Genomic DNA, 57,671 nt, shown 5'->3' on the forward strand with positions numbered 1-57,671 from the left:
TTCTTGCCTAAAACAAACAAAAACCCCTCATTCCCACTTCGATGTGGAATGAGGGGTTTCTTGTATGATCAGAGCAAATCAGCCGCTAACTGTGCCAGATGCGAACGTTCTCCCCGCTCCAGCGTAATATGCCCGCTAATGCCTTCCTGTTTAAATCGTTCCACCACATACGTTAATCCGTTGCTTGAAGCATCGAGATACGGATGGTCAATTTGGTCAGGATCCCCTAACAGGACAATTTTACTGCCCTCGCCTACGCGGGAAACGATCGTTTTGATCTCGTGCTTGGATAAGTTTTGTGCTTCATCGATGATGATGAATTGTCCGGGAATGGAACGTCCGCGAATATACGTGAGCGCTTCGACTTGAATGCTGCCCAGGCCGGCAAGCACCTTCTCGATGTCACCCGGTTTTTTCGTATCGAATAAATACTCCAAATTATCATAGATCGGCTGCATCCATGGACGCAGCTTTTCCTCTTTTTCACCAGGCAAATAACCGATATCCTTGCCCATGGGTACAACAGGACGAGCAATAAGCAATTTCTTGTATTTCCTGTCATCTTCAATCTTCATAAGGCCAGCGGCCAGCGTAAGCAGCGTCTTGCCTGTACCCGCTTTCCCAGTGAGGGTGACGAGCGGGATATCGTCATTGAGCAGAAGCTCAAGAGCCATGCGCTGCTGCGCATTACGCGCGGCAATTCCCCAGATGGGATCGTTACTCATAAAGAGCGGCTCAAGTTTTTTGGCATCCGTCGTGACTTTCAGAAGAGCGGATTTGGAAGAACCTAGTTCATCGCGCAATATTACAAACTCATGAGGATGAAGCATGTACCCCAAATTCAAGGAAGTCACGGTTAAGAAACGATATGAGTAAAATTCGTCAATCACAGACGGGTGAACATAGAGTGTGATGCACCCCGTGTACATATCCGTCTGAGCTACGATACGGTCAGTTAAATAATCCTGCGCAGGAATGCCAAGCACATCCGCTTTGATCCGCACCAGCGTATCTTTACTTACGATCACGACGGGTCTCGGATAATCATTAGCTTGCTCTTCCAAATGGTAATTGAGCGCAACCGCAAGGATTCGGTTATCATTCGTCAACTCGGAAAATGTATCCTGCAGTTTAGCAAAACTGCGATGGTTAAGTTCTACTTTAATGCTTCCGCCTTGTTCAAGCGTAATGCCATCGGACAAGGTGCCCTTGGTCCTTAATCCATCGAGCAACCGGGAAACATGTCTCGCATTTCGGCCTATTTCATCCGCATTTCGTTTCTTAGAATCGATTTCCTCCAACACCACGGCGGGTATGACTACTTCATTATCTTCGAACGCGAACAAAGCATTTGGGTCCTGAAGCAGTACATTGGTATCTAACACGTAAATTTTTTTCATTGGTGTGTCCCCTCCCAGATTTGGCGTCAGATCATTGGTTATATTTCATACATACAACCTAGCTGTACAGGACAAACTAAACGCGAGATTCAAGGAAAGGATCGATTCTAGTGAGACTATTGTGCGTATTTTCGTTGGTACTAACCCTCGCGGTTGGCTGTAGTCAAGCGCCGAAAAGCGGTGCCCCCTCTCAAGATACAAATCAAAGACAAGTGAAGGTCCAACAAATTGCCCCTCAAAAACTAGAAATAAAAGATTCTAAAGCAGTTGCAGATCGTTTGGAAAGCTTAGCCACCAGTATTCCTAATGTTGAAAGCGCGCATTGTGTCGTATTCGGCAATACCGCCGTGGTTGGCATTAACCTTAGAAAGGATTTGGACCGCGCGAAAGTCGGTACCGTCAAATATTCGGTAGCCGAAGCGCTCAAGAAAGATCCCTACGGTGTGAATGCCATTGTGACAGCAGATCTGGATCTGGATCAGCGGCTACGCAACATCCGGGATAACATAAGTGCAGGAAGGCCGATTACCGGTTTCGCCGAGCAAATGGCGGATATCATGGGCCGGGCCATGCCGCAGCTGCCGCGTGATATTCGCAATCCCCAAGACAATACGGGACCGGGTCCTAATGATGCGAATCAGGCAGGGAATCCACATCCATAATTCGCGGAAAGATGACAAAAAGCCTGACTGCACACAGCAGATCTAGGCTTTTTTTATCGCATCAAAAACTTGGCCGATTCGCTTATCCGTTACTCGGCACGCAAAAGTTTTCGCATATTCATCTGTTGTCATCATTAGGGCGCTGTTCATCTTATGCTCCGGTAAAGCTGCTGTGATGTGTTCAGCCATATCGCTTGCGCCTCCTACAAAGGTGGTTGAAAACGATCCTTACACTAACAGTATAGCATAGCCGGTGGCAAGCGTTCCACCATTATGTATCTATTTTCAGGTCATGCGAACACTCCTTTATCATCCAGATATACCTTATTGTACGTCGGATAAAGAAAGTTATGTCCCCAAATGTCTCGCCTACTGATTATTGTAAATAGGATTGGCATTAATATCATCCAGCAGCTTTTCCGCGGCTTCCCGATCAAAACTCTGTATGCTCTTCATCCCCTCGCGCTCATAGGAAATGTGAATTTTCATGGGATCGGATTCATCCACAAGTTCAACATGGCTGACTCCATGATCTTCCTGCAAAATCATAGCGAAGAAATCGAGCGTTTCTTGGGCCGCCTCATCACTAGGTCTTGCTTCGCTGACAATGTGCATTTGAAGCCAATTGAAAAACGTATCCTGGAGATTCATCTTAATGCCCATCCTCCCTAAGTAAAATAACGTCGCAGCCAGACTCCAGCCAACGCAGCCATTGATTTTTCCAGTTGATAGACTCAGCATCCAAATCGCGTTCATTCAACGCAGAGACCAGTTGCATAGCCTCCTTGCGCGTGAGCAGACGGTCCAGAAAAGCTTCTGCACAATGCGAAAGGTGAAAAGGGTTTCCGTCAAAACAAATCGCGTCAGCATGCCCTAAATCCAATTCTACAAACTCAGAACCGCATAACTCCTCGTCATCGCTTACTAACAGACTGGATTTAAACATAGCGAGCAGTCTCGGATGCTTTCCATTTGCTTGTTCTCGAAGCATTTCTAATGAACCCGGCGGCGTACAGTCGATCCGGTCAGCTCCAAGCACCAATGGCGAATAGCTGACAATCGGAGTTAACCAATACCGCGTCATTCCGGGTTACCGCTCCCGGTTCTTTTCTCGATGAAATAGCGAATTCGAACCAGAAACATTAAAGAAATAGCTACAGTTAAGCACAGGACAATCGGCAATCCCACAAGTTGAAAACCAAGCAGCATGATCGAACCGATGGCCATAAGCAAATAGACGATGGCAGTCTTAAGGACCGGCAATTTGCGTGTCCGGAAAACTTTGTTATACACGTAGGACATGAATATAAAGATTAACAAATAAGTGATGTAAATGTGATTACCAAACCACTCGTTCAAAGCCGTCAACACGATACACTCCATTTCGCTAAAAAAGTAATGTCAGCTCTCATTATCGCTCAATTCCGCAAATAAATAAAGGGAAATGCAGCCGGTTGGCTGACATTTCCCCTATTAAGAACACTTTGTGAACTAAACGTTCGCTTCAGCCATTTTACGTTGTTTCTCAGCACGTTCACGTTCGCTTTTATTCAAAAGCTTCTTACGAATACGAACGGATTTTGGCGTAATTTCGCAATATTCATCATCGTTCAAATACTCAAGTGCTTGCTCCAAAGAGAATAAGCGCGGAGTTTTCATTTTCACAGTTTCTTCTTTGTTCGCGGAACGGATGTTGTTTACCGCTTTTTCTTTACAGATGTTCACGATGATGTCGTTGTCGCGTGTATGTTCACCAACAACCATTCCTTCATAAACTTCTGTTTGCGGATGTACGAACAAGATACCGCGATCTTCTACGGAAAGGATTCCGTACAGCGTGGATACGCCGGATTCGCTGGAAACGAGTACGCCTTCATGACGTCCGCCAACGCCTGCTCCTTGGTATGGACCATAGCTGTCGAAAGCATGGTTCATAATTCCGTAACCGCGAGTTAACGTCAAGAAGTTCGTTCTGTAACCGATCAGACCACGCGCAGGAATCAAGAACTCAAGACGAACGTTTCCGCTGCCGTTGTTGATCATGTTGACCATTTCGGCTTTACGGGAACCTAAGCTCTCCATAACGGAACCCATGCTGTCTTCTGGAACGTCGATGATCAAACGCTCGATCGGCTCCATTTTTTGACCGTCGACTTGACGGATGATAACTTCCGGCTTGGAAACTTGCAATTCAAAGCCTTCACGGCGCATGTTCTCAATCAAAATACCTAAGTGAAGCTCACCGCGGCCAGATACGATAAAGGCATCCGGACTGTCTGTATCCTCAACGCGTAAGCTTACATCTGTTTCAAGCTCTTTGTAAAGACGCTCGCGGATTTTACGGGAAGTAACCCATTTTCCTTCGCGACCGGCGAATGGCGAGTTATTAACGATAAATGTCATTTGAAGCGTCGGCTCGTCGATTTTCAATACTGGCAAAGCTTCCGGATTCGCTGGATCAGCTACCGTTTCACCAATGTTGATATCTTTAATACCGGCAATTGCAATAATGTCCCCTGCAGCTGCTTCTTCAATCTCAATACGTTTCAAACCTGTGAAACCGAAAAGCTTCTCGATTCTAGCTTGCTTTTGACCGCCTTCGCGTGTCATTACTGCTACAGTTTGGCCTTGACGAATTTTACCACGGTTTACACGGCCTACGCCAATACGGCCCAGGTACTCGTTGTAATCCATCAGGGTAACGAGGAATTGAAGAGGTTGGTCGACATCTTCAGTTGGTGAAGGGATGTGAGTAACGATCGTCTCATAGATAGCTTCCATGTTCTGATCTTGTTTTTCCGGGTCAAGGCTTGATGTGCCTTGCAATGCAGAAGCATAAACTACGTGGAAATCAAGCTGTTCATCGGATGCGCCCAGCTCAATGAATAGATCCAATACTTCATCCACAACTTCAGCGGGACGAGCATTCGGACGGTCGATTTTGTTAACAACGACAACTGGTTTAAGGTTGCTTTCCAGCGCTTTACGAAGTACGAACTTCGTTTGCGGCATTGTACCTTCGAAAGCATCAACGACAAGCAAAACGCCGTCAACCATTTTCATGATACGCTCTACTTCACCGCCAAAGTCGGCGTGTCCAGGAGTATCTACGATGTTAATCAGGTAATCTTTATAGTTAATAGCTGTATTTTTGGCAAGAATGGTAATACCGCGTTCTCTCTCGAGATCGTTGGAGTCCATCGCTCTTTCTTGGATAGCTTCATTGTCGCGGAATGTACCGGATTGTTGAAGCAATTTATCTACGAGTGTTGTTTTGCCATGGTCAACGTGTGCGATAATTGCAATATTGCGAATCTTTTCTCTTGCTTGCATGAATGTCAAACCCTCTCTACCCTATAATTTTCGTCTCTGTTCATAAAACAAGCGTCGGACAAAAGCGCCGACGCTTGACATTTATGTTTATTATACGCAGTTTCTCGACATTATGCAAGGAAAATGACGATCAACACAAAACTTTTACAAGCGGCACACTGGAATTACCACACTTTCTTCCTGCGGAAAATCATAAGAAGCCCTGCTGCAACAAGGATCAAAGCGATTACATATATCCCTAATTTAACAAGCAGCGTGATCCCGAATAAAACAACAGAAATGATTCCCAGCACCATAGCGCCTATCCAAACCCCTCGGTCACTCCCGCGGTCAAACAGATGAAGCTCATATAATCCGATGGCGACGCCGAGGATGAATCCAGGCCAAAGATAGCTCATCGACCCCCAGCCGAAAATATTGCAGAAGAAAAACATTAAGCCATACGTCGTCAATATGCCGCCAGGAACAAGCACGCCAGCCGGCCATGTGCGATTAAAGTACAACATGTGGAAAAGAAGCCCCGGAGCAAGCAAAACAAGCGGCCAAAAAAAGGAAAAAATAAAGTGAAAAACGCCTAATTTCCCGAGTAGCAATAAAACGGCCAGGCCAATTAACAGGATACCGATGGAGTAGCTATTTCTAGCCATGCGAATTCCCTCCTATTTCACTTGTCAATGCGGTGTCCGTTTCGACACCATTCAACATGTAGTGTATCGCAACTGGCTCAAAATTGCTAGCCTGCGGGCTATTTGCGGCCCCGCCGTTTCGCTTCCAGCAAACGGCTCATGCTGTCCGGCGGCGCAGCGCCTGCCGCAGGAGGCGCCGGCGCAGCAGGCTCCGAAGCCGCTGGCTGCGCCGCAGCCGGTGGAGCGCCGCCTGCGGACCGGCGCTCGCGCTGCAGCTTGTGCTCCGCAAGCTGCTTCCGCTCCCGGAGACGCGCCAGCGGCGTCTCCCCGGAGGGCGGGCCTTCCGGAGCGGCCCGCCGGGATAACGCCCGGCCCCGCAGGCCGGACGGAAGGGCGATGCGCCGCGCTGCGATGTCCATCAGCAGCAGCGCGAGCGCGGCCATCAGCAGGTACTCGCTGATGGGGGTGTACCGCTTCTGCGCGGCAGAAGCGAAAGCGAAGGCGGCCTCCGGATGCTCCAGCGAGAGCATCCGGCCGCCAGTCAGTTCGGCCAGCTGCTGCAGCCTGCTGAGCCCGGAGCCGTCCGTGATCCGGTATTCCGGGGAATACGGGATCACGAAGCCGGTCGTCTGGCTGCCGATGACGCGCCGCTCCGTCCCTTCCTGCTCGCTGCCGGGAGCGAGCAGTTCGGTTTTCGCCACATAGACGCCAGACTTATCCACAGATAACTGCGCTGAATATTCACCGGGAGCTGTGGACGTAAATGTGACTTCGTGTGTTCCCATAGCTTCATCCGTCACCGTAGCCCGAAGCTCTGCCTGAACACTCACATTGTCCGGTTCGGCATCTCCGGCCTTGGCTTGGAGCGTCAACTCGTCACCGGACAAATGCCCGTTCAATTCCAGCGGTGAAGATTGAAATTGCGGGAATGTCCACTTGACCATACCGGCCAGCATCTGTGCGAAGGAAGGCCAAGTTACCCAGTTCGCGGACCAGGCGCCTGTCATATCGCTCGTCCAGGCGACAGAGCGGCCCGAACCATACTGCCATCTCGCTAATACCGGGTCAGGCTCAGGACTGGACAGCACCACTTCCGCTGCCTCCTTGGGCGTTGCGGCAATATAACCTTGCAGCTGCGGCAGCCCTCCGCCCAAGAATCCGGCCCAATCCGAACCCCCTGTCAGGGCTGGCACGAACGGCTGATTCACGACATAAGTACGGGAAATGAGCACCGCTTCCCGGCTAAAAATCGCCGGAATCGTCGTCTGATCCACCGCAGCATAGTACCTGCCCTTCGCCAATTCGGCCAACCTGCTTAGCAAGGCTTGATCCGCATCTGTACCAATGGCTACCGTCGACATGGTCATGTTCATCTTTTGCATGTCAGCGGTCAACGTTTCATAGCTTTGCGTCGTTGCAGACTGACCATCCGTGAGCAAAATGATATGCTTCCGCTGGGCGTCAACCTTCGAGAGCTTCGCAAACGCCTCTTCTACAGCGGTATAAATTTCGGTTCCGCCGTCCGCCGGAATGGCATTGATCTTTTGAATGACGTCCGGCTTCTGAGTGAGCTTTTGCGGCTCCACATACCAAGTAGGCGAAGAATCGAAACCAAGCACTCCCAGCGTATCTTTGTCTCTGAGAAGATCCACGGTTCGCGATGCCGCTTCTTGCGCCAGCTTCATTTTTTCCCCGGACATGCTGCCGGATTTATCGATAACGAGTACAATGCCCAATGACGGAATTTCCCGCTTGCCGCGCAAATCCATATAAACGGGCAGCGCGCGCTCGATCGGCGTTTTGAAGTACCCGCCAAGCCCGTAACTGTTATCTCCTCCAAGCATAACGAGTCCAACGCCATAATCGCGGACGCCTCTTTCGATCATTTCCATTTTGGTCTGAGAGATTTGCGTGGCCGCCACATTGTTGAGAATAATGCTCTCAAAGCTTGTGTAAGACATGAAATCATTAGACAGAAGCTCCGGCTGAATCGTTTCATAAGGGATCAAAGCAGCTTGCAGCGCGCCCTCCACATTTTGGGAAGTGCCTGCCTTCCCTTCAACAATAAGCACCTTCGGGGGACCTTGGACCTTGCTGAAAGCATAGTGCGTATTGTTCGCTGAAAGCTCATCGCCTTCCATATACACTTCAGCCCGATAACGATGAAAGCCCGGTTCTTTGGCTAACGACTGCACTGCAAAACGATTCTCTCCCTTCGTAAGCTCCAGGGATTGCGCCGTCATTTCCCGATTGTCCTCAAATATCCGCAATTGCGCCGGTCCGGAATGGGTGGAACGAATAACGACTTCGATCGTATAGGCTTCCGCTTGAAAAAGCTTATCGGGAACGCGCACGGCTTCGACCGCGGCATCCTTGCGTTCTTTGCCGGCTAGCGGAACGATATCCACCTGAATCCCGCGATCGCGCAGCAGCTTTCCTTGGCGCAGCATATCGCCAACATTTTCTTCGCCGTCTGACATGAGGATAATACGCCCGGCATTTCCTTGCCCAAGCAGACCGTAAGCCAGCTGCAGACCTGAGGCCACGTTCGAAAACTGCGGGTTTGATTTGGCGGCAAATTGAAAACCATCCATGTCTCTGGCATCGAGCGGCTTTTCAATCGAAGCCTGAAGCGCCATCGAAACGACACCGGCTTCGTCCTGTCCGGAAGTGCGCGCCTTTACTGCATCCCTTATCCACTGCGCCTCTTTGGCCTCTTCCTTCACACTGTCGGAGCGATCGACGACAAACACAACGCTTTTGAGATTCGGACTTCTAAACAGCTGAGCGCCTGCCAGCGCCAAAACCAAAAGGAGCAGCACTGTGGCGCGGAGTGAAACGACGACCCTTTTTCTCGTCCCTTGAAGCCGGTGCAGCGTTCTCCAAAGCCACCAGAGGTAGGCTGGCAAAAGCAGAAGCAAGAGCAGCACAAGCGAATGCTCAAACTGAATGCCCACGCCGGTACACCTCCCATTCCGTCACAAGCAGCATAATTAAAACCAACACGATCCAAGGAACTAGCGAAGCAAAACCTGCACCGGAGTCATTTCCCTTATCGGTCAAAGCCTGCACTTCAGGATTTGGCTTGTAGCTCAGCTTGCTTTCGCTAAATGCATTCACATTGGATTCCCTTGCATCCATCACCGCTTCAAGCAAACGCGCCCCAACCACATGTCCTCCTTCGTCAAACTCCTTAAACGTGTACAGTCCCGGCAGCTTGGGAACCGTTTGTCTGGACGCCAGCGCATTGCCGTTTCGTTCTGCCGGTTCCCCGGAGTCCCCCTCTGGATCCATTGTCCAAACCGCTTTCACCGCCTGCGGATGAAGGGACACGTCAATCCGTTCGCCTGCTGTAACGCGGCCAAGATTACCTCCCTGATGCTGGGTTAGCCAAGCCACGGCATTTTGCACAAGAATGGGAAATTCCGACCGAAGAGCCAGATCCGTTTGATCCAGCGGAAAAGTGAAGGACAGTCTTGGAGCGCCATCCTCCATACCTGCCAACATCAAAGGAATGCCAGATGAAGAGACGATCACTTTCTCCCATGGCAGAGCAGTTCTGCTCTGTGCTTGTGCAATATTGACATCCTGCAAACGAATATAGCGCATGATCGGATGATCCTCGATCGTATAGGGAAATTTGAGCGTCACCGCTTCGGCCGATTCTGAAGAAGCAAAACGCCATATCGGTTTGGAGGCGAGGATCTCCCGCCATTCTTTCGACGCCAAGTCCGATTCATTCACACCATCCAAAATGATCAGATGGGGTGACCGCCCTATTGGCGGCGGATAAGTGCCGTCCCCGCTCTTTTGGATATGAAGGACTTCCGCCTTGGCCAGCATGAGTGCTTTTTGAAGAAAAAGACTGCCTTCCCCCACATACGCAATTTGGGTTCGCCCTGTCTCTTCCGAAAAAGCATAGGCCGTATTATCCGCCTCCAAAGCATCCTTCGTAACAAGCTGAAGCTTGTACACATTGGCACTTGCCAACTTTTCAAAATAGATCGATTTTTGTTCACCGGCCTTTAGCTGCAGCGTATCTGTACGAACGGCCTGCGAATCCGCAAAAAGCTTGGTTTCCACAGCGATGCTTACCGCCCCCCAATTTTTCAGCACAGCTACAGCTCTGCTCTCCGTCTCACTGTTTTTGACGCCGAATTGGGATATGGATACATTAACAGCCCCATCCTCTATGGATGTTGGAAGGTTTGCTCCACTACCCTGTACACTTACGATCTGAACGGGAACTGAAAAAACAATTTCCTCAGCTTTCTCGGACCACTGGATGTCCGTATAGATGCGCACTTCGCTATCGGACTCTTCGCGAATTAATGCGGAAGCCAAGGACAGGGATTCCTGCACATTCGTCCTTCCATAGAAGGGGATTACCTTATCCAATGCGGCCCGAAGCGCGGGAAGAGCAGACTCCTTTTGCAAAAGCAGTTCAGGCTGATCTTTTATGACCATAAGCGAATAAGTGCGGTTCGGGGCTTCCTCGCGCACATAGGACAGAATGTCCGCTTTGGCTTGCTCCAATCTGGTAGAGCCTTGATTCGTTAACGTTTGCATGCTTGCCGACGCATCAAGGACGAAGAAAACATGTGATTTCGCCGTTTGGTGCCCCCGGATAAAAGGTTGCATCAAGGCCAGCACTAACAAGGACGCCGCCAGCAGCTGAAGCAAAAGCAATAATTGGCGTTTGAGGCGCTGCCACGGCTGATTGGCCTCCTGCTCGCGGAGTACGCGCCGCCACAGCATGTGGCTGGATATTTCGGTATCGATATAACGGCGTTTCAACATATACAGCAGCAAAATGAAAGGTATGGAAAGCGAAAACCATAGCCCGCTTAATGTTGCGAAGTGCATGAAAGACCCTCCTTTCCGAAGCGATAACCGCCTGCATGATGCCCGCGTTCAAATGCTGATCTTTGGGCATACTTAAAGGCGTGCAGCCCGATTTTCCCCTGGCTAACAGGTTTGCCTATGTCCAACTTAGGAGGTCACATGAAATCTTTATCGGGAAGTGAAAAGAAATATCGGAAACCGCTTTGGACCAAAGCTTTTCTCATCACGTCATTGTCCAATTTGCTGCTTTTTTTTAGTTTTCAAATGTTGATCCCGACCATCCCTACGCATATCTCGCAGTTAGGGGGAAATGACGTCCAAGTCGGACTCGTTATCGGTATTTTTACCATATCGTCGCTGCTCACCCGACCTTTTGCCGGACGAGCACTCGATCTGTTGGGGCGAAAGCATGTGCTCCTTGTGGGATTGGCTATTTGTACGCTCACGATAGCCGGTTATTCGTATATGGCTGTCATTACACTGATTCTTGCTGCCCGGTTCGTCCACGGCATCGGTTGGGGCATATCCACAACGTCATTAGGAACGGTCATCGCAGATATCATTCCACCCGAACGCCGCGGGGAAGGTATGGGCTACTACGGATTGTCCAACACATTTGCCATGGCTCTCGCTCCACTTACCGGACTATGGATCTTGCAGCAGTACGGATTCCACCGCGTATTATTGATATCAACGATTTTGGCCTTGCTATCCTTATTTAGCTCTCTCTTTATTCCATATCCCAATCCTGTACGTGTCGAAAAACCGGCTCAACGTCCGAAACTCATAGACCGCTTGTGGGAACGAACGGCCTTGCTCCCTTCCGCATTATTGCTGTTCACCGCTATTTGTTACGGAGGGATTGTAACTTTTATAACCCTGTTCGGCCATGAAGCTGGTATTTCGAATGTCGGTTGGTTTTTCCTTTGCAATGCTTCCATGGTTCTCGTCGTGAGACCGATAACAGGTGTGCTATTTGATCGGAAAGGGCCTGAATGGGTGCTGCTCCCCGGCGCGTTATTCACAATAACCGGACTGCTCTTGCTTTCCTATGCACACTCAGAGCTTAGTTTGGCTATTGCCGCACTCTGTTATGGCATCGGCTTTGGCTCCATACAGCCTGCTCTGCAGGCATGGACGATTGCTCGTGCAGCCCCAAACCGGCGCGGGGCGGCGAACGGAACTTTCTTTTCAGCCAATGACTTAGGCATAGGACTTGGCGCTATGGTTCTAGGGGCGCTGGCCAACGTTAGCGACAGCTACGCCCTCATGTACCGTTTCTCAACCGTGCTTATTTTTATATTTCTGCTTATTTACGGGTGGAGCTTTTGGCACGTTCGGCGCCGTGTGCCTTTGGCACAGAAATAACGGTTTTAGCGGACCAAGCCGCTGCGCCGAAGCTCTCCAAGCAGGAAGTCACCCGGTGAAACATCGGTTACAGCCAGCAAATACGTAATTCCGCGCCCATGACAGAAAGCTCTCAGCATTTGCGTATGTTGCATCGCTGCCTCTCTGTAGGCATGAAGTACTTTACTGCTCATCGCCACTTCCCTCGCCGCTTTGGACTCACTGTCAATGAGCCGCAACTCTCCTGAGAGCTTAGGATCCAGTTCCTCGGGAGCAAGCACCTGGACGGCAACGACTTCCTGTTTGGCCGCTTGTATATATTTTAAAGCTTCCTCAATCCCGTCCTCATACAAAAAATCTGAAAACACCCACGTCATTCCTGCTTGACGAGGCAAAACAGCTGGATTCCGAAACACCGCACCCATATCGCCCGCTCCGGACGGATGACATTTCTCCAGAAATTCAAATAGCCGATGAGAGCTTCCTTTGCCGCGGAGCAGCCTCATCTGCTTGGTTATTTGTGTCGTAAAAGCAGCGGCGCTTACGCGATCATAGCGGTTCAAAGACAAATATCCAATTCCGGCAGCGAGCTGCCTGGCGTACTCCCATTTGGAACAACGAGTAGAGTCCATTCCCTCTATCCGGCCAAAATCCATCGAAGCGGACGCATCTAACCACAGATTGACCTGAAGCTCCTGTTCATCCATAAAAAGCTTGATGAACGGCTTGCCGGTTCTGCCATAAGCATGCCAATCCAATTGGCGCGTATCATCTCCGGGGGAATACAGCCGATAATCCGCAAACTCAAGCGAAGTGCCCAAGTCCTTGGAGCGCCTTCTTCCCTGCATCGTTCCCCTGATCCTGTTTTTTGCGGCAATGCTCAATTGATCTAAACGACGCATCAGCGCAGGATCGAGCAGATGCCCTCCGCTGCTCATCGGCTCCGCTCCATCGAGCTAATAATAGAAGTGATGATGCTGTCGGGCGATATCCCCATCGCCTGTCCTTCGAAGTTCAGAAACAAACGATGCCTTAATGCCGGTAAGGCTACTGCATGAAGGTCTTGTTTGGAGACGTGAAAACGCCCGGCCAGAAATGCCCGTACTTTCGCTGCCGCGATCATCGCCTGAACCCCGCGCGGTCCTGAACCGAAGCGCACATATTGTTTGACCGCCTCTGGCGCAGTCAGCTCTTCGGGATGCGTGTTCATCAGCATCTGCACCGCATAATCCAACATGTCCTCAGCGACTAAAATTTCTTTCAATCCTTGCTGGATATCTTGAATCAAGGCGCCATCCGCCACTTTCTCCGCTTGGAGGCTGTGTGCCGAGGTGGTGCGCAGCACAATTTGTTTCAGTTCATCTTTCGTCGGATAGGTGACATGAACTTTAAGCAAAAACCGGTCCAATTGCGCTTCCGGCAGCGGGTACGTCCCCTCCTGCTCCAACGGATTTTGCGTAGCCAACACAAAGAAAGGAGAGGGTAAACGATATGTTTCCGAGCCCACGGTAATTGTCTTCTCCTGCATGGCTTCGAGCAGAGCGCTCTGTGTCTTGGGTGTCGCACGGTTGATCTCATCGGCGAGCACGACATGACCAAATAGCGGTCCTTTTTGAAACTTATATGTGGTCTCTCCCTGTGTTCCAAATTGAATCACATTCGTTCCTGTTATATCCGCAGGCATCAAATCAGGCGTGAATTGAACCCGCGTAAAACTGAGGTCAACCGTGTCTGCGATCGTCTTCACGAGCATTGTTTTGCCGAGACCCGGGATGCCCTCCAGCAGAGCATGACCCCCGGCGAATATGCACCAAAGCAGCTGCTCAACGACCTCCTCCTGGCCAACGATGACACGGCCTATTTGCTCTTTCATCCGGGAAACTGCCGCTCCCCATGCTTCTAATTGCCCTTTCGATTCGACCATCCGCTTCCGTTCTCCCTCCAGAATCCGTATCTTCATATCTTCATTATCGCTGCGGCTGAATTTCAAGAAAATAATCACGAACCAAATTCTGCATATGCTGCGGCAGCTCGGAACGATTCAACGCACTCGAAGCCTCCGCTGCATAATCGGCATACACATCCTCGTACGGTCGCGAAGCCCCGTCCATGGCAGGTGCTGCGCCGCCTTGGCTCACTTCGCCGCCACTGCCGGCCGTGGGACCGCTGTCGACGAACGTCCCCCCGGTGCCCGACCGCTCGCGCGGCGTCGTCACAAGCCCACGCGAGCCCGCGCCGGTGCCGCCCTGCGTACCGCCTGCTCCGCCCACAGCGCCGGAACCTCCTCCGGCTCCGCTGCCTGCAGCGCCGCTTCCCTGCGTGCCGCCCCCGCGGCCCGGCACTTCGCCTGCGGCTCCCGAGCCTGCGGCTGCCCCGCTCTGGCCCTGGCCTGCGGCGCCTGCGTTCGGCGCTGCGCTAGCGCTCGCCGCCGCGCCGCTTCCAGCCGCGGCCAGCTGCTCCGCGCGGCCACCCGGCGCCCACGCCTGCCCGGGCTGCGCCCCGCTCGCGGCAAGCTCGCGCGCTTGCGGCAGCGCACCGGCGGCAAGGCTCGCGGCCGCCTTCGCGGCCTGCGCCTGCTGCTGCTCCAGAGCTTGCTGCGCAGCGCTGGCAGCCGTCAGGCCAGCCTGCAGCCGGCTCAGCTGCGGAGCAGCATCCTCGCCGCTGCGCAGCGCGCTTGCGGTCTGCTGGAGCTGCTCGCGGAGGAGCTGCTCCGCTTCCGGCGTCGCGGCTGCCGCGGATGCCGCGAGCCGCTCTAGCTCGCTGGCGAGGAGCTGCTTCTGCTCCGGCGTCAGCTTCTGCACTTGCTCGCTCAGCTTCACAGCCTCGCGCTGGATGCTCTCCGGGCTCCGCTGCTGAAGAGCTTTGCCCAGCTCACGAAGTGCTTGTGTCCGCTGCATCGACTCCGCCCACTGCTCCGAGCGCTGCTTCTGCTTCTCCAACTCGCTTATGCCCGCTTCCATTTTTTTCAGCGCTTTTTCCAATTCGTCCAAAGCTTTTGCCGACGTTGGGGTTTGCCCCAGTCTGCGCTCCAATTCCTTTAAATCTTCCGTCATTTGCTTCATAGCCGGAAGCGGAGAAGGCTTGGCTTGCCATTGCTTCAGGAGCTCATCTGCCTGCTCCTTTTGATTTTGCACCCAAGCCTTATCTTTTCCGGCCTGCTTCAAAATCGCATCATGCGAATTGGGGACAAGCAGAAAGAGCACTAACACTGCAAATAAACTTCCGCCGACTAGCAACTGCTTTCTTCCTAAACGCGGCTGAACGATATGCTGTAATTGCGTTTCTACGAAATAGGCTCCTTTTTCCAGTGCATCCTGCTTTTGCAGTTCAGCCATCCGTGAAGCTTGCCCTTTATAGAGAAGCGCCGTAGTTATTCGATCTTCCAAGCCGTTTTCATCGAGCAGCTTAGCCGCGTCAAGAACATTCGGGCGTCGGACGAATAACCAAATCCCTCCGCCAGCAAACGCTGCCGACAAACTAATCATCGCGCCAAGCCGGTATCCGTTCATTAGAAATAAGCGTCCCAGCCCCATCCACAAACAAGCAAGCCCAAGCCCGACGATCAAACTACGCAGCATAAATTCCATTCCTTTTACTTGCAACAAACGCCATTTGACCGGGATCAGCAGCTCATCTAGCGATGAGAATTTCATTTCGGGACAGCTCCTTTCTTAACCTTGTTATGACTTTCTTTTCATAATGGGGCGTAAATATCTCACGCTCAGCCAAATCAGAACAATGGAGATCACCGTGTAGGAGACAATGAATATATGCCACATTTGCAGGTAAGTGTGTCCTTTAAACACTTGTTTGGAAAAATCAGGAACCATCAGTGAGACAAGAACAGCCATAGGATTAAAGCTCAAAAAATAACCAAGTATTTCTTCATTCGTTCCTGCTCTTCCGATGTTGCTGAAAAACAATCCTGCCAGCGCAGTAAATCCAAAAACAAACAATACAAACCCGTACGCTGCAATGACGGAGATCACCGTTTTCTTCAACATCGTGGAAAAGAAGATCCCGACAGCTCCAAAGAGCACCATCACGAAAACATAGAACACAAATACCGCAAGAACTTGTTTAGGCGAAACTCCCCCATATAGGAAAACAATACTGTAGAGCGGCATTGTAGCCACGACCGTTAACAGCATAAAGCTAAGCGAAGCGAACAGTTTGCTGAGAATAATCGTTCCCGAACTTTGCTGCGTCGTCAACAGCATGTTTAACGTTTGCTTTTCACGCTCGCCGCTCACAACCCCAGCCGTCAGGCCCGGCGTCATAAATGCGATCAACACAAGCTGCGTGCCGCTGAGAAAATAAAATAATTCACTGCTTCTTTCCGTACTCAGTACGCCAGCCTGGAGATGGCTCATGTTGATATAAGCGAATCCAAGCGCAATCAGGCCGATAGCCAGGAGGTAGGCCAGTATCGACAGCGGTGAGCGAACGGTCCGCATGCGCAGCCTGAACTCTTTTTCGAGAACGGGATTAATCCAGTTTAACTTGCTGTTCATCGTGTGCGCCGCCTCCTTTCGTAATTTCCAGGAACACATCTTCCAAATTCGTCAAGGCTTCGCTGAACGAAAGGAGCGGAAACCCTTCTCTTACCAGACGCGCTAGCAGCTCAGACTGATCTTCATCCGCCCCGCCAAAGTGAACATGCAGCCCTTTCTCATCTTGCATCACCATCGTGACATGCTGCTGCTGCCGCAAGTAAATCAAAGCCTCTTCCATTCTGCTTGCCATACGGATTTGCAGCACGCGATTAGCTTTCATACGACTCTGTATTTGGGCTACTTTCCCTTTGGCAATCAGTTTTCCATATTCGATGACCCCGATCTCATCCACCATCTCGGCCAGCTCCGGTAAAATGTGCGAGGAAATAATGATCGTTTTCCCCATTGCCTTGAGCTCTTTCAAAATTTCTCTCATTTCGATCCGTGCCCGCGGATCTAGTCCCGATGCCGGTTCGTCCAGAATCAGCACTTCCGGTTCATGAACCAAGCATCTGGCCAAACAAAGCCGCTGCTTCATGCCTCTCGACAACGAATCCACATAGAAGTCAGCTTTTTCCGATAAATTGACAAGGTCCAGCAGCTGAGGAATCAGCTTCAGCCTATCCGCTCTTGGAATGCCATAGCTCGCTCCGTAAAAATCCAAGTACTCCGTTGTTTTGAAATTGTCATAAACTCCAAAAAAATCAGGCATGTACCCAATCAGCTTACGTACCTCTTTCGGTTTCTCCGAAACGTCATAGCCGCCGACCTTGGCTGTGCCCGAAGTTGGGTTTAACAGCGTGGCAAGGATGGACATCGTAGTCGTTTTGCCCGCTCCGTTCGGACCCACAAAACCAAAGACCGTCCCTTTGTCAATGTCCATCGTCAGCGAATCGAGAGCGGTAAAGTTCCCGTACTTTTTCGTCAATTCCGTAATGGCGATCATCGTTTTACAACCCCTTCCAAAGAAACGGCGGGGATTCGGAACATGGTGTTATTTTGAACCGTCGTTACTTTCATTCGAATCGATTTTCCTTCTAAGAGATAAGGCTGCAGTTTGTCTCCCTCCCAAGTTTGGTATGATTTGAGTGTGATCGCTTCCCATACTTTCGTCTCCGAATTCCATAGCTCCGTTGTCACATCCGGGTTGGGATCGCCGGTCATTTCCATGGTGAGATAACTCGCTCCCGCAAGGGCCGGGAGTTGATAGTCCAGTGTCACATCGCCGCTTCCCATTTGCATGAAAGGACCATTCTGGAATTGAACCGCGCTCATTTTCAAATGATTATCGATTAAAGCCGGTACAAGTGCCGTACTTGGAATGACGATTTTCCCGTCCGTCGTCACATAGTTGATCTTCATTTCTTGTGAAACCAGTGTCAACTGCTCCGTCGGTATGCTGCCGCCTGATGTAAGTGAGATGGACGTTTGATCTTTCATCCACCCAATTATCATTGGCGTAATCCCTCCTGAGAAGTTCGCCTTTTGGTTCAAATGACCAATTAGCATCGATCGCTGATGCAAATTAACATCCACGTTATTGTTCGTCGGATATGGAAAAGCAAGCTGCGGAATATCAAACCCGTTCGACACGCCAATTCCGCCTGCCGTATCGAAATTCGCTGAAGCGCCGGCTGGAATGTTGCCGATTTTGATATACGATTGATTGATCAGCACGGCTGCGTCCTTCAACTCTTTGGTCGTGTTGTTTGTAATCTGACCTTTAGCTCCCTTCGCGGATAGCTCTGAAATACTGTAATCAAGCTTGCCAATAGAAACTAACTGCTCTTCCTCTACGGCCAGTTTGCTGATAGAAGAGTATGGAATATCTTGCAGCCGAACGATCGCTGCATCGATTTCCTTCCTGATGACAAGCTCACTTTGCTCATGCAGCTGCATGGATGGGTATACATCGGACCGCAAAAGCGGAGAAACAACCGACTTCCCTGCAAATTTAAGCTCCAGATCTCCTCCCTTAGGAAGAAATACGGACACGGCCGATTGTTTAATGCCTGATCCTGTACCGTTCAGCGTTACGGTAGACAACGATTCCGCCATCATGCTTCCGCGATTGCTCGCACCGAACTGAAACACACCGATGCTGGTCACAATAGCCACTATCGGGATTACAAACCAAGCCCATTCTCTGCGGTCCAGCCGCTTCAAAACCAAATACAACACCGGTCCGACAAGAATGGCGTACAACAGCAGGACAAGTGCTAGCATGGGCAGCTTAGGCGGTTGTAAAGATGGGAAATATTCGAGAGCGCGGTCCATTTCCCAAAAAGGATCATTCCCGAATCTGATCTGATTCAAATTGTTAGCATGCGCTGACTCAATCGTCCCCGCCAGGATCTGCTCCCATAGCCGCTGATTTCCGTTCCACGACGCGAGCGGGTTCAAGGATAAATCGTAGGCTGCATAGGTGACGAACCCGCTCCCATAGGCGCTGCGCGCAAATACGGGAAGCATTCCCTCGGATACAATCGTCTCCGCTCCGCCCGCCAGTTTGCCTTGCGAAAGCGTGAACGGCTGCGGGAATACAAGCTCCTTCTCTCCTATCTTTTCAACTTGCGGGAGCTCCTTGAGAGCCGATGTCCCCTCATAAATAACCGGCGCTATTTTAGTAAAAGGAGCAGCTGATTTCGGATAGCCCGCACCGCCTGCCAAGAGGAGATTGCCTCCCCTTTGTGTCCACAATTGGATGGCTTGTACTTGCTCTGCCGTCAGTGTATCCGAGGCAAAATCGTTGATAGCAAGCACATCAAGACTATCTAAGCCCAGCGATTCTTTCGGAATTTCTTCTTGCTTCAGATGAAGAACATTAACGTTCTTGCCGGACTGGTTCAGGAGTGTCAAGAAGTTCAACGTATCCACGTCTCGGGCTAACACACCGACCTGCACGGTTTCCTTCGGCAAGCTGAACGCCTCCAAGTAGGCATTGCCTGCGAGCGCTATTTTTTTTCCGTTTTTTTGCGATTTCTCATAAAAAGTTATTCTATTATTGCTTTTCGTATATGCATTGCCGGGTAAGAGCATGGTCACGACTTTGACGCTGCCTTTTGGTAGTTCGACATGCTGCACATAGCTAAAATCCTTGGTTCGGTTGGGATTCGCCACCTGAATGACAAGATCGCCGGACACATCTCCGCCTTGGTTGCGGAGCGTCATTGTAACTGGGGTCCATTTCCCCTGCTTTACGTTGGAAGCCCCAAAGCCAATTTGGGATTCAATCTCAATTTGCGCTGCCTCTTCTGCTCCAGCAGTACCAAGGAAGGGCCCGCCACATTGCATCCATACGAACAGTAGGATTGTGCCAATCAAATAAGTAAGTCGAGACGCAATTGTATGACATAAACTGGGTTTCACTCGTGCAACTCCCTCCTATTCTATCTCATATCTAGACGACAAAATTGGAAAAAAGTTTCAATTGACTGTCCAATAAAAAATAAAACCGCCAAGCTGAATACTTCCAGCTTGGCGGTTTTCCCTATCCTCTATTCGTTTCTTGTTGTTTTTAATTGCAATAATCGTAGCCACTTGACTGACAAACCGACCGCAATGACGAGCGCGCATGCCACAATCGGGATCCAAACATGCAAAAACTCATAATCGTGAAGGAACCAGTCAATCATTTTCTCGTCTTTTACAAACATTTCTCCGGCCGTATAGCCAAGTATGCCTGCTCCCAACAAGACAAGTACGGGATACTTGTGAAGCAAATTCATGACAAGCGTGCTTCCCCAAATAATGATCGGGATGCTGAGGCCGATCCCTAGAATAATAACCGTATTATTGCCGTTGCCTTTGGCTGCAATCGCCAGCACATTGTCCAAGCTCATGACGAAATCAGCCACGATGATCGTCCAGATGGCTTTGCCAAGCGTCGAAGCTTCCTTCACATTCGCACGGCTGTCATCATCCGTCAGCAGTTTGATGGCAATCCAGAATAATAAAATGGATCCACCCGCTTGAATATAGGGAATATCGAGCAGAGTAACCGCCACTAACGTCAGCACAAGCCGTAAGCCAATGGCTCCGAATGCCCCCCACCATACGGCAAGCTTTCGTTGTTCCAGGGGGAGATTTTTGCTGGCGAGCGCAATAACAACCGCATTATCGCCGCTAAGCACAATGTTGATCAACATAATTTGCAAAAACAAAATGAGCGCATCCATCATGCTTTACAACCTCCCGGTTAGAAGAAATGCTGATCGGGCACCTTCTTCATTTGTCCATGAACGATTTCAATCGTTTCCGTCTGTTCTACGGCTTTCCGGATTAATTCGGGTAAAAAGTCCATGCCGTTCTCGAGTCTCTCTACCATATTCAGGTTCGGATTCGTGCTTGGGGATGGAGGAAGAAATAAAGAACAGCAATCCTCATACGGCAAAATAGAAATCGGGAACGTGCCGATCGTTTCGGCAATGCGTATAATTTCTTGCTTGTCCATCATCATAAGCGGCTGCAAAATCGGCAAGGAAACTACGCGCCCAATCACATTCAGGCTTGGCAGCGTTTGACTCGCCACTTGACCTAGGCTTTCGCCGGTCACTAAGGCGCTTAAACCTTCACGGTCGGCGATCCGCTCCGCTATGCGATACATCGCCCTGCGAATCAGCGTGACTAATAAATTATCCTTATATTCGCGGTGAATCGAGGTTTGTACATCCGTAAACGGTACGAGATGCAGCTTGATGGAGTCCGTATACCCTGAAAGCTGGTGAGCCAGATCCATAACTTTATCCTTCGCGCGTTCGCTTGTATATGGATAACTGTGAAAGTGAATCGCTTCGAGGGTAAGTCCTTTGCGCATGCCTAACCAGCCTGCAACCGGACTGTCAATTCCTCCTGAAAGCATCAACAGCGCCTTGCCGCTCGTGCCTGCCGGGAATCCCCCCGCTCCCTCAATGACTTCCGCATACAACAGGACCTGGTCTTCACGAATTTCGACGCGAAGCTCCACTTCTGGATTCCGAACATCCACTTGCAGACCAGGGCATGCTTCTAGGATGTAGCCTCCGACCAGATAATTCATTTGCTGGGAATCGAGCGGAAATGATTTATTGACTCTGCGGACGTTCACTTTAAACGTTTTTGGCTGCTTGGGGAGGTTTTGCACGATGCGCAGCGCGGTTTCTTTAATGGCTTCTGCCTCCATAGAAGCATGGTAAGCCGGACTAAACGATGCCAGTCCAAAAACGCGCTGTAAAGCTGCCGAAGCCTCCTCGTACGCTGCTCCCCCTAGCTCCACATATACGCGTCCATATTCCGGAATATACCTCAAATCGGGAAATGCCCCTAAAACTTTACGAATTTGCGTGATCACGCTGCGCTCAAAACGTTTGCGGTTCTTCCCTTTGAGCGTCAATTCGCCAAAACGCAATATTAAACAATCCGGTTTCATCTTTGCTTCCCCCTCTTAATTGACGATTTGCTTGCCATGGGAGAGAGTTCTCTCACGACCTCCCTAAGCGCGAGCAAAAATCGTTCCATATCTTCTATTTCTAGCTCATCCGAAAAGCTGACTCTGAGTCCGCTCACCGCCTGCTCACGCGAGCACCCCAAAGCAAGCATGACTTCGCTTGGGTCCGACGCGTCAGAAGCACAGGCAGATTTCGTTGAAATGTACATCTGTCTTTGCTCCAGGGCGTGAACGACGACCTCCGCTTTCATCCCGGTAAAAGCAAAATGGACGATGTGAGGCGCCATTTCTTCATGGCATTCGGATCCCATGAGTGTAAGCTCCGGAATCGCTGCAATGCCTTCTACAAGATATCGTCTAAGCCGATATTTATGCTCCAGCTTCGCTGTCAAATTGTGCATGGAAATCCGCAACGCTTTTGCCATTCCTACGATAAGCGGAACGTTTTCAGTACCGGAGCGCAGGCCGTCTTCTTGCCCGCCGCCAACGAGCATAGGCTTCAACTGTACGCCGTCTCTGCGGTACAAGAAGCCGACGCCCTTAGGACCGCGAAACTTATGTGCCGAGACGCTGCAAAGATCTACTCCCCATTCCTTGGGGGAAAATGGAAGCTTCGCTACGCCTTGCACGGCGTCTACATGAAACAACACTTTTGGATATTCGGCAAGAAGTCGGCCAATCGCTTGAATAGGCTGTATCGTGCCTACTTCGTTGTTTACATACATCACACTGACAAGGATCGTATCTTCACACAAAGCCTCTTGCAGTGTTTCCAATTCCAGACAACCCTTTCGATTCACAGGCAAATACGTTACACGAAAACCTTCGCGCTCCAGCCCAAGAAATACCTCTTTCACCGAGGGATGTTCAATTTGTGTAGTAATGAGGTGCTTGCCCCGATTCTGATAGGCATAGGCAGTGCCGCGGATGGCCAGATTGTTGCTTTCCGTTCCGCCGGACGTACATATAATATTGGCAGGCTGAACGCCTAATGCTCCAGCTATCACTTCTTTAGCGCTATGCAGCAGCCTGTCTGCTTGGACACCCAATCCATGGATCGATGATGGGTTCCCATAGTGCGTTCTCATTACTTCAGCTATTGTGTCAATGACTTCATCATAAGGCGGTGTGGTTGCCGCGCAGTCCAAATATAGCATGTTCTTGCTGATTCCCCTTTTTCCACGCCCTGCTGTCGCGAAATCGTAATCTTTTCCTTTCATCATTAAAGCCTAAAACAGGGCATAACTCAAGCTTGCACCGAAACGCAAAAAGCCGATCCCCGCATGATTCATGCGAAAATCAGCTCCTTGAAATCGCCACCTACAGTGAAAATTTCACCTTATGACCTAAAACCTGGGAGACATACGCTTGTGTTTCCTTAGGCAATAAATGTAGTTTATTAGATAAATCTTGATCGTTCTTGATGCCTAAGCGGTCAACACGTCCAGGACCTGCATTGTACGCCGCGAGAGCAACCCCTTCGTTCCCGTTGTACTTCTGAAGCAAATTGCTCAAGAAGTGCGTGCCCGCATCCACATTTTGCCGCGGATCAAACGGATTCGTTACGCCATAGCCTTGCCCGGTTCCGTCCATTAACTGCATCAAGCCTTTAGCACCCGCAGGGGACACAGCCTGATGGTTAAAGCTGGATTCTTGTTGAATGACCGCTTTCACCAGCGACTGATCTACCCCGTACTTGGCGCTAGCCTCTTGAATCAAGCTGTCAAACTGAGATACGGAAGAAGATTGACTCCACGTTTGGAGAGGCGTGTAGCCTTTATTCAAAGCGGCCAAGGAGCTTGGAACGCTATTCGTCGTTAGATTGGTCAAAGACTGACCGTCAAGACCGGTTCCGGAAGCCTGTCCCATCAACGTGTTCAGTATGGAGCTGAAGTCGCTGGAATCGTCCGTACTTGCCGAATCGGTATCCCCGGATAACAAGCTTATTTTGCTCATCAGCTGAAGCTGCAGCAGCTCCTTCAGAACTCTAGGATCAATGCTGTTCGTACTATTCATCCGCCAGACCTCGTTTCCTATCATCATCGTTGCTTATATTGTACACGTTTTGTGCCCTGGCGACTATCCTAAATTTATAGAATCACGAAAAGCCTAGCTTGATAATATCAAATCTGAAGACCGCGAAGGAGGCTCTCTCTGGAAAATCTCCCTCTAAATTGTCCGAAAGATGGCCTCGCAGGGAATTTAAAAGGAAAAACCCCCGTTAATTTGAGCGGATTTTGTGAATTCTCACGAAATCGGTACAAATAGAGGGAGTTTTTCCGGCTAAATCGATCTGACGAGCTTCAACAGTCAAATTAGTGGGAATTTCCCCCTTATTTTGACCAAAGAAGCTTATCTATCATTCACTTTCAAGAGATATTCTGCTGCAGAATCTCGTCTTGTTCCGTCATTTTTCTAACAATCAGGCGCGAAATTCGCAAATGGTCCGTTTCTTCTACGATGAACAAAAACTCGTCATTGTAGCTGACCTGCTGATTCTTGCTTGGCGGAATCTCCGTTTGGGAGTAAATCCAGCCGCCAATCGTATCATAGTCGTCGGACTCGATATCCAGCCCGAAATAGTCATTCACTTCATCAATCAAAAGCAAACCGTCAATGGAATACGTATATTCATCCTTGATCTCGATCGTTGGTCGTTCTTCATCAAATTCATCCTGAATCTCGCCCACGATTTCTTCCATGATATCTTCCAAAGTCACAAGTCCCGAGGTGCCGCCATACTCATCGATAAGGAGGGCCATCTGGCTCTTCCTTTTCTGCATCATTTTAAGCAAATCGCTAATATGAATGGAATCCGGCACCGTCGTGATCGGGCGAATAATTTTCTTGATCCCTTTCAGGTTCGCATCCGGCTTAAGCAAATCCTTGATATGGACGAAGCCAATAATATTGTCTTTGTCCGGATCGCAGACCGGATAGCGCGTACGCATTTCTTTTATCGCAATCGCCAGATTTTCCGAATAGGAAAGTCCTGCATACAAACATTCCATCTCGGTTCTTGGAATCATAATTTCCCGAGCTGTCGTCTCGGCAAATCCAAATATATTATCAACAAGCGTTAGCTCTGTGTTATCTATAAGTCCATTTTTGTGGCTTTCTTTCATGAGGACTCGAATTTCATCCTCGGTGTGCGCCGATTCATGCTCAGTCGTCGGTTCGATGCCGGCGCGGCGGAGCATCCAGTTCGATATTCCGTTTAACAACCATATAAAAGGATACATGATTTTGTAAAATAAGACCATCGGGCCTGCAGAAAGCAATGTAATCTGCTCAGCTTTACGAATGGCATACGTTTTGGGGAACTGCTCACCCAATGTAATATGCAAAGTAGTCATCAAAGAAAAGGCAATAATAAAGGTAATCGTGTGGAACACCGAATCTGGTAAATGCAGCGGAGCGAATAGTGGTTCCAAAATTTTAGCGAACGTCGGCTCCCCGACATAACCAAGTCCCAACGAAGTAAGTGTAATCCCGAGCTGACAAGCACCTAAGTACGCATCGAGATTGTTCATGATTCCTTGTGCAAATTTCGCATTACGGCGGCCTTCCCCCACAAGCGAATCAATTCGACTACCTCTTACTTTAACCATCGCGAATTCAGCTGCGACAAAAAAACCATTTAACAACACCAGTCCAAACATTAACAGAAAACTGATTAACGTTTCGGGCAAAGGATCTTCCAATACCTTACCTATCCCCTGTCAAGCGCGGTTTCCGCACCAAGGAGAGTAGGTACACCTCCCTTAAGTTTAAATTTAAATTTGAAATATCACTTTTCATTATATAATAATACTGTAATCATTCAAAGGTGCGAATATGTCTCTTGAAGCCAAATAGTACGAGCAAACGGGAGTATAGGGTCCAAAATGATGCCATAATCAGACGAAACACGCTAATTATCCTTCATTAACACAAATATCCCCGTTTTTTTCTGAAAAAAAAGAAATAAGGCTGTCCCTTGGGACAACCTTCGGTACAGCTATGCTCTTGTGGTCAAATGAACTAGAACTACTTTAAGCAGAGAAAGGAACGAGTAAAAAATAGGCGGCGACGGCAATAAAGCCAAGTACGACTGACCAGGTCCCAATTCCTTTGTTACCCATGAAGAATGCAATGACCCCGAGCACAATACCCGATATGCCAAGCAGCACAGGCCATACAAAGAGCGAAGCCAATGCGACGAACAAGGCCATATACCCTACTGCCTTATTGCGTGTAACAGCTTCAACTAATTCATCGATCTCCTCATCCCCAACATCCGATTGGGAGACTGATCTCTGTATCTCTGCACTTCTCACTTGATAAGGCTCGGCATAATTGATTCTCCGCGAGGGCGCTGTGATCTCAGCCGCATATTCTTCCTTGTGGTTCAGTCCGCTTTCCTTCCGGAGCTGATCCAGCTGGAACCGCTCCTTGGTGGCTTTATCCAAATTGCCTCCATGCTGGCGCATGTTTACTGATTCTTCTTTGCTTTAAAGGTGTGGCAGCAAGTGTTCGCGGCTTTGCTCGCTGCATCTTGGTGATCCGTATCGAATGATTCCCCGGCAAACTCTTCCTTGTAATTGGCATTGGCATGCTGATCTACTTCAATCATAATGGTTCCTGCGTTGCAGTTGTTACCTTGCGTCCAATATTCGCAGTTGGCAACTGAACATTTTACATCTGGCATAGTCATCACCCCACTAACAATTTGCCCGCTAGCAGGGGAAGCTATGCTCAGTCTAAGCTGTCAGATAGCACCAAGAACATGGCGTGGGACCAAAGCAGCGGCAGCGCAGGTTCCCCGCATTTGGCCAACCATTCCGTGTAAGCGGAAGGTTCTCTGAGCTGATCGGGAACTTGTTCGGGAAGCCGTCCGAGCTCATCCGCCTTGCTCATGATCCATTCCAGGCAGCGCTGTGCTTCCTGATGGTTCCCCAACTCTTTCTGATACCATCCGTACCATGCCGTTAACAACAGCCATTCTCCGCCGCCATAGTAGCGGTCATCCACATATCGCTGGATCCCCTCATGCTTCAGTTCACTTTCGATATGTTCTACCGTTTTCAGCATGACAGGATCGTTAACCTCGCACACGCCAAACGGCAGTGCCAGCCAAAGCAAACTTGCATCTACGCCTGTTAAGGCAGGCTTCCAAATCTCATTAATACAATGGACTGACTTCACGAATCGGCCTTCATAAACACAATGACGGAGAATGAAGTCCTTAACCATAGAAGCCTTTTCAAGCAGTTCAGAACGCTGTTCTAGTTCGCCAAGCGCTTTCAAACCGCCATATACACAAGCAAGCGTTGCCGGATGAACATAATCGGGAAACTCTTCCCAGCAATCAAAGTTCGGATAATGCCAGAACGTCATCAAATAATCGACCGTGATCTCAATGCTTTCCCGCAGCTCTTTCAATAGTGCTCTGTTGCCGGTGATTTTTATATGCTCTGTCAGTCCCCAAAGCCAAGCCCCATAACCATCCAATTGAAAATGGCCCCATTCCGATACATCGTCCCGGCCATCCAAATGATAGCGCGTGCCCAGAAATTCTGAACGGTCGATCCACTCTTTGTTGGCATGTTTTTGCAGGAGAATATCCACACGGGAACGTTTGTTCGCCAGTACTCCGGCAACCCATTTGTAAAAAAGGGCTGCGCTTTCGGTTTGGCCTACACGATCCATCGCATTAGCGATAAACGTGCCATCGCGCAGCCAACTATAGGCATACGGCGGGAAAAGTGGAGATGCTATGTAACCTCCGCGGGGATGCTGATTGCTTCTAATGATCGAAATGGAGTGGTTGATTAATTGTTCACGTTGCATGCACCATGTCCCCTTTGAAAAGAAAAGAGATGCGCTGAAAGACGCATCCCTTCTATCTTTTGTCATTTGGCACTACAATTATACTTTTTCACCTTGCATACGGCGCTGCGTGATGTAATCTGTCTCATAGTAAGCCAGATCTTCGCGAAGCTCTTCAAAAACTTTGGACAGCTCAATCGTTAGGTCACGTACTTCGCGGGAAGGTTTCTTGCGGAAACGGATGGCATCTTGTCCCGTATAAGCATAACGGCCATCCTCGGAATAGCACTCGTTCTTAGGATAGAAAAATGTATTCACGCAAGTATGATATACTTCATACAAAACTTTTTCTGAAAAATCAACATTAAAAGTAGGACGTCTCAAGCTAACGCCCAATTTCTCATAAGCCACTTCACAAAAAACTAAAAGATGACGGGTATCTTGGAGATAACCACGATAAAATTCATCCATAGCGGGATCATTCTCTGCATTGAGTTGTGAAAGCGAATGTTGATTCAGAAACAGTTCCATTTTGGCGATTGTTTCTTTTAACTTTGTGCGTGTTGAATCACAAATATTTTTTACATTAAAAACAGCCATTTATGATGACCTCCTCTAATTGCGCTATTCCTATCCTACCATAAATTAGCCTGAAAAGGTATATGTAAAACTCCCGATTCCATGCATAAAAGATTCCCCCAAACCTCACTCTAATCTAAGATACTCCGTTTGCCATTAAAAGAGGGATTCGAGTAAGAAGGAGGGCTATGGATGTGGCGTTATTTATCTTCTATTAGTCTAGTTGTAGGTTTAGGTATCATTCTTTTTCCACACCACTCAACGAATGAGAATAAACCGGGTCCGGAAGTGTACAGTGCGAAGTACGAAACGGATCAAAAACTTTCTTTGCTGCAGCAGGATGTTGCGCTAACGGATGATTTATGCCGTACGCAATGCTCGATCGATTATGTGAAAATGATCTCTCAAATCGAAAGCGGCGAATCCGCGGCCAAAGTTCTTGGGGATATGAAAACCCATCATGAAAAGATGGACATCCTAATTTGGTCAAAAAACAGCCAGCCTATCGATCAAGGAGTAAAAGCCGGAGAAATACCCGCAGCTTACAAAGATCAGGCGAGCACTTATTTACAAGAAGCTAAAGCTGCTGCAGAAGCCGGCAAGCATTATCAATCTCCTAAATTCGGCGCTGCTCAGCATGTTTATTTTGTTCAAGGTACGCCTTCAACAGATCGAAATTCTTCGCTCATTGGCGTTATCCACCAAGATATTCTGCATCAAGTGACCGATCACCAGATGAAAAATTTGCGTCTTGAACCGTATCCTAGCGAACATCGCTGGAAAGTCGAATCCGTAGATACGGATACTTTGAAGGACAAAGTCGTTGATCATCCTGAAGATAATCAGGGAACCAGCCATTACCACCAGAATGAGGTTGTCGTTAAGTTCAAGCAGGACCCGACGGAAGCTCAACTGGCACAAATCAAATCAGAAATCAAAGCCACTACGATGCAAAAACTCGGCTATACGTACGTATTTCGTACCGAAAGCATGGAAGCAAAAGCATTAATGGCTTATTTTAAAAAATGGGACGTTGCCTATGTGGAGCCTCACTTCCTATATTTAACCAATGATTACTACGATGATCAAGATACGGATTCTGACACAAGCGATTCAAGCGACTATATGGATTCTACATCAAGCTCCAATCAGGCGACGAGCATCGCACCAAATTTCAAACCAAATGATAATTTGTACGGCCGGTATCAATGGAATCTGCCGCTGATTGAAACCGAAAAAGGCTGGCAACTGAACAGAGGAAACAAGGATGTGATTGTGGGCGTCGTTGACACCGGCGTGGACTTGAAGCATCCGGATCTTCAAGGTCAACTGCTGCCCGGGTATAATGTGATTAGCGGGGACGATAAGCCCCAGGACGATGTCGGTCATGGAACTCACGTGGCAGGTGTTATTGCTGCCTTAGTGAACAATAATTTAGGCGTTGCCGGAATGACATGGTATAACAAAGTTCTGCCTGTTAAAGTATTGGATCAAACCGGAGCTGGCAGTACGTATTCCGTTGCACAAGGCATCATTTGGGCTACAGACCATGGCGCTAAAGTCATCAATTTGAGCTTAGGGAATTATGCGGATTCCGGTTTTCTGCACGATGCCATTAAATATGCTTACGACAAGGACGTGGCGCTGATCGCGGCGAGCGGCAACGACAACACGGATAGACCGGGCTATCCGGCCGCTTATCCGGAAGTATTCGCTGTTGCTGCCAGCGATTCGAAGAATAATAAAGCTCCCTTTTCCAATTATGGAGACTATATCGATGTAACGGCACCGGGCGTCAGCATTGCCAGTACGTATCCAAACAATCAATACGCGGCTTTATCCGGCACTTCCATGGCAAGCCCGCATGTGACGGCTTTGGCTGCACTAATCCGCTCCACGAATCCGACTTTGAAAAATAAGGACGTCTATCAAATTATGAGGGATACGGCGCAGGATATCGGTGAGAAAGGTCATGACAAATATTTCGGCTACGGTCTGATTGACGTCGTGAAAGCTGTTCAAAAAGCGGAAGAAAAAACGAGCGTGGGCTTTAACTGGCCTCATCGCTGGTTTCGTCAGATGAGCCTTGTTTCCAATAAATATGCCTCAGTTGCGTTAGGCAAATAACAAACAGGCTGCCCTTAGGTTTCCATACCTGGGGCAGCCTGTTTTGTTGCTTGAAAAACTAAATACCCGCAAGGCCGAAGCCTTGCGGGTAACCGACAGTAATGGAAAGTTTGCCGTAAGCCGGGTTCTGTACTTCCGGTGGTCGTAACGGGCGTCTGTCCCCTGCCACCATTGAAGCGACAATCATCTATCTAGGCCATACATTGCTGCACAGCTCAAGCGACCAACCCGAACGCGTCTCAGGCGAAGACTACCGTCTCGAAGACGGCTAGCGTTCCTCTAGGTCTTGCTCCAAGTGGGGTTTACCAGGATCTATGTCACCATAGAACCTCGTGGTCTCTTACACCACGGTTCCACCCTTGCCTGATCTCATCCGAAGATGAGCCATCGGCGGTCCATTTCTGTGGCCCTATCCTTCAACTCGCGTTGACTGGACGTTATCCAGCACCCTGCCTTATGGAGCCCGGACTTTCCTCTCGCTGTGGCTTACCCACAGCCAGCGATTGTCTGTCAAACTTTCCGACGCATAGGATAGTATACTAGGAATGCCTTCGAATTACAACTGTTGTTCGTTTCCTCAGCTGCCAATTGCCAAAAATGCTACAGGAACTGGAAAGGTTCCGTATTCACTTCGGATGCCAGCACCTCTGTATCCGATTTGCTCAATTGCGCGGCGAGATAATCGGCCACGCCGCGCTTCATAATCTTCTCGACGTTATGCCCGACGTCGATGAGGGCAATTCCTGCCGCAAGCGCATCGTGCGCGGTGTGGTAATCGATGTCGCCGGTGACCAGCACATCGGCGCCGGCAAACATGGCGTGCCGCATGTAGCGGCCGCCTGAGCCCCCCAGCACGGCCACCTTGCGGATGGGCCGTGCCAAATCGCCGACGACGCGCACCATAGGCACGTCGAACGCCGTTTTCGCGAGCTCGGTCAGCTCGCGGAGCGTCATCGGCGCGGGCAGCTTGCCTGCGCGCCCAAGACCGAACACTCTACCCTTGAGATCCATCGGGTAGAGGTCATAGGCCACCTCCTCATAGGGGTGGGCCTTCAGCATTGCCTGAACCGCCTTGCGCTGAACGCTGGCGGTTACGATCGTCTCTACGCGTACTTCCTGTACGCGTTCAAGCTTGCCCGCTTCCCCGATATACGGGTGCGTCCCTTCCTGCGGAAGGAACGTCCCCGTTCCGGGAATGTTGAAGGAGCAGTGGCTGTACTGCCCGATCCACCCCGATCCCGCGGTGAAGAGGGCATCCAGCACAGCCTGGTGGTGCGTCTCAGGGACGAAGACGACCAGCTTCTGCAGCTTCTCCGTATGCACATCCTCCAGATGAGTAAGCTCCGTTAGGCCAAGTACGCCCGCCATCATATCGTTGACTCCGCCTTCCGCCACATCCAAATTCGTGTGAGCGATATAAACGGCAATATCATGCTTGATTAACTTTTCATACAAGCGGCCCGCAGGCGTATCGGTTTGAAGATGAGCAAGCGGTCTGAAAATGATTGCATGATGAGCAATGATCAAATTAGCGCCTAAGCGAATCGCTTCTTCAACAACTTCATCGTTGACATCCAAGGCAACAAGCACCTTCTGAATCTCCTTCTGCAAGGAGCCGAGCTGCAAGCCAATTTTGTCATCAGGCATCGCATAATGCTTGGGTGCCAGCTGTTCGAACAGCTGAATTACGGTTTGACCTTTTGCAAACAAGCGATGACCTCCTTTATTTCTTTCATTTCTTGCGCTATTTGCGCTGCTTTGGCCGTAGAAGCTTCGGCAGTGGAAAGCTTTAATTGACCTTCAATCATCGCCAATTTCTTTAATTCGCTCTCCCACTTGGCAAACCACACTTCTGGAGCTTCCTCCACCAAGTAAGGACCCATCTGCAGCAAGCGCTCCTTCGTTACCGTGACTCCTCCCGGCAGCACACGCTCGGCGTACAGCGCTTCCTGGGAACTCTTGTCACCGGTAGTTCCCGCGGTCGCCGTCAAGATCTCATAAATCTTGCCGTCTTCTTCCAAAATCGCTTCCGCGTCAAGCTTCCAGCCTTCCGCGAGCAGCCATCTGCGAACGTGATCTTCACCGACATTAGGCTGTAAAATCAGATGCGTGACACCTTCAAGTTTGCCTTTACCTGCTTCCAAAATGCTCGCCATCAAACTGCCGCCCATACCGGCAATGGTAATCACATTCACTTCTCCCGGTTCAATGACCGCCAGGCCGTCACCGGATCTTACACTTATTTTTTGAGATAAACCGCATTCAAGCACTTGACGTGTTGCCGCTTCAAAAGGACCCGGATTGACTTCGCCGGCCACGGCGAACACAATAACACCCTGCTGTGCCAGATAAGTCGGCAGCAAGGCATGATCGGACCCAATATCCGCCAGCTTTGATCCCGCAGGTACACGCTCTGCGATCATTTGCAATCTTTTCGATAATTTTACCATCTGTTAAACGACCCACTCTACCCATTTTTTTCGCAGCATGAAAAATGCCGCGCCCGCCAAAAGCAATTTTCCTGTAAACGATAATTGTATGACGCGGGAGCTCATATCGACATCCGTAAGGAATGTCATCGCTTCAGGAGCAAACCAAACAAGACTGCCGACCAGCAGTAGAACGCCGGCCACTTGCTTATTCGTATGATGCGCAAGCCAAGCAATCCATATAAGTACAATACTAACCGGAATCCAGCTAATTTCAAGTGAGAACCAGCCAGGGCTCTGCAGCTTTTGCAAGAGCAGCCAACCGTATGTTCCCACTAGGCCAAACCAACCGCATAACTGGAAAATAGCCATCCGGCCCGTTACGCCGTTTATCATCCATACTATACTACAGAAAGCTAAATAACCAATATACGTGTAGGAGGAACTCACTTCGTGCAGGTCCATTAAATAAAGCCCCAGCAGCAGCAGCGTCAAAGAAGACACACCGCAAAGCAAGTAAGAAATCACAGGGGATTTGCTATATTGACGATAGGCAAACGCATAACAAATGACGACAAAAAGCGTGGAAATTCCAATTTGCATTGGCATTCCAAAAGAGTTAAAATTAAGAGCAGATAAGGCCAGAGCGGCTATTACCGCCATGATCACCAACCATATTTTCCAAGAACTGTTTGCGATTGAAGATGCGGAAACCCCCATGATGGAAGCAGGTTTTGGCGTGGTTTCATCCATATACAAATTCATCAGAAAATCACAGTAATGCTCAGGAAGCAATTTGCTTCGCCGCCAATGATCAATTTCCTTTACAATTACTTTTCGTTTCTCAGTATCCATGTCATCGCTCACCTTCCTACTACTTTATCGGTGATTTCATGCTTTTGTTTTAGTCATACTTTTCAACATAACAAAAGACCCCGCCGAAACTGGCAGGGCCCTCTCACAGCGCTTTATTCTAAGAAATCCTTCAATCGTTTACTGCGGCTAGGGTGTCTCAGCTTACGCAAAGCTTTGGCCTCAATTTGACGAATCCGCTCGCGAGTAACGCCGAAAACTTTACCTACTTCTTCAAGCGTGCGCGTACGGCCATCATCCAGACCAAAACGCAAACGAAGTACATTCTCTTCTCTTTCCGTCAACGTATCCAATACGTCCTCAAGCTGTTCTTTCAGAAGTTCGTATGCCGCAGCATCCGCTGGTGCAAGCGCTTCTTGATCTTCGATGAAGTCACCCAAATGCGAATCGTCTTCTTCACCGATTGGTGTTTCCAAAGAAACAGGTTCTTGTGCGATTTTCATGATTTCACGTACTTTATCCGTGCTCAAATCCATCTCTTTCGCAATTTCTTCCGGAGTGGGTTCGCGCCCAAGCTCTTGCAGCAATTGACGGGAAACACGAATCAATTTGTTAATGGTTTCGACCATATGTACAGGAATACGAATCGTTCTCGCCTGGTCTGCAATGGCGCGCGTAATCGCTTGACGAATCCACCAAGTTGCATAAGTGGAGAACTTGTAACCTTTGGTATGGTCGAATTTCTCAACCGCTTTAATGAGTCCCATATTTCCTTCTTGGATCAAATCCAAGAATAACATGCCGCGTCCTACATACCTTTTGGCAATACTTACGACGAGTCTAAGGTTCGCTTCCGCCAAGCGTCGCTTCGCTTCTTCGTCCCCATTCTCAATCCGTTTGGCTAAGCCGACTTCATCTTCCGCAGAAAGAAGCGGAACACGACCGATTTCCTTCAAATACATCCGAACTGGATCATTAATCTTAATCCCCGGCGGTAAGGCCAGATCATCATCGAAGTTAAATTCATCGCGATCATTTTCTTCAGGATTCATGGAATCGTCGTCCGATTCATTTCCTACATCGATACCTTGCTCCGAAAGCTGCTCAAAAAACTCATCGATTTGCTCAGGATCCTGATCGAAGGGAGCTAATTTTTCCATAATATCCTTGTAAGTAAGTGAGGACCGCTTTTTCCCTTGCTCTATGAGCTGGTCTTTCACCTGGTCCAAGGTCAACTCTGTCTCTAGTTCTGTACGCTGATCATTCGCCATAGTACGGACTCCCTCCTCCCTAGTCAATTCAGTAGCTCTACGTTGACTTTAATCGTTTTTCTAGGGCGATAATTTCAATTGCAATTTGTGCTGCTCGAAGATGATCCCCCGCGCGCTCGGCGCGAACTCGTTCTTCTTTCTTGCGTTCAATTTCTTCTTGCATCGGAACTTTACGAATTTGGCGAATATAGTCGTCAATCACTTGTTCGTTCATTCCATGACCGGCTCCCATCATCACGATGGAACTGGCCAAGCTCTCCAGCTGTTCGTCTTGCAGCATGGCAATGTATCGGCTTGCATCCGGCTCAGCATTCTGAGCGTAGTAAGCATATAAATAAGCAGCTAAGACTGCGTGAGCTTCAACGTTGAATTGATCTCCCAACTGTTCTTCCACATGTGCGCAAACGTCGCGGTCATGCATCATAACAGCCAAAATCAATCGTTCAGCATTGTGATAAGCTGGCAAAAGCGAAGGCGTTTTCTTGCGTGTTCGTTCCGCTGTTCTCCCATTATTCATAACATTATTCCACAGAATTGGTTTATTATCCCCATCCGGTCGGTTTTTTTCCGATTGCAGCAAGATTTCATGAAGGTCTAACTTCATGGCCTCATAGGAGGAGTCAGGGAATTCAGATGCCAATTGTTTTAAGTAATGTTCTCGTTCCATAGGAGACTGAAGATCACTAATTAACTTCACAGCGGACTGCAGATAACGAAGTCTGTCACCGTCCTCATGCAACTTAAAATTTTTACGGATATACAAAAGCTTATATTTCATCGATGGCACGGCAGGTTCAATGATCTCCCGTACGAATCGGTCAAAACCATAATTTTTCACATAATCATCCGGGTCCTTGCCATCCGGCAGCATCGCTACGGTAACTCGGCTTCCCGTCTCTTCCAGAATCGGAATGCTTTTGAAAGCAGCCGATTGTCCGGCGTTGTCCCCGTCATAACATAGGACGATCTGATCAGCGTTGCGGTTCAGCAGAGCCGCGTGCTCTTTGGTAAGTGCAGTCCCCATCGTAGCGACCCCGTTGCTGATTCCTGCTTCCCAAGCCTTAATAACATCTACGTAGCCTTCAAAAAGGACCGCTTGCTGCAGTTTTCGCATATTGGGTCTTGCCAAATGAAGATTGTACATCGTCCTGCTTTTATTAAATAGAATAGATTCCGGACTATTTAAATACTTGGGTTGAGCATCGCCCATCGATCTCCCACCGAAAGCAATGACTTTGCCCGCGGCATCGCAGATCGGGAACATAATGCGCTCCCTGAATTTATCCACGTAGCCAGTTCCTTCATGTCTAGCCGATAATAAACCGCCTTTTTCCATTAGCGTCAAATCGAACTCACGTTTCACCAACTGCTGAACCAATGTATCCCACATAGCCGGGGCATAACCGATTTGAAACGTATCGATCAGCTTATCCGAAATACCTCTTGAGGCTAAATATCCTTTAGCCACTTTGCCTTGCTCTGTGTTCCCTAAAATATAATGATAAAGCTTAGCTGCAAAATCATAAGCTTTCAGCAGCGTTGCTTTCTCTTGCTGCTGCTCGTTCTGCTCTTCGGTCGCTTCCTCCCACGTAATAGGGATATCCGCTTCTTCCGCAAGCTTGGTCACGGCTTCTGAGAAACTAAGGCCTTCAATTTCCATCACGAAACGAATTAAATTTCCGCCGACATTACAACCGAAACAACGATAAATTTGTTTTTCGGGTGTGACGGTGAACGAAGGGCTTTTCTCGGAATGGAAAGGACACAGCCCTTTCATATAATGCCCTTGTTTGCTCAAATGTACATGCCTGCCAATCACATCAACGATGTCATGGCGCTTCAGTACAGCCTCAATGACCTCTTCAGGTATGCGTCCGTACCTCATGTTCTTTCCACCCACAATTCAGGTCGCTTTTCCGACTAAGTACTATTCGCTACTTGTTTTCGTTTTCCTGCAAATTTCTTAAAAGTTTTGTCAAACCGTGTAGAAAATTTTTGCGATCCTCGTCTGTAAAAGGTTTTGGCCCTTTCGAATGCTTGCCGGATCTGCGCATTTTCGCTGAGGTATGACGACGATCCAATAAAAAATCAATCGAACTGTCCGTATATTCCTGCCCCCGATTTGTCAAACAAAACGAGCCTTTCGCTAACCCGAGCGCGGCGAGACCAAAATCTTGCGTCACCAAAATATCGCCTTGCTTAATCTGATTAGCGATATACAGATCGACAGACTGATCGGACCGATCCACTTGAATGACCTTCACGCCCGGGTTCTCCTTCATCCGATGATCGAAAGAAGCAACCAGCACAACTTGTACACCAAATTGCCTTCCTGCCTGCTCGATCTCAGATTTCACGGGACAAGCATCGGCATCGACGATAATACTTCTTGCACCCATTCGGTTCAGCCCACGCCCTTTTTACGAAATCTCACCGTACTATTATATACGATGAACTTCTAAAAAATCCTGCAAGAATAAACATAAAACCTTACTGAACCCGCTCGATATGATCCATAACCAGACTTGCTGTTTCCTCTACGGCACGGTTCGAGACATCGAAGATTACGCAACCGATTTTGCTCATAATTTTGTCAGCAAAAGCCAGTTCTATTTTAATACGTTCTACATTCGCATAGGTTGCATTTTCTGCAAGACCAAGTGTACGAAGCCGTTCTTGCCGAATGACATTCAATTTATCCGGGTCGATCCTGAGCCCGATAATTTTATCTTTCGGAACCGTGTAAATAGCAGCAGGGGGCTGCATTTCCGGCACTAGCGGCACATTGGCCACTTTGAACCTTTTGTGCGCCAAGTACATGGATAACGGCGTTTTGGACGTGCGGGACACCCCAAGAAGAATAATGTCCGCCTTCTGAATACCGCTGAAATCCCGGCCATCATCATATTTAACGGCAAATTCGACCGCTTCGACTTTTTTAAAATAATCCTCATCCAGCGGATGAATCATCCCCGGCTGTCTGCGGGGTTCTTGATGAAGCGCTTGCCCCAAGGTGTTCACAACCGGTCCAAGCAGATCGATGTGCGGGATATTATATTCTTTCGCTTTGGCAATAAGATCGTCCCTGAGCTCAGGTATCACCAAAGTAAAGACGACAATACCGCCATGAATGCGAATGGCATTAATCACTTTATCGATGCCTTCAATATCATGGATGAACGGAGCTCTTACAATCTCTACGGGAACTGGATGAAATTGCATCGCTGCAGCGCGTACAACCGACTCTCCTGTTTCCCCGACAGAGTCAGAAACGACATAAACCCGAGTAGGTAATGGATGATCCATTTTCCCATAGCCCCTTTCAACCTGTTCAGCAGGGACGAGGCCCTACATTAGCATTTGTATGTAAAGTAGTTTAGAACAGAACGTAAGCATAAAAAAACTCACCGATATGCGGTCAGCACAAAGGCGAGGTGTTTTCCACCACATCATATCAAAGCCAACATCACATGTCAAATAAGGCCAAATTATATATTGTACTTTTCCATTTGTTCGATAAAGTCTCTGGATTTCCACTTTACGCCGATATGTATATCCATATAAGTTCTCATACAAGTCTTTATCTGCGCTTTCGTTTCATCTTTAACCTGAACGGCGCCAAGTCTGCGCATATCCATGCGCGGGAACAGTTTGAGCAGTTTCAGAGCGCCTTCTCCAATCCCGATCGCTGCAGGATCTTTGTACCGGCACCGATTGCATAACGTTCCTCCCATGGCAGGGCTAAAGCTGGTGATACCCGCTGTTTCTCCGCAAGAAACGCAGCCATTCGTAACGGGCAAGTAACCGGCCAATTCAAACATTTTCATTTCATAGAGGTGAACAACGATTTGCATGTCCTTGCCCTCTTCGATAGCCATCAGACCTGCTCTCAACTGTTCGAACAGATAGGTGCTGCCTTCTTCATCGCCCAGCATGCGGTCCGTCATTTCGGCCAGGTACGACGCATGTGCAGACATATGCAAATCTTCTCGCAAAGCGTGATGAGCTTCGATGATTTCCGCAGAATTCAAAGATCCCATTTGACCGCGCTGTTTGAAAAAAACAAAATCGCCGTACGTAAAAAGCTGCGTAACGGCGGCATGTCTGCTTTTCACTTTTTTCGCACCCCGAGCCATAACGCCAACTTTGCCCAGCTCGGGGGTGAACAAACTAATGATTTTATTCCCCTCTCCGTAATCCATACTACGGAGTACAATCCCCTGTACACTGCGCAGCAAATGATTTCCCCCATGTAGGCCGCTCCAGGCTTACGACTTGTTTCTTTTACATCGTCAGACCCTCGAGCGGCTCTTCATTACTTTGATCCTCTTCCTGTACATCCGTGTCCATGCCGGGCCCATCGGTGACTTGTTTGTACAAAAGGTAGGCATCTACATCACCGGTCTTTGAAAAATACGTCCACGAAAAGTCTTTCATGTTCAGCATCCTCCCCATCGAACGTGATGTTCATAGGATGTGCAGAGAATGCTTCTCTATGCGGAAAATTATTGGAATACTTAGGCAATAATCGGATTAATCGTGACGGAAGCCAAGATCTTTCAACACTCTGTCTTGATTTCTCCAGTCTTTCTTCACTTTAACCCACAGTTCTAAAAAGGTTTTGGAGCCAAGCAGCGTCTCAATATCTCTGCGTGCTTGTCTGCCTATTTCTTTGAGCAAGCTACCCTGTTTGCCGATGACGATACCTTTTTGGGAATCGCGCTCAACAAAGATAACCGCTGAAATGTGAACGACGCCATTGGATTCAACGCGCATATCCTCGATTTGAACCGCAATGGAATGCGGAATTTCTTCACGGGTCATATGCAGTATTTTCTCGCGAACTAGCTCTGCGCATACGAACTGCTCAGGATGATCGGTGATTTGATCGGCCGGGTAGTATTGAGGTCCTTCAGGCAAATATTTAATAATTTGCTCCAAAAGCGTTGTTACATTATTTCCCTTCAGCGCTGAAACCGGCACGATTTCTGCAAAATCGTATAAATCTTTGTATGCTGTAATGATCGCAAGCAGCGCTTCAGGCTGGACAAGGTCAATTTTGTTTAATACCAGAATAACAGGTGTTTCAACGTGCTTCAGCTGCTCAATAATATATCTGTCTCCGCCGCCTATGCCGTCAACAACATCGACCAGGAAAAGTACCGCGTCGACTTCCCCCAGGGTGCCGTGCGCGACTTTACTCATATAATCGCCTAATTTGGAAGTCGGTTTATGAATTCCTGGCGTATCCAGAAAAACGATCTGGCCATTTGCTGACGTATATACGCCGTGTATCTTGTTTCTTGTTGTTTGCGGCTTGTCTGACATGATGGCGATTTTTTGTCCGATGATTTGGTTCATCAATGTTGATTTCCCAACATTCGGACGTCCGATGATTGCGACAAAGCCTGATTTAAATTCTTTTTTAGCCACTTCTACTTATCCTCCATTTGAATGCAAATCTTTCGTTGTAAAAGCTCCCGGCAGTAAAGCGGAAACGGTCGTTTCAGCAAAATCCCCTTTGAGATTGCCAAGGTACACGGGCATATCCGGCCCGCAAAGCTCAACCAGCACCTGACGGCAAATGCCGCATGGCGAAATGGGACCTTCCGTGTCGCCCATTACGGCAATGGCTTTAAAAGAGCCTGCTTTGTGTCCGTCAGCAATGGCGCGGAAGAGGGCCGTACGCTCAGCGCAGTTCGTCGGACCATAAGCGGCATTCTCAACATTGCAGCCGTAATGGATATGGCCGTCCGCATCGAGAAGCGCCGCTCCTACGTTAAAATTAGAATAAGGCGTGTAGGCTCTTTTCATCGCTTCTGTTGCGTGTTGAATGAGTTCTTGTCGGTTCATGGCCATCATCCTTTTTATTGTTATAGTCAATGTTATAGCATGTTTAAACACGATAAAGCGAGTATTGTGACAGCCGCACCGATAAGTGCGCCAAGAAAAAGCGCCGGAAACGGGCGGGTCTTTTTGTCATACAGCATTATAAATATAAGTGCGGCAAGCGTATACGCCAGCAAGGCTACAATCGTTTGTGAAACGAATATCGCAATGACGGTCGCGATGGAGAAGGCTACGGCCGTCAGCAAACTGGGGCGAACTAATTTCCCTTTGTCCGAAAACCGAGTCTCGATAACGATGACCGTTAAGATGACCAAAGCGATAAGCAGCCAGATCGTTCCCGCAGAAACTTGCGAATGACGGATTCCGGATTCGCGCAGAAGCTGATCGATCGGTTCATAGAAAACAATCATGCCAACGACGACGGCAAACCCGGCAGACACCAAGACGGACGCCGCGGCGACGTCCTTTGCGATTTTGGCTAACGGATGGCGGTCCGGCATGGCCAGATCCACCGTCTTTTCGACAGCCGTATTGATCAACTCCGTAACAATCATTAAGGTTACGGCTAACAAAATAAACAGAATATCCGTTTTGGGCAAACGTGCAAACAAAGCAGCCAACAAAACAAGAAAAGCAACGCAAAAATGGAACTTCATATTGCGCTGCGTATCTAAGGCATATTTGATTCCTTCGTAGGCATACCGGAAGCTTCTGCGCCATTTACGGAAGCCGTCGGTCATTAGCGCGTCAAACCTGCCTTCTGCAAAATGTCCTCCTGCTTGGCGAACATAACCTTCTCTTCTTCCTCGCTTTGGTGATCGTACCCGATTAAGTGCAAGAACCCGTGAACGAACAGGAAGCCAAGCTCACGTTCTACGGAATGTCCGTAGTCTTCAGCCTGGGCGATTGCGCGGGGGACTGAAATAATAATATCCCCAAGCGGTTCAATGAACCCTTCGGACACCGATTCGCCATCCTCTGATCCTTCCGCATCGTCCTGCTCATCATCTTCATAGTTAATCCGAATTTCGTCTTCGCCAAACTCGCTCATGGCAAAAGACAGCACATCCGTTGGTTTATCCAAATCACGATACTGCTTATTTAACTCTTGGATAGCTTCATCGTCTACAAAAGTAAGAGCGACTTCGCCTGCTGTAACGCCTTCAAGCTCACCGGCTAACTTCAGCAGCTCCTCGATTTTCTCAATAAAGGCAGGTGTGATCTCTTTCATTTCCTGCTCGCTGCTCCACTCCAGCGTTAAATCGATACTCGCCATATCTATCACACTCCTGTCATTTCTTTATGTCCCTGATTTCTTAGGAGACAATTCATTCGGATACTCAATCCTCGCATGAAAGATGCCAAGCAAGGTCTCATTTAATGTTTTGGCGACCTTATCCAGTTCCTTAAGCGTGATATCGCATTCATTGAATTGGCCGTCATCCAACCGGGACTTGATGATTTTGTGCACCATCGAATCGATCTGCTCCATCGTCGGATTGCGAAGGGAGCGAACAGCAGCCTCTACACTATCTGCAATTCCTACAATAGCCGCTTCCTTAGACTGCGCTTTGGGCCCTGGATAACGGAAATCCTCTTCGCGGATTTCCTTCTCGCTGCCTTCTTCTTCGGCTTGTTTAACGGCCTTATGATAGAAATAGTGCAGCAATGTCGTGCCGTGATGCTGTTCCGCAATATCTCTGATCGCCTTCGGCATTTTGTAATCCTTCAGCATTTCAACGCCATCGCGGGGATGGGCGATAATGATGGATTTACTTAAGTTCGGATCGATGCGGTCATGCGGATTTTCTATATTGGTTTGATTCTCGATAAAATAGCTCGGCCGTTTCGTCTTTCCTATATCGTGATAATAAGAACCGACCCGGCAGAGAAGCCCGTCTGCTCCGATGGATTCGGCGGCGGCCTCCGACAAATTGCCAACCATTACGCTGTGATGGTACGTGCCGGGAGTTTCCGTAAGCAGCTTGCGCAGCAAGGGATGGTTCGGATTCGAGAGCTCCACCAATTTGAGCGGTGAAAGAATGCCGAAAGCAACCTCGAAGAAAGGCAGCAGTCCGATGACGAATACAACCGTTAATAGTCCCCCTGCAGCAGCGAATGAAAGCGACATGATCGCTTCTCTTTGCTGAAAATGATCTTCCATCAGCAGCATCGAGGTGATCGTGAGCATCGAGAAGAAGGCAATCATGAGTCCCGCTTTCAAAATGGTTGCACGCTGGCTTGCACGTTGAATCGTGAACACCGCGCTAAAACAAAGAACCAAGGACACTAAGCCGTAACGGAAGTCAAAAAGAAGCGTATGCTCCGTATTAAAAATAATACTTGCCATCAAAGAGAATAAGACCGATGAAATAAAAGCCAGCGGCGCATCCAGCAAAATGGCAATTAAAATGCTTCCTAACGCAGTCGGAGCCAAATAACCGATAAACGGATAGTCCAAATTTTGGACAAGCGAAATGATTTTCATACATGTAATATTGATGACAAAAATCAAAATCAGCATGAGCAGCTGAGAATTGTTGTATTTGATTGCAAGCAGGCTTTGCCGGACAAACATAGATACGACAAAAGACAATAAGGCAGAAAGAATACTTAGACCAATCTGGGGCAAGTGATTCGCTTTGCTCTTGAGCAGCTCCAGTTTGTCCAATCTGGCATAAATCTCTTCCGTGATGACGTCTCCAACCTTGACTAGCACATCATTTTTGTTGATATATACCGGCTTCACGTTTTCTCTAGCTTGTCCTTTGGCATCATCCGTGCCCTTCTGATCAAAGAACTTATTCGGCGTGATCACCGCTCGCGCGATCTCTGTCACCATTTCACGCATCGTATTCTTCGCGAGATTGGACGTGTTTACCACTTCCGCGACTTTCGCCCTTGCCGTCTGTGCGTCAAGAATCTGATCGTTCATCAGCTTCGTAACGATATCTTTGGTAACAGGGCGCATGGCAGCCAAGTCCTCTTTGCTCAATCGCGGAAGCTTAAAGTAAGCTTCTTCAGGCAGCGGGTACTGCTGTTCGGCAAGCCCTTGCTGTATTTGCTCAATCAACGTCTCGTTATACTGACCGCTGGTGCTGAGCGATTTGATCGACTGATTTTCCATATCGCTGATTAACTGGGGAATCACACGGCGGAAAATGCTTACTTTATCATCGAACTTTACTTCTTCATCCGCATTAATCTGCAATAATTTATCATAAATGGCGTCGACTATCGTATCATTCTTGAGATTCACAATGCGGTATACAGGCTGAACGCGTTTGGCAGCGTCTTCTTTCGCTTGTTCCGTCGCAATGGCGTTCTCAATCTGCCTTGGCGCATAAATCGTTGTTTCACTGGTTGTTCCCAGTTCGATATCATAAACTTGAGGAACGAGTTTCGCATATAGAGAAATATAGAAAACTAAAGCCAGCAAGAGAAACAACAGTACCCGAATAGCCGTACTGTACTTCCATCCGTTCAGCTGGTAATGAAATTTACCTTTCATTTGCACTTCATTTTTCATCGCGGAAGGTCATTCCTCTCTACCTGACAAACCAGCACAGTTACTTTTCCTTCTCCGCATTGTAGGCCACAATGATTTTCTGAACGAGCGAGTGCCTAACTACGTCCTGCTCATCAAAGTGAATAAAGCCTAGCTCTTCAATCTCATTGAGAATGCGAGCAGCCTCTACAAGCCCTGACGATTTGCCGCGTGGCAAATCAATTTGCGTAACGTCCCCGGTAATGACCATTTTGGAGCCGAAACCGAGCCGTGTCAAAAACATCTTCATTTGTTCAGGCGTTGTATTTTGAGCTTCATCAAGAATAATAAACGAATCATCCAAGGTTCTGCCCCGCATATACGCCAGAGGCGCAATTTCGATCAAACCGCGCTCCAATGATTTAGCTACCTGCTCAGGACCTAAGACATCGTTAAGAGCATCATACAATGGGCGCAAATAGGGGTCAACTTTTTCCTGCAGATCGCCTGGCAGAAAACCGAGACTTTCCCCTGCTTCGACGGCCGGGCGCGTTAAAACGATTCGTTTGACGGCACCTTCTTTGAGACGCGTAACCGCGAGTACGACTGCTAAATAGGTTTTGCCTGTTCCGGCAGGTCCTATGCCAAAAACGATATCTTTCTTTTTGATGGTCTCAACGTATTTCCGCTGTCCAATCGTTTTGACGCGAATCGGTTTGCCGCGATGCGTTGTTGTAATCTCGCCTTTGAACAGATCCAGCAGTTGATCCGCTTTCATTTGCTTAGCAAGCTCAACCGCATATAGGATATCCCGCTCCGTTAACGTATAGTTATTACGAATGAGCTGCAAGAGAACTTCAAAAAGCTGCTGAAGCGAGTTCACTTCCGCAGCCGGCCCTTGAATCGTTATTTCGGCTTCACGCGTAAAAATTTGCGCGGCAATCTCTCTTTCAATCACATGCAGAAATTTGTCCTGAGGGCCAAACAATGCCAGCCCTTCAGCCGGATTTTTCAGTGTTAACTTTACGGATTGTGCGTTTTCTACCAACAGGTCTCATTCTCCTCGTATGACAATTGGTTGCTCTTCGGCGATATTTTCTTCGACTTCAAAATGCACGTCTATATAAATTTTACCATTCTCTGATTTTTCATGCAAAATTTTTTCGCCTACGAGTCTAGCATCGGCTCCTGAGGCCGCAAGCAATTTGGCTCTAGCCTGCTCCAGGCCTGTCTTCTTGGCAATCGCAGGATCAATCGGCTCCTCTACGACTTGAACTTCCATGATCTTTTCATGCAGCCATCCGATAGGAAGCGCAAAGGTACGCCATGCCAGCGTTTTTCGCTCAGGGATCGTCTCGAAGTGTTCAAAACCAAGCTTTCCATACCCGCTGACTTGCAAGGCTCTCGACCCGAAAACAATATAATTGCGTGTAATTGTCTCACCGGAATAAGCTTTATAGGATTTCGTAAGCGGTGACTCGATTCGCGAGGTATACCAGACGATACCCCTTACTTTGCCGCTTGCAACAACCACTTGATTATTCTGTTCATCCCCGATCGTGCCCGATATGAGCACGTCCCCTTTCTTTACATAAGTATTCGGCTTCACCATCGGTTTCCCTTTATCGGATAATATCTCGGTCACAAGCGCATTTTTGGCAGCGACTAAATTTCTCGGATTTTTCAGATCCTTTTTATCGGGTATCGTAGCTTCAACGACTTTAATCGTAATGTGCGTACCGCGGATTTCAACGCCTACCCAGGCCGTGCCCGGCAGCAGGCTCTGTATCTCGCGTGACAGGTCTTCCGCCTTTTTCAGCCGGAATTTCCATTGATACGTATGGATGCCCTGCTTAGATGCCGCCTGCAAAATTTCCGCTTCTGAGATGCGGTCGTTGCCCTCCACCGTTACCTGCCAGACAAGCGAAGTCAATACGTACAGAGCGATAATAAAAGCGGCAATCCCGCCCAGAAACACCTTTCTCCGCCCCAATCTCTCCATAAAAAAAGGAAGCCCGTACCGCTCAAGGACATGCATCCGGCAGCCTGTCCGTTTGAGCAGCGGCTTAAGTTTGAAAAAGTCTTTGATCAGGATATTAAGCTCAAGTTTGCCGTCATTCCCGGCTTGAATATCCCAAATGGAGAATCCCTTCTCCATCATGGGATTAATCAGCTTTTCACTTCCGGTGCCCCTTATTTGAATGCGCACATACCCGCGCAAACGGGCTATGAACATCGATTGCTTCATATACGCTTACCTCCCCATCCTTAATCCTGACTTCCATCTATGGCATGTATTTAACGTTGTCGATCAAGCCTTCGATAAAAACTTCTTCCGATAGGATCGCGCGAATGACCAAGTTTTTACCGAACACTTCCAGCGTCCCTTTTGTTAACTCTAGCTTTAAGTTTTCACTGGAAAAATGGAGCACGCCCCGGTGATTCTCCACATAAAGCTGTACGTTGCCGATCATCGTAATTCGCGGCAAGTCCTGCACAACGTCCTGGGGAAGATCCAGGATTTTGGCCGTGAACTGGTTCCATTTGCGGGTCAAGCGACGCATAGCTGGGCACTACCCCCTCTAACTAGATGATCATGGCGACAGAAAAGGCGCATAGCTTTCTACCAAATTATGCGGATGGCATCGGATTTATGTGAAAAAACTGGAAAACAAAGAGCGCCCTCCCCGATAACTCGGGGGGACGCTCTCTGTTTTCGTTTGTTACCTACGGTGAGGTTTTTTTGACCTTGGAGGGCCCAAAATTTCGGCCCATACCACACCTTGAAGGAGCTGCTCTTGAGTGGGCGACTCAGGAAATGGACTTGCCGCCGTAAGGTCGCCTGCATAGACAGACTTCCCTTCCGCTTGCGCCTGTTTAGACGAACCGTAAGGAGACGGCTTCGTCTTCGGACCGGTGGCTGCGGACGGCACGCCACTAGGACGACCGAACTCGTCCCGTACGCCTTCCGATGGTTGGGGTGGCCCAAACCCCTTCTGATTCGATTTACCCGCTTCAGGACGGCGCTGAGCCTGGCCTGGAGCCTCGCCGAACGAGGGCATGCCCGTTCTCGGCGCATTTTGACGCGCACGGCGCCCTTTGTTCTGAATTTGATATAAAAAGGTTAACCCGATAATAACCAAGTACCAGTTTTTAAATAAAAATGCAAGGAGTTGTTCCATGCTATCACCTCATGGGCTATGAGTCTTTGTCGCTCTTGCCTTCGCCCATCTTACCGAGCGTTGAACGCATTTGAGTATCTGCATCGATATTTTTGAAATTCATATAGTCCATAACGCCAAGTTTCCCGCTGCGAAGCGCCTCTGACATGGCAAGAGGCACCTGAGATTCCGATTCAACAACCTTGGCCCGCATCTCAACAACCTTAGCCTTCATCTCCTGCTCGGCCGCAACTGCCATTGCTCTTCTTTCTTCCGCTTTCGCCTGAGCGATACGCTTATCGGCTTCCGCTTGCTCGGTTTGCAGATGGGCACCGATGTTTTTCCCTACATCCACGTCCGCAATATCGATGGACAAGATTTCAAAAGCCGTTCCGGCATCCAAGCCTTTCCCCAAAACAGTGCGGGAAATCAGATCCGGATTCTCCAGAACGTCCTTGTGCGAATCGCTGGAACCGACCGTCGTGACAATCCCTTCGCCGACACGGGCAATAATCGTTTCTTCGCCGGCGCCGCCGACTAAACGTTCAATATTGGCACGTACGGTCACTCTGGCAATAACCTTCACTTCAATTCCGTTTTTAGCAACGGCAGAAACATTAGGCGTTTCGATAACACGCGGATTGACGCTCATCTGAACGGCCTGAAGCACATCACGGCCCGCCAAATCGATGGCTGCCGCGCGCTCGAACTCCAAATGAATTTTGGCGCGGTGCGCTGCAATCAAGGCATTAACGACTCTGTCGACGTTACCGCCTGCAAGAAAGTGACTCTCTAATTGGTTGATGCTGAGATCGATACCCGCTTTTGTCGCTTTGATCAGCGGATTAACGATCCGGCTAGGCGTTACGCGGCGCAGTCTCATGGCAATCAAAGTAATAATACTGATGCGCACCCCTGATGCAAGCGCAGAAATCCACAGCATCACTGGAACAACGCTAAGCAGTATGGATAGTGCAATAATGATGATTGCCGCAAGCAGCACCAAATATAGTCCCGGTTCGATATTCATTCCTTTTTCCTCCTAGGCATGTTTAGATTCCATCTCCCGCACAACAACGCGGGCCCCTTCAACCTCAACGACAACAATTTCCTTCGCATTCGAAATAAAGCTTCCGTTCGTCACGACATCCACGCGTTCGCCCTGGATGATCGCTGTTCCGGCCGGCCGCAGAGGGGTTATCGATTGCCCCGTCAACCCCACCAAATACGAGCGGTCCGGGTTAGAGGTAAACCCCTTGTCCGTTGTCAATTGCTCCTTCAAAATAAACCGGTTCCACACTCCGCGATGTTTAAATGTTTTGATGGCAAAAGCAATGACGACAATGGCTACCAGAAGCGCTATCCCCAGCATGACCGCGGCATCCGTAGGATTCGGGGAGGCGAGCAGCACACCGCCAAAGAGACATATGGCCCCCAAAACACTTAGTATGCCGAAACTGGGAACGACCAATTCCAATATGAGGAGCACTAACCCTATGCCGAAGACGGCCAAATCACCGAACCCGGCAAAACCAGCCAAATAAAATCCGAGAAAATAGAGTGCGAATCCGGCAACGCCCGCTAACGCTAGTAAACCGCTGCTCAAAAAAAGAAGTTCTAAAGCGATCCCGATAATTCCGACCATCAATAAAACGGTCGCTGTAATTGGATGCGTCAGAAAGGCTGATAAGTTTTCTGCAAACATCGTCTTTCACTCCTTTCCTGATTCTTCCTTATCATTAATATGTACGTCACTCAGAAGAAACTGTTTCGTTTCCAAAGAAAATAAAAAGATCGAGTGGATGAAACATCCGCTCGATCTTGTCACAAACATATTAAGTATTATCCCAATAATTGTTGGACCAACTGATTTATAAGCTTACCATCAGCGCGTCCTTTGACCTGAGGCATCAATGCCGTCATCACTTTGCCCATATCCGCTTTGGAAGAAGCACCAATTTGCTGGATGGTCTGCTGTACAATGGCTTTCACTTCTTCCTCAGAAAGCTGTTGCGGCATGTACTCAGCTAGAATAACAAGTTCTGCCTTCAGGTTCTCGGCCAAATCTTCTCTGCCGGCCTTCGTAAATTCTTGGAGGGAATCCTTACGCTGTTTGATTTCACGAGTTAGTACGTCAAGCACTTCATTGTCGTCTAAGGCTCTTTTCAGATCAATCTCAGAATTCTTAATCGTAGATCTTACCATTCGAATTACAGAGAGTTTGAACTTGTCCTGACTCTTCATCGCTTGCTTCATATCTTCGTTCAATCGATCGCTTAAGCTCATATTGCCTCCTAGAACTTTCTCTTGCGAGCAGCCTCAGATTTAAGCTTACGCTTAACGCTAGGCTTGTCATAATGTTTACGTTTCTTAACTTCTGCTAGAATGCCATCCTTTGCGATGGAACGCTTAAAGCGACGAAGTGCAGCATCTATAGTTTCGTTCTTACGAACTCGAGTTTCTGACAACAGATTTCCCTCCCTCCGAACAGACCATCTAGGATCAAACGGTTCATCAAATCTCATTATAGGTGATAGTAATTAGGGTGTCAATCGAATACTTAGGTTTCCTAAAAGTTGTTTTTAATTATGAACGCCTAAAGGAGACAAGCGTGCCCCTGCCATCAGGTGATAATGGATATGGTGAACAATCTGACCGGCATTAGCGCCAACATTCGTAATAACGCGGTAACCAGACTCTTCCACTTCCAGTTCTCTGGCAATTTGCGCCGCCGCGGCTTGAATCCGCCCCAACAAAGGCCAATCCTCCGCCTTGGCATCCGCCAAAGAAGCGATATGCTTCTTAGGGATAATAAGCACGTGGATCGGCGAGGCCGGCTGGATATCATGAAAAGCTAGAACCTCGTCATCTTCGTACACTTTTTTCGAGGGAAGTTCCCCTGCAACAATTTTGCAAAAAATACAATCGCTCATAATCGGGCTTGTCCCTCCGCTTTCTTTGGCTCTCTGCTTATAATTTTATCGGAAATGCGTGAAAAAATCCAATCCAATCTGTCCTATTACAAGGAACAATAGCAAAAAAAAGAAACGCCTCAGCGAAGTGCCTGAGAGGTTTCTTAACAGGAACTGAAATGACTAACGGTTATGCTGGCTTTTCAACGATTGATGAATCTTCTTCCATTTCGCTTTTTCGGCGGCCTGAAGCCCTTTATCTTCTTTTCGCGCCAAATAAGCAAGCTCCTTCTGCAATTTTATATAATTATAGAATCGCTCTTGCGGGAGACTGCCTTCTTCCAAAGCGCCTTTGACAGCGCATTTCGGTTCATTCTCATGTTTGCAATCCTGGAAATAGCACTGCTCCGCAAGATCCTCAATGTCCTGAAAAGATGTGCTCAAGCCCTCCGAAGCATCCCACAGCTGCAGCTCGCGCATGCCTGGCGTGTCGATGAGAATGCCTCCTCCGGGGAGCGTAATCAACTCGCGGTGCGTCGTTGTATGCTTCCCTTTATCATCCCCATGTCGGATATCTCCGGTTTCCAAAATATCCTTACCGTAGATGCGGTTTACAATGGTTGATTTGCCCACCCCCGATGATCCGAGCAGCGCGACGGTTTGGCCTGGAGCTATATAAGGTGCCAGTTCTTCGAGCCCGCGGTTCTCGGCGGAGCTGATGACATGTATGGGCACGCCGACCGCAACAGCCGCAACCTCCGCAGCGAGCGCCTCCGGATCGTCACACAGATCCGCTTTGCTAAGCACGATTACCGGCGTAGCCCCGCTCTCCCAAGCCAGCACCAAATACCGTTCAAGACGCCGCACATTAAAATCCAAGTTCAGTGCAGTGACCAGAAAAACGGTATCCACGTTCGTGGCTACAATTTGCTCTTCCGTGACTTGGCCGGCCACTTTCCGGGAAAACTTACTTTTACGCGGAAGCACAGCATGGATCGTTGCCCGCTGCTCCTCTTGACGTACGGACACAACAACCCAATCGCCTACAGCAGGATAATCTTCACGGCGTACAGCCAGGTGTCGCATCTTGCCGGAAACCTCCGCTAATGCTTCGCCGGATTCCGTGAGTACGCGGTACATATGCTTATGTTCCAAGGACACCCGGCCAACCAGATACCCTTCTTCCAGATAAGGTTCGAACGCTTTTGCAAAAAACGAATTCCATCCTAATTCTTCTTTTATCAAGTGTTAATTTCATCCTCTCATGTGTTTCTAAAGAGAAGTATAGACTACGAATATCGCCATCACACGGTAAATAATCGTTTAGATTATTTTTTCCATCGCACAATTTTACATCGGTCAATTCACTTATAGACTACGGGTCTAATTTTGCTTATAATAGGGATAAATCGATGGTTTGGAATGGAGTGAGCGGATGAGCCAATTCATGAGAGCCACCACCCGAAAAAAGCGTGATGTCATGATGGACGTCGCTTTATCGATGTTTATGGAAAAAGGCTATGAGAATGTGTCTGTCGACGACATTATCACGGCAACGCGAACGTCAAAGGGAACTTTTTACCATTATTTCAAAAGCAAAGATGCCATCATCGCAGACCTTTACAGCAAACAAATCGAATTGATTCAAGAATGGGTGAAGCAACCCCCGTCCAAAGTGCAATCACTGGAAGGACACATCAACCGCTTGTTTTTAGACTTAGCGTCTAACATTCGCGTTTCACCGCGTCTTATTCGAAGCTTACAAGCTTTATCCTTACAAAATGAAACCGTTAAAATCGAGGAGCAGCACCAATTAAACGTACTCTCCGAAAGCTTGCTGCATTGGCTGCCCGAACCCAACAAAGTCGAACTGCTCGTATGCATGTATACCGGCACGATTCGCACTTGGTGCAATCAAGAGCAAACTGATCTACTCTCCATGATGAAAAATAACTTAGCTTGGATGTGGGCAGGCATTCGTTCGAACGAGCCGTACGCGCCGCTTCAGGTAGAACCAGTCCCCAAGGAGGAACACAAAATGAAAGTAGCAATTATCGGCGGAGGCTTAGCCGGATTAACCGCGGCCGCTTATTTATCGGAAAACCCACATATTGAAGGTATTCTTTTTGAACGCAGTCCACAGCTTGGCGGCCGTGCGTTTACTTACGAAAAAGCAGGCTTCACGCTGAACTTTGGCGCACATGCCATCTATGGGATAGATCGTCATACGATCACGAACATGGAGCGAGAATTAGGACTTTCCTTCTCTTCCAAGCAAGTCGATAAACGGAAGGTTGTTTACGCGAAGCATAATCAGCTTACAACCGCTCCGCTCGATGCGATCAACCTGCTCAAAACCGATTTGCTCAGCACCGCTCAAAAAGTCCGGTTCGTCGGTGAAATCGCCGCGATCATTGCAAATATTCATAACTTGAAAAACTATGCGACCTTAGCCGAATATCTTGCAGAGTCCAATGCGGACGAAGATGTGAAAGAACTATGGGAACATCTGGTTTGTTCCAACTTCTTCATCACGCCTGAGGATGCCCGTAACGTATCCGGCGCGGTGATCAGCGAGTACTACCACAACCTGTTCCTTTCGTCCAAACCGGTTAATTATATTCTTGGAAGCTGGGCGGTCATTACGAATCAACTCAAGCAAAAACTAACCACATCCGGCAGATGGGAAGTCGCCATCCAAGAGGGCGTCGAAAGTCTAAGCTATGCGGACCGGAAGTTCGTGCTTCAAACGAAAAACCGCGAAGTCGCTTTCGATAAAGTCATCTTCGCGATGCCTGTCCAACAAGTCGTCAAATTGCTGAAAGGCACGGCATGGGAGCCATTCTTGGCCCCATATGAATCCAACACGGCTACGGAAGTAATGGTGTATGACGTTGGGTTAAGCAAAGTGGTAGCTAGACCGTTTAGTTATATTAGCGACATGGACAATAAAATGTTCATCAGCGACGTCTCCGCAACAGATCACACATTGGTACCTGAAGGCGGACAGCTGCTGCAAGGTATCGCCTACTTAAGCGATCATTTCGAAAGTGACGAACAGCGCAAATCGTATCTTGAAAATAAAAATACGCAGTTGGAAGCTCTATTCGATAAGCATTATCCGGGCTGGCGCGATGTTATCGCTGTAAAACGCGTTTCGAAGAAAGCGATGGTCTCGAGCGTTAAGAATATTTCTACCAACCACCTTCTGCCAATACGCGTGGAAAATGTGCCGTTCTATTTCTGCGGCGACGGATGCACAGGGAAAGGCGAGCTTGCGGAACGCGCATTCTCAAGCGCCCGCACAGCGGCACTCGCCATTGTGCAAGAGGTTCAACAAGCGCTGCAAAGCGTCTAAAGCCTCCAACCCGCGGCAACTACAAAAAGGGAGCTATCCCCTTTACGGAGAAGGCGAAGCAAGAAGTTAACGGGAGAATCTCCCTCTAAATGGCTCGAGAGATGGCCTTTCAGGAGAATAAAAGGAAAAACTCCTGTTAGTTTGACCGGACTTCGTAGATTCCTACGAATTTGGCCCAAATAGAGGGAGTTTTTCCAGATAAATCGATCCGACAAGCTCCTTCATGGAAATTAGAGGGAATTTCCCCTTTTATTTTGAACACAAAGCATACTATGCAGCAAAGGCTGTCCCACAAGTCATTTTAATGACCGGGGACAGCCTCTTTTTATTGCTTAGTTACGCGCACATCATCGATGTGAAGCGTGGTGCCGCCAGGCGAATCCACATAGAAGCCAACATCAATCTGGCCATTCGTGACCATCACATCGCTGACGCTAATATATTTCCAAACGCCGCTGTTGCTGATATTCATATAAATCGGCGATCCGCCATAATTCTGAACTTCCATGCGCGCTGTCGTCGGAGTCGTATTCTTCATGCGGACCCAAGCTTCAACTTTGTACTTCACGTTGTTCACAGGAACGGCAATGGTTTGATGCAGGCTCTGCTGATAAGCGCCCGCCGCGAAGAAGTAGGCTCGCTTATCGCCTGACCATGGCGATTCCGGCGGGTTCGTCGTCGAACCGCTATCAATGCCATAAGCGACCGCTTGGGTGCTCGGATGCCACTCTACCCAATTATGACTCAGGCTCGTGTCGCGTTCAAAATCGGGATTATCGAGCAGATTTTGCTCGGATACGGGCGTCCCTGCCGCGGCAGTCGAAATCAGCAGCCGATCCAGATTGATATTCCCGCTGTCGCCTGAATCATATTTAAATGCGACCGTATTGGCTCCGGCGTTCAGCGTTACGGTTTGAACATTATCCTGCCAAACGTTCCAGTTGCCGCCTTGACTTGTGAAACTGGTTTGGCCCAGTTTTGACCCATTAATGTAAGTACTTAATGTTTTCGATACACTATTTCCATTTGCGTAGCGCAGTGCAATTTGATAGCTTCCCGCGCTCGGCACATTGACGTTGAACTTCACTTGTCCGTTAGCGGCACTCATCCCGTCAACGAATGAGGTACCGCTATAGTTCCAATGATTAGCGTTCAGCCCTGCGCCGCCAGACAACTCCGCGCTTTCCGCCTCATACTTGCCAACCACCGGGGAGAAAGGAACCGTGATATTATCCAAGTTGACATTCCCCGTGTCCCCTGCGTCGCTATAGTACTTATACGTGACAACATTCACGCCTGCCGTCAGCGGCAGCGTCTCCGACTGCGTTGCCCACGTATCCCAGTTTGCCAAACTATTCAGTACCGTGGACTTCACCCTCTTCCCGTTCACGAAAATACTGACGGACTTTGCCGCTCCCGAACCGTTCGCATAGCGCAGCGAGACGTTGTAATCGCCACCCGTTTTCACCTTCGGATAGAACGTGACGCCTGCACCTGCATTACCCAAGCCGTCAACAAATCCGGTCCCCGTATATCCGGTATGATTCGTGTTCACCGTAGCCTTAGTTGCTCCGGTGCTGCCGGAAAGCGATGCATCCTCGGCTTCATACTGGGCTGATGTTGCACTCAGAACAGCCGCTCCGGAAATAGCAATCGCTTTGGCGGAAGCGGCCCCTGCTGCGACTTTCACATAGGTCACATCGCCATAGATATCCTTCCCTGTCGTCCACCCTTCACCCGCTGCCGCTTTCAAAGCTTGCAAGCTCGCGTAAGACGTCGTCGCACTGCCGTTATTCGTGGCGGAAGTAGCCGCAGAACCATGCAGCTTGATGATGTAGGATTGAAGAGCCGGTGTATAACTTCCGCTTTTCGCCCCAAGCGTAAAGCTTTGCGAGCCTGCACCGTTATCCTGCGCAGTCATCGCTTGCTTGAAATAGGCGCCGCTTTCGTAGTTATAACTGGCCCCATCGTCATCATAGTACGTAAAACTCGACGATGTCGTATTAGCAAAAACATCCACATCAACCGATGTGACAGCGCTCTGTCCCACGTAATCCTGAACCTTTTGGGAAGGAATGATTGCGCCTTTTTTAATAAACAGCGGGATGTCTGTTAACGTTTCGGGGTTCACCGGATATTGAATCGTCTGACCTCCGGCAATCGTATTGCCTCTTGCATAATCAATCCATGTCCCTGCAGGCAAATAAATACTTTTGCTTGTCTGTTGTTTATCCACCACCGGAGCGGCCAGCAGCCAATCACCGAACATCCAGGCATCTGTATAATTTTTCGCATTCGCGTCCGTCGGATACACTTGCATGAGCGGTTGAACTAATCCGTTCCCGTTCTCATAAGCGCTTCTTTCATACGCATACATATAGGGGATCAACGAATAGCGAAGTTGAATGGCTTCTTTGGAAGCCTCTTCTGCCGTAGAGCCGAAATACCAAGGCTGTCGCTGCTGATGATTGTTCCCATGTACCCGGAAAACAGGCGTTAGCGCACTAAACTGCATCCACCTTGCGTATAAATCGGGATTGGGATTGTTGGTGGTGCCATCCTGTTGATTGAAGCCGCCCGTGTCCATTCCCCATTTCACTTGCCCGTTATTGATCGAAGACAGCATGACAGCCCGCTGCTCTTTCATCCCTGCAGCCCAGCTGATCCGCTCGCCTTTGTTGTACTGGATGCCGATATCGCCTGACCACAGCGTCGTCGCATAGCGCTGCGCCCCCGGATAGAACGTCCTTGCCGTTTGCCAAACACGCTGCGCACCGCTTGTGTACGCACGTTGTCCTTCGTACATCGTCTGAGACATGTGGCCAGTTGTGAAGTTGCCAAACCAATACGATGCGCCTACGGACGATACTTTATCCGTTTCATCGTTCCACCAGCCGACTATGCCTTTATCGAAAGCATCTTTGGAATGATTCCAAAACCAGCTGCGCTCACTGGCATTATAAGGGTCGATACTGCGTACCGTGACTGGAATGAAATAGTCCTGATACTCGTTGTGCCCCGGATAGAAATACCCGCCGTTCGCTGCGTCAGTCCCTTGCGTGGTGGCGCTGCCGGAGGCATCCTTCGTGACGATCCGGGGCTTGGTAATTCCGATCATTTTAACGCCTTTTGCATCCATCGCTGTCTTGAGTGCGGTCGAGGAGGCAGAAGGGAAATTCGTCGTATTCCAAGCAAATTCGCCGTAGTTGGTTTCTCCATATTTTTTCCAGTCATAATCAAAGGCATAAGCATCTATCGGGATATTTTTGGCCCGGTACGTATCCACGTTATTCATAACTTCCGTTTGATTCGTATCCCACTCAAAGTTCATGAAGCCAAGCGACCACTTGGGAAGCATCGGCGGTTTCCCGGTGATCTCGCCTACGCTGCTCATAATTTCCTTTGGTGTGCCCAGCATGATGTAGTATTCGACGTTTTGCTTCGTATAGCGCCGGCCTTCTGCAGGGATACCGCCATAATAAAACTCCATTTTCCCCGTTGCGCCGTCTGTATACGGATAACCGCCATCGCTGTCAACCAAGATGCCGTAACCGGCCGTACTCCAAATCAGCGGTCCGCCGGAATCGCCTTGCTCACCGGCATGAGCGGGTTCCGAGGATGTATTCCGCAGCAAATCTCCCCCGTTATCAAATGCATTAAAGCTGCGGATACCGTACATGCTGTCTGCCGTATTATGTACGAAACGCACACCGTCCGAAAATACGCCGCCACCTGACGG

At 48.8% G+C, this 57,671-nt stretch carries 54 protein-coding genes and 1 other RNA gene (2 of these 55 cut by a window edge); 5 read left to right on the forward strand and 50 right to left on the reverse strand.

Features of this window, described 5'->3' with window-relative positions; translation table 11 throughout:
- Positions 1 to 11 carry the 3' portion of a hypothetical protein gene (locus GC097_RS26285; RefSeq protein WP_171686226.1) on the forward strand. The gene continues 478 nt to the left of window position 1, outside the view, so the window shows 11 of its 489 coding nt (coding positions 479-489); the start codon falls outside the window, past its left edge; it ends in the stop codon at positions 9 to 11.
- 57 nt (positions 12 to 68) lie between these two features.
- Here the strand turns inward: GC097_RS26285 and GC097_RS26290 are convergent, their stop codons facing one another.
- Positions 69 to 1,400: a PhoH family protein gene (locus GC097_RS26290; protein ID WP_171686227.1), complete on the reverse strand. Its 1,332-nt coding sequence runs from the start codon at positions 1,398 to 1,400 to the stop codon at positions 69 to 71.
- Between the two features lie 134 nt (positions 1,401 to 1,534).
- Between GC097_RS26290 and GC097_RS26295 the strand changes: the two genes are divergently transcribed.
- A complete protein-coding gene (locus tag GC097_RS26295) occupies positions 1,535 to 2,062 on the forward strand; it encodes a YhcN/YlaJ family sporulation lipoprotein (protein ID WP_246294450.1) in 528 nt (175 codons plus the stop codon).
- 42 nt (positions 2,063 to 2,104) lie between these two features.
- On the opposite strand, the gene GC097_RS26300 is transcribed toward GC097_RS26295, so the two are convergent.
- The 8 genes from GC097_RS26300 to GC097_RS26335 all read right to left on the reverse strand — a co-directional run bounded on the left by GC097_RS26300 (position 2,105) and on the right by GC097_RS26335 (position 10,887).
- On the reverse strand, positions 2,105 to 2,251 hold the full coding sequence (locus tag GC097_RS26300; protein WP_171686229.1) for a hypothetical protein: 147 nt from the start codon (positions 2,249 to 2,251) through the stop codon (positions 2,105 to 2,107).
- Between the two features lie 180 nt (positions 2,252 to 2,431).
- On the reverse strand, positions 2,432 to 2,713 hold the full coding sequence (locus GC097_RS26305; RefSeq protein ID WP_171686230.1) for a hypothetical protein: 282 nt from the start codon (positions 2,711 to 2,713) through the stop codon (positions 2,432 to 2,434).
- A gap of 1 nt (position 2,714) precedes the next feature.
- Entirely contained in the window at positions 2,715 to 3,146 is a 432-nt protein-coding gene (locus GC097_RS26310; RefSeq protein ID WP_171686231.1) for a hypothetical protein, read from the reverse strand.
- Complete coding sequence (locus tag GC097_RS26315) at positions 3,143 to 3,445, reverse strand: YlaH-like family protein (RefSeq protein WP_246294451.1); 303 nt, start codon at positions 3,443 to 3,445, stop codon at positions 3,143 to 3,145. The genes GC097_RS26310 and GC097_RS26315 overlap by 4 nt, the downstream gene beginning before the upstream one ends.
- A gap of 108 nt (positions 3,446 to 3,553) precedes the next feature.
- Positions 3,554 to 5,395 (reverse strand): translational GTPase TypA, encoded by a 1,842-nt coding sequence (typA, locus tag GC097_RS26320; RefSeq protein WP_171686232.1) that lies wholly within the window; start codon positions 5,393 to 5,395, stop codon positions 3,554 to 3,556.
- Between the two features lie 164 nt (positions 5,396 to 5,559).
- Positions 5,560 to 6,042 carry a LiaF transmembrane domain-containing protein gene (locus GC097_RS26325; protein ID WP_171686233.1) on the reverse strand — a complete coding sequence of 161 codons (483 nt, stop codon included), beginning with the start codon at positions 6,040 to 6,042 and terminating at the stop codon, positions 5,560 to 5,562.
- Positions 6,043 to 6,140: 98 nt separating this feature from the next.
- A complete protein-coding gene (locus GC097_RS26330) occupies positions 6,141 to 8,978 on the reverse strand; it encodes a VWA domain-containing protein (RefSeq protein ID WP_171686234.1) in 2,838 nt (945 codons plus the stop codon).
- On the reverse strand, positions 8,962 to 10,887 hold the full coding sequence (locus GC097_RS26335) for a vWA domain-containing protein (protein WP_171686235.1): 1,926 nt from the start codon (positions 10,885 to 10,887) through the stop codon (positions 8,962 to 8,964). The genes GC097_RS26330 and GC097_RS26335 overlap by 17 nt, the downstream gene beginning before the upstream one ends.
- A 138-nt stretch (positions 10,888 to 11,025) precedes the next feature.
- Between GC097_RS26335 and GC097_RS26340 the strand changes: the two genes are divergently transcribed.
- Complete coding sequence (locus GC097_RS26340; protein WP_171686236.1) at positions 11,026 to 12,234, forward strand: MFS transporter; 1,209 nt, start codon at positions 11,026 to 11,028, stop codon at positions 12,232 to 12,234.
- Positions 12,235 to 12,239: 5 nt separating this feature from the next.
- On the opposite strand, the gene GC097_RS26345 is transcribed toward GC097_RS26340, so the two are convergent.
- The 15 genes from GC097_RS26345 to GC097_RS26415 form a co-directional block, all read right to left on the reverse strand.
- On the reverse strand, positions 12,240 to 13,151 hold the full coding sequence (locus GC097_RS26345) for a DUF58 domain-containing protein (RefSeq protein ID WP_171686237.1): 912 nt from the start codon (positions 13,149 to 13,151) through the stop codon (positions 12,240 to 12,242).
- Positions 13,148 to 14,137: an AAA family ATPase gene (locus GC097_RS26350; protein WP_171686388.1), complete on the reverse strand. Its 990-nt coding sequence runs from the start codon at positions 14,135 to 14,137 to the stop codon at positions 13,148 to 13,150. The genes GC097_RS26345 and GC097_RS26350 overlap by 4 nt, the downstream gene beginning before the upstream one ends.
- 43 nt (positions 14,138 to 14,180) lie before the next feature.
- Entirely contained in the window at positions 14,181 to 15,866 is a 1,686-nt protein-coding gene (locus GC097_RS26355) for a DUF8809 domain-containing protein (RefSeq protein WP_171686238.1), read from the reverse strand.
- A 27-nt stretch (positions 15,867 to 15,893) separates the two neighbouring features.
- Positions 15,894 to 16,727: an ABC transporter permease gene (locus GC097_RS26360; protein ID WP_171686239.1), complete on the reverse strand. Its 834-nt coding sequence runs from the start codon at positions 16,725 to 16,727 to the stop codon at positions 15,894 to 15,896.
- Positions 16,702 to 17,655 carry an ABC transporter ATP-binding protein gene (locus GC097_RS26365; RefSeq protein WP_171686240.1) on the reverse strand — a complete coding sequence of 318 codons (954 nt, stop codon included), beginning with the start codon at positions 17,653 to 17,655 and terminating at the stop codon, positions 16,702 to 16,704. The genes GC097_RS26360 and GC097_RS26365 overlap by 26 nt, the downstream gene beginning before the upstream one ends.
- On the reverse strand, positions 17,652 to 20,078 hold the full coding sequence (locus GC097_RS26370) for a DUF8726 domain-containing protein (RefSeq protein ID WP_171686241.1): 2,427 nt from the start codon (positions 20,076 to 20,078) through the stop codon (positions 17,652 to 17,654). Before GC097_RS26370 ends, GC097_RS26365 begins: the two co-directional genes overlap by 4 nt.
- 128 nt (positions 20,079 to 20,206) lie before the next feature.
- The gene (locus GC097_RS26375) at positions 20,207 to 20,890 is read right to left on the reverse strand and encodes a TerC family protein (protein ID WP_171686242.1); all 684 of its coding nucleotides are present in this window, start codon (positions 20,888 to 20,890) and stop codon (positions 20,207 to 20,209) included.
- Between the two features lie 17 nt (positions 20,891 to 20,907).
- Entirely contained in the window at positions 20,908 to 22,116 is a 1,209-nt protein-coding gene (thiI, locus tag GC097_RS26380; protein WP_171686243.1) for a tRNA uracil 4-sulfurtransferase ThiI, read from the reverse strand.
- Positions 22,113 to 23,291 (reverse strand): cysteine desulfurase family protein, encoded by a 1,179-nt coding sequence (locus tag GC097_RS26385; protein ID WP_171686389.1) that lies wholly within the window; start codon positions 23,289 to 23,291, stop codon positions 22,113 to 22,115. The genes thiI and GC097_RS26385 overlap by 4 nt, the downstream gene beginning before the upstream one ends.
- Positions 23,292 to 23,454: 163 nt before the next feature.
- Positions 23,455 to 24,150 (reverse strand): lytic transglycosylase domain-containing protein, encoded by a 696-nt coding sequence (locus GC097_RS26390; protein WP_171686244.1) that lies wholly within the window; start codon positions 24,148 to 24,150, stop codon positions 23,455 to 23,457.
- 353 nt (positions 24,151 to 24,503) lie between these two features.
- A complete protein-coding gene (locus GC097_RS26395) occupies positions 24,504 to 25,796 on the reverse strand; it encodes a hemolysin family protein (protein ID WP_171686390.1) in 1,293 nt (430 codons plus the stop codon).
- Between the two features lie 372 nt (positions 25,797 to 26,168).
- On the reverse strand, positions 26,169 to 26,606 hold the full coding sequence (locus GC097_RS26400) for a hypothetical protein (protein WP_171686245.1): 438 nt from the start codon (positions 26,604 to 26,606) through the stop codon (positions 26,169 to 26,171).
- A 2-nt stretch (positions 26,607 to 26,608) separates the two neighbouring features.
- On the reverse strand, positions 26,609 to 26,824 hold the full coding sequence (locus GC097_RS26405) for a DUF1540 domain-containing protein (RefSeq protein ID WP_171686246.1): 216 nt from the start codon (positions 26,822 to 26,824) through the stop codon (positions 26,609 to 26,611).
- Between the two features lie 47 nt (positions 26,825 to 26,871).
- Positions 26,872 to 27,966 carry a glycoside hydrolase family 15 protein gene (locus GC097_RS26410; protein WP_171686247.1) on the reverse strand — a complete coding sequence of 365 codons (1,095 nt, stop codon included), beginning with the start codon at positions 27,964 to 27,966 and terminating at the stop codon, positions 26,872 to 26,874.
- A gap of 78 nt (positions 27,967 to 28,044) precedes the next feature.
- Positions 28,045 to 28,545, reverse strand: a complete 501-nt coding sequence (locus tag GC097_RS26415) for a YpuI family protein (protein WP_171686248.1) — start codon at positions 28,543 to 28,545, stop codon at positions 28,045 to 28,047.
- A 171-nt stretch (positions 28,546 to 28,716) separates the two neighbouring features.
- Here GC097_RS26415 and GC097_RS26420 point away from each other — a divergent pair, with 171 nt between their 5' ends.
- Entirely contained in the window at positions 28,717 to 30,651 is a 1,935-nt protein-coding gene (locus GC097_RS26420) for a S8 family peptidase (protein WP_171686249.1), read from the forward strand.
- 101 nt (positions 30,652 to 30,752) lie between these two features.
- On the opposite strand, the gene rnpB is transcribed toward GC097_RS26420, so the two are convergent.
- From rnpB to rsgA, 25 genes are all read right to left on the reverse strand, one after another.
- Positions 30,753 to 31,170, reverse strand: an RNA gene (gene rnpB, locus GC097_RS26425) — RNase P RNA component class A.
- An 81-nt stretch (positions 31,171 to 31,251) separates the two neighbouring features.
- On the reverse strand, positions 31,252 to 32,361 hold the full coding sequence (locus tag GC097_RS26430; RefSeq protein WP_171686250.1) for a Nif3-like dinuclear metal center hexameric protein: 1,110 nt from the start codon (positions 32,359 to 32,361) through the stop codon (positions 31,252 to 31,254).
- Positions 32,337 to 33,101 (reverse strand): tRNA (adenine(22)-N(1))-methyltransferase, encoded by a 765-nt coding sequence (locus tag GC097_RS26435; RefSeq protein WP_171686251.1) that lies wholly within the window; start codon positions 33,099 to 33,101, stop codon positions 32,337 to 32,339. Before GC097_RS26435 ends, GC097_RS26430 begins: the two co-directional genes overlap by 25 nt.
- A gap of 3 nt (positions 33,102 to 33,104) precedes the next feature.
- Positions 33,105 to 33,935 carry a hypothetical protein gene (locus tag GC097_RS26440; protein ID WP_171686252.1) on the reverse strand — a complete coding sequence of 277 codons (831 nt, stop codon included), beginning with the start codon at positions 33,933 to 33,935 and terminating at the stop codon, positions 33,105 to 33,107.
- Positions 33,936 to 34,048: 113 nt separating this feature from the next.
- The gene (gene rpoD, locus GC097_RS26445) at positions 34,049 to 35,164 is read right to left on the reverse strand and encodes an RNA polymerase sigma factor RpoD (protein ID WP_127451881.1); all 1,116 of its coding nucleotides are present in this window, start codon (positions 35,162 to 35,164) and stop codon (positions 34,049 to 34,051) included.
- A gap of 37 nt (positions 35,165 to 35,201) precedes the next feature.
- On the reverse strand, positions 35,202 to 37,049 hold the full coding sequence (gene dnaG, locus GC097_RS26450) for a DNA primase (protein ID WP_171686253.1): 1,848 nt from the start codon (positions 37,047 to 37,049) through the stop codon (positions 35,202 to 35,204).
- Between the two features lie 49 nt (positions 37,050 to 37,098).
- A complete protein-coding gene (locus GC097_RS26455; protein ID WP_171686254.1) occupies positions 37,099 to 37,563 on the reverse strand; it encodes a YaiI/YqxD family protein in 465 nt (154 codons plus the stop codon).
- 91 nt (positions 37,564 to 37,654) lie between these two features.
- Positions 37,655 to 38,470 (reverse strand): pyruvate, water dikinase regulatory protein, encoded by an 816-nt coding sequence (locus GC097_RS26460; RefSeq protein ID WP_171686255.1) that lies wholly within the window; start codon positions 38,468 to 38,470, stop codon positions 37,655 to 37,657.
- Between the two features lie 182 nt (positions 38,471 to 38,652).
- Positions 38,653 to 39,402: a DNA repair protein RecO gene (gene recO, locus GC097_RS26465; protein ID WP_171686256.1), complete on the reverse strand. Its 750-nt coding sequence runs from the start codon at positions 39,400 to 39,402 to the stop codon at positions 38,653 to 38,655.
- A gap of 46 nt (positions 39,403 to 39,448) precedes the next feature.
- Positions 39,449 to 39,601, reverse strand: coding sequence for a YqzL family protein (locus GC097_RS26470; RefSeq protein WP_171686257.1), 153 nt, complete (start codon positions 39,599 to 39,601; stop codon positions 39,449 to 39,451).
- A 96-nt stretch (positions 39,602 to 39,697) separates the two neighbouring features.
- Positions 39,698 to 40,597 carry a GTPase Era gene (era, locus tag GC097_RS26475; protein WP_171686258.1) on the reverse strand — a complete coding sequence of 300 codons (900 nt, stop codon included), beginning with the start codon at positions 40,595 to 40,597 and terminating at the stop codon, positions 39,698 to 39,700.
- Between the two features lie 6 nt (positions 40,598 to 40,603).
- Positions 40,604 to 41,017 (reverse strand): cytidine deaminase, encoded by a 414-nt coding sequence (locus GC097_RS26480; protein WP_246294452.1) that lies wholly within the window; start codon positions 41,015 to 41,017, stop codon positions 40,604 to 40,606.
- Positions 41,018 to 41,049: 32 nt separating this feature from the next.
- The gene (locus GC097_RS26485; protein ID WP_171686260.1) at positions 41,050 to 41,754 is read right to left on the reverse strand and encodes a diacylglycerol kinase family protein; all 705 of its coding nucleotides are present in this window, start codon (positions 41,752 to 41,754) and stop codon (positions 41,050 to 41,052) included.
- A complete protein-coding gene (ybeY, locus tag GC097_RS26490; protein WP_171686391.1) occupies positions 41,754 to 42,281 on the reverse strand; it encodes an rRNA maturation RNase YbeY in 528 nt (175 codons plus the stop codon). Before ybeY ends, GC097_RS26485 begins: the two co-directional genes overlap by 1 nt.
- Before the next feature lie 33 nt (positions 42,282 to 42,314).
- The gene (locus tag GC097_RS26495) at positions 42,315 to 44,543 is read right to left on the reverse strand and encodes an HD family phosphohydrolase (RefSeq protein ID WP_171686261.1); all 2,229 of its coding nucleotides are present in this window, start codon (positions 44,541 to 44,543) and stop codon (positions 42,315 to 42,317) included.
- Between the two features lie 40 nt (positions 44,544 to 44,583).
- Positions 44,584 to 45,549: a PhoH family protein gene (locus GC097_RS26500; RefSeq protein WP_171686262.1), complete on the reverse strand. Its 966-nt coding sequence runs from the start codon at positions 45,547 to 45,549 to the stop codon at positions 44,584 to 44,586.
- A gap of 6 nt (positions 45,550 to 45,555) precedes the next feature.
- Complete coding sequence (gene yqfD / locus GC097_RS26505; RefSeq protein ID WP_171686263.1) at positions 45,556 to 46,749, reverse strand: sporulation protein YqfD; 1,194 nt, start codon at positions 46,747 to 46,749, stop codon at positions 45,556 to 45,558.
- Between the two features lie 37 nt (positions 46,750 to 46,786).
- The gene (gene yqfC, locus GC097_RS26510) at positions 46,787 to 47,065 is read right to left on the reverse strand and encodes a sporulation protein YqfC (RefSeq protein ID WP_171686264.1); all 279 of its coding nucleotides are present in this window, start codon (positions 47,063 to 47,065) and stop codon (positions 46,787 to 46,789) included.
- 159 nt (positions 47,066 to 47,224) lie between these two features.
- On the reverse strand, positions 47,225 to 47,683 hold the full coding sequence (locus tag GC097_RS26515) for a YqfB family membrane protein (RefSeq protein WP_171686265.1): 459 nt from the start codon (positions 47,681 to 47,683) through the stop codon (positions 47,225 to 47,227).
- 16 nt (positions 47,684 to 47,699) lie between these two features.
- The gene (gene floA / locus GC097_RS26520) at positions 47,700 to 48,692 is read right to left on the reverse strand and encodes a flotillin-like protein FloA (RefSeq protein WP_216625888.1); all 993 of its coding nucleotides are present in this window, start codon (positions 48,690 to 48,692) and stop codon (positions 47,700 to 47,702) included.
- A 12-nt stretch (positions 48,693 to 48,704) separates the two neighbouring features.
- On the reverse strand, positions 48,705 to 49,367 hold the full coding sequence (locus GC097_RS26525; RefSeq protein ID WP_171686266.1) for an NfeD family protein: 663 nt from the start codon (positions 49,365 to 49,367) through the stop codon (positions 48,705 to 48,707).
- A 137-nt stretch (positions 49,368 to 49,504) separates the two neighbouring features.
- Positions 49,505 to 49,948: a GatB/YqeY domain-containing protein gene (locus GC097_RS26530; protein WP_171686267.1), complete on the reverse strand. Its 444-nt coding sequence runs from the start codon at positions 49,946 to 49,948 to the stop codon at positions 49,505 to 49,507.
- 8 nt (positions 49,949 to 49,956) lie between these two features.
- Positions 49,957 to 50,130, reverse strand: coding sequence for a 30S ribosomal protein S21 (gene rpsU / locus GC097_RS26535; RefSeq protein WP_029195880.1), 174 nt, complete (start codon positions 50,128 to 50,130; stop codon positions 49,957 to 49,959).
- 114 nt (positions 50,131 to 50,244) lie between these two features.
- The gene (locus GC097_RS26540) at positions 50,245 to 50,595 is read right to left on the reverse strand and encodes a histidine triad nucleotide-binding protein (protein WP_171686268.1); all 351 of its coding nucleotides are present in this window, start codon (positions 50,593 to 50,595) and stop codon (positions 50,245 to 50,247) included.
- Positions 50,596 to 50,757: 162 nt separating this feature from the next.
- Complete coding sequence (gene rsgA, locus GC097_RS26545) at positions 50,758 to 51,819, reverse strand: ribosome small subunit-dependent GTPase A (protein WP_171686269.1); 1,062 nt, start codon at positions 51,817 to 51,819, stop codon at positions 50,758 to 50,760.
- A gap of 190 nt (positions 51,820 to 52,009) precedes the next feature.
- Here rsgA and GC097_RS26550 point away from each other — a divergent pair, with 190 nt between their 5' ends.
- Entirely contained in the window at positions 52,010 to 53,932 is a 1,923-nt protein-coding gene (locus tag GC097_RS26550; RefSeq protein ID WP_171686270.1) for an FAD-dependent oxidoreductase, read from the forward strand.
- A gap of 325 nt (positions 53,933 to 54,257) precedes the next feature.
- On the opposite strand, the gene GC097_RS26555 is transcribed toward GC097_RS26550, so the two are convergent.
- Positions 54,258 to 57,671, reverse strand: the 3' portion of a protein-coding gene (locus GC097_RS26555) for a TIM-barrel domain-containing protein (RefSeq protein ID WP_171686271.1). 441 nt of this gene lie beyond the right edge of the window; 3,414 of the gene's 3,855 nt are visible here — the last part of the coding sequence; the start codon falls outside the window, past its right edge — the gene reads right to left on this strand; it ends in the stop codon at positions 54,258 to 54,260.

This window comes from Paenibacillus planticolens (assembly GCF_013141725.1).
GTDB lineage: Bacteria > Bacillota > Bacilli > Paenibacillales > NBRC-103111 > Paenibacillus_E > Paenibacillus_E planticolens.

Excerpts from the sequence above, each read along its gene's own strand:
- GC097_RS26550 (WP_171686270.1), top strand. The coding sequence starts at position 52,010 with ATGAGCCAATTCATGAGAGCCACCACCCGAAAAAAGCGTGATGTCATG.
- GC097_RS26310 (WP_171686231.1), bottom strand. The coding sequence starts at position 3,146 with ATGACGCGGTATTGGTTAACTCCGATTGTCAGCTATTCGCCATTGGTG.
- GC097_RS26385 (WP_171686389.1), bottom strand. The coding sequence starts at position 23,291 with ATGCTATATTTGGACTGCGCGGCAACCACACCGCCTTATGATGAAGTC.
- GC097_RS26405 (WP_171686246.1), bottom strand. The coding sequence starts at position 26,824 with ATGCCAGATGTAAAATGTTCAGTTGCCAACTGCGAATATTGGACGCAA.
- GC097_RS26435 (WP_171686251.1), bottom strand. The coding sequence starts at position 33,101 with ATGGTAAAATTATCGAAAAGATTGCAAATGATCGCAGAGCGTGTACCT.
- GC097_RS26495 (WP_171686261.1), bottom strand. The coding sequence starts at position 44,543 with ATGAAAAATGAAGTGCAAATGAAAGGTAAATTTCATTACCAGCTGAAC.
- GC097_RS26460 (WP_171686255.1), bottom strand. The coding sequence starts at position 38,470 with ATGGATCATCCATTACCTACTCGGGTTTATGTCGTTTCTGACTCTGTC.
- GC097_RS26305 (WP_171686230.1), bottom strand. The coding sequence starts at position 2,713 with ATGAATCTCCAGGATACGTTTTTCAATTGGCTTCAAATGCACATTGTC.
- rpoD (WP_127451881.1), bottom strand. The coding sequence starts at position 35,164 with ATGGCGAATGATCAGCGTACAGAACTAGAGACAGAGTTGACCTTGGAC.
- GC097_RS26485 (WP_171686260.1), bottom strand. The coding sequence starts at position 41,754 with ATGACCGACGGCTTCCGTAAATGGCGCAGAAGCTTCCGGTATGCCTAC.
- GC097_RS26345 (WP_171686237.1), bottom strand. The coding sequence starts at position 13,151 with ATGAGCAGCGGAGGGCATCTGCTCGATCCTGCGCTGATGCGTCGTTTA.
- GC097_RS26410 (WP_171686247.1), bottom strand. The coding sequence starts at position 27,966 with ATGCAACGTGAACAATTAATCAACCACTCCATTTCGATCATTAGAAGC.
- GC097_RS26530 (WP_171686267.1), bottom strand. The coding sequence starts at position 49,948 with ATGAGCTTAAGCGATCGATTGAACGAAGATATGAAGCAAGCGATGAAG.
- yqfC (WP_171686264.1), bottom strand. The coding sequence starts at position 47,065 with ATGCGTCGCTTGACCCGCAAATGGAACCAGTTCACGGCCAAAATCCTG.
- GC097_RS26480 (WP_246294452.1), bottom strand. The coding sequence starts at position 41,017 with ATGAACCGACAAGAACTCATTCAACACGCAACAGAAGCGATGAAAAGA.
- GC097_RS26375 (WP_171686242.1), bottom strand. The coding sequence starts at position 20,890 with ATGATGGATGCGCTCATTTTGTTTTTGCAAATTATGTTGATCAACATT.
- GC097_RS26325 (WP_171686233.1), bottom strand. The coding sequence starts at position 6,042 with ATGGCTAGAAATAGCTACTCCATCGGTATCCTGTTAATTGGCCTGGCC.
- GC097_RS26515 (WP_171686265.1), bottom strand. The coding sequence starts at position 47,683 with ATGGAACAACTCCTTGCATTTTTATTTAAAAACTGGTACTTGGTTATT.
- GC097_RS26415 (WP_171686248.1), bottom strand. The coding sequence starts at position 28,545 with ATGGCTGTTTTTAATGTAAAAAATATTTGTGATTCAACACGCACAAAG.
- GC097_RS26355 (WP_171686238.1), bottom strand. The coding sequence starts at position 15,866 with ATGAAATTCTCATCGCTAGATGAGCTGCTGATCCCGGTCAAATGGCGT.
- yqfD (WP_171686263.1), bottom strand. The coding sequence starts at position 46,749 with ATGAAGCAATCGATGTTCATAGCCCGTTTGCGCGGGTATGTGCGCATT.
- dnaG (WP_171686253.1), bottom strand. The coding sequence starts at position 37,049 with ATGAGGTACGGACGCATACCTGAAGAGGTCATTGAGGCTGTACTGAAG.
- floA (WP_216625888.1), bottom strand. The coding sequence starts at position 48,692 with ATGAATATCGAACCGGGACTATATTTGGTGCTGCTTGCGGCAATCATC.
- GC097_RS26420 (WP_171686249.1), top strand. The coding sequence starts at position 28,717 with ATGTGGCGTTATTTATCTTCTATTAGTCTAGTTGTAGGTTTAGGTATC.
- GC097_RS26390 (WP_171686244.1), bottom strand. The coding sequence starts at position 24,150 with ATGAATAGTACGAACAGCATTGATCCTAGAGTTCTGAAGGAGCTGCTG.
- GC097_RS26350 (WP_171686388.1), bottom strand. The coding sequence starts at position 14,137 with ATGGTCGAATCGAAAGGGCAATTAGAAGCATGGGGAGCGGCAGTTTCC.
- GC097_RS26455 (WP_171686254.1), bottom strand. The coding sequence starts at position 37,563 with ATGGGTGCAAGAAGTATTATCGTCGATGCCGATGCTTGTCCCGTGAAA.
- GC097_RS26290 (WP_171686227.1), bottom strand. The coding sequence starts at position 1,400 with ATGAAAAAAATTTACGTGTTAGATACCAATGTACTGCTTCAGGACCCA.
- typA (WP_171686232.1), bottom strand. The coding sequence starts at position 5,395 with ATGCAAGCAAGAGAAAAGATTCGCAATATTGCAATTATCGCACACGTT.
- GC097_RS26335 (WP_171686235.1), bottom strand. The coding sequence starts at position 10,887 with ATGCACTTCGCAACATTAAGCGGGCTATGGTTTTCGCTTTCCATACCT.
- GC097_RS26395 (WP_171686390.1), bottom strand. The coding sequence starts at position 25,796 with ATGTTTGGACTGGTGTTGTTAAATGGTTTTTTTGTCGCAGCTGAATTC.
- GC097_RS26440 (WP_171686252.1), bottom strand. The coding sequence starts at position 33,935 with ATGGATACTGAGAAACGAAAAGTAATTGTAAAGGAAATTGATCATTGG.
- GC097_RS26470 (WP_171686257.1), bottom strand. The coding sequence starts at position 39,601 with ATGAAAGACTTTTCGTGGACGTATTTTTCAAAGACCGGTGATGTAGAT.
- GC097_RS26540 (WP_171686268.1), bottom strand. The coding sequence starts at position 50,595 with ATGAGCGATTGTATTTTTTGCAAAATTGTTGCAGGGGAACTTCCCTCG.
- GC097_RS26300 (WP_171686229.1), bottom strand. The coding sequence starts at position 2,251 with ATGGCTGAACACATCACAGCAGCTTTACCGGAGCATAAGATGAACAGC.
- GC097_RS26340 (WP_171686236.1), top strand. The coding sequence starts at position 11,026 with ATGAAATCTTTATCGGGAAGTGAAAAGAAATATCGGAAACCGCTTTGG.
- GC097_RS26360 (WP_171686239.1), bottom strand. The coding sequence starts at position 16,727 with ATGAACAGCAAGTTAAACTGGATTAATCCCGTTCTCGAAAAAGAGTTC.
- GC097_RS26400 (WP_171686245.1), bottom strand. The coding sequence starts at position 26,606 with ATGCGCCAGCATGGAGGCAATTTGGATAAAGCCACCAAGGAGCGGTTC.
- GC097_RS26315 (WP_246294451.1), bottom strand. The coding sequence starts at position 3,445 with ATGGAGTGTATCGTGTTGACGGCTTTGAACGAGTGGTTTGGTAATCAC.
- GC097_RS26525 (WP_171686266.1), bottom strand. The coding sequence starts at position 49,367 with ATGTTTGCAGAAAACTTATCAGCCTTTCTGACGCATCCAATTACAGCG.
- thiI (WP_171686243.1), bottom strand. The coding sequence starts at position 22,116 with ATGAAACCGGATTGTTTAATATTGCGTTTTGGCGAATTGACGCTCAAA.
- GC097_RS26365 (WP_171686240.1), bottom strand. The coding sequence starts at position 17,655 with ATGATCGCCATTACGGAATTGACGAAAAAGTACGGGAACTTTACCGCT.